Here is a 55,757-nt window from a genome sequence, read left to right on the forward strand (position 1 = left end):
GCACGCCGGCCCAGCTGGCCGACGCCGCCGCCCTGCCGCGCCGCGCCGCGCTGGCGCACGCGGTCTACGCGCCGGAAGTGCGGCACCCGGTCGAAGTGGGCGCCGACCAGCAAGCCCACCTGGTGGCCTGGCTGTCGAAGCGGCTGGGGGCGCCATTGAAGCCGCCGCAGCTGGCGGCGCTGGGCTATGCGCTGGAAGGGGGGCGGCTGCTGCCCGGCCACAGCGGGCCGGTCGCGCAATTCATGTACCGCGACAGCGGCGGCGCGCGCCTGACGCTGTACGTGTCGACCGAACAAGCCGACGGCAAGGAAACCGGCTTCCGCTTTGCGCAGGAAGGCCAGGTGGGCGTGTTTTACTGGATAGACGGGCGCTACGGCTACGCCCTGTCCGGCAACCTGGACAAGGCGGCGCTGGCCGCCGTGGCCAACGCCGTCTACGCCCAGCTGGAACCGGCGGGTTGAACGCTTACGAAGCGTGCTTGCTGATTTCGATCAGGCGCGAGCGCATGACGTCGCTGGCGGCAGGCCCCGGCGCGAACATATAGTCCTCGTCGTTGATGGCCAGGCCGCTGTTGGCGTCCACCAGCACCTGGTCGGCCGGCTTGCCGGTTTCGCGGCTGACCACCAGCAGGCTGGCGCCTTCCGGTGCCAGGTGGTCGTTGCCCCAGGCGATGAAGGCCAGCAGCACCGGCTTGAAGGCGCGGCCGGACTTGGTCAGCACGTATTCATAGCGCGGCGGGCGGGCGCTGTACTGGCGCCGCTCCATCAGGCCCCCTTCGACCAGCCCGGCCAGGCGGCGGGTCAGCATATTCGGGGCGATCTTCAGGCTCTTCTCGAATTCATCGAAGCGCGACAGGCCATAAAACGCGTCGCGCAGGATCAGGATACTCCACCACTCCCCTACTTTGCCCAGGCTGCGGGCGATGGGGCAAGGCATGCGGCCAAAGTCGGTATGTTTCATTTTTGACTCCTCGGTTCCAGGGTTAGCAAAACAAAAAACCAGCAAACACAGCACGTCGAAAAACAGAGTTACTTGCAAGTTAGAGGAAACAATTTGTGACTTTTTTAGGTGATGTCGCCGGTGTGACAATGTGTGTATTTTCACGCTCCGGTTTGCCCGCCTGTCGCCGCCACAATTTTTGGGTGTTTCCCCTATGAAAAACTCGATCTTTCCGCCTTCTCCCCAGCCTCAAAAATAGGCTAAAAAAGCAGGCAAAAGACTCTCCAAAAATCACTTAATTTCCATGCGTCAATTCCCATGTAAAATGTGTCCATTCGAGAGCATGTTTTTACGGGGTAAAATTCTTCCTGTAGATTCATGCCGCGATACCTGATGGCTCCCTCAGGAACCGGTCTGAATGCCCCCATGCCGGTTGTGGCCATCGCACGATAGCCGCGCACCTTAAAAACGTGTGTCAAAGATGAAAACTTTGTTCAAAGCCCTTACCCTCGTCCTGCTCAGCGCACCGCTGCTGGCGCACGCCGGTAACAAAATCGCCACCGGCACCATGCAGGTCAGCTTCACCGTGACCGAATCGTGCAACGTGCAATCGGCCGCCGTCGGCGCCACCCAGCGTCCCGCCGTGTCCTGCCAGCTGAACACGCCCTACCAGGTCAAGCGCAACGCCGACAAGGCCGTCGCCGCACCCGCCGCCACCACCGCGCCGGCCGCCATCGTCAACGCCGCGCCACTCCGCGCCGAAAGCGGCGCGCAGGACTGGACCATCTACTTCTAAGCGGCGCCCGCCGCGGCGTTCGATCTCAGAACGCCACCAACGCCGTCACCGTATCCTTGTAAGACCCCGGCAGCACCGCGCTCTGCGACGGCACCAGCCCGTACACCGTGACCGACTGCGTGCTGCCGTCGCCGGTTCCCGTCACCATCACCGTGCCGCCCGAGCCATCGCCCCACAGCGTCCCGTCCAGCGTGTTCGACAGCTGGTACGACACTTTGTTGCTCGCGCTGGCCAGGTTTTGCATCTTGCGCGCCGTCACGCTGCCGGCCACGCTGCCGCCGTTGAGCGAGATCTGGTAGGCGGCGTTGGGGCTGCACGCCACCGCGATCGATGACGTGGCGCGCACCGGGTTGCTGATCAGGCTGCCGCTGGGAAAAGCCAGCGCGCCGGCGCTGATGGTGCAATCGTTGATCACCTCGGCGCGCGCCTGGAACGGCAGCGCCGACACCGGGCCGGCCAGGCAGGCCGGCAAGCCGCCCAGCACGAAGGAATACTGCATGGCCGCGCTGCCGGCGCCGAAATCCGAGGTGTACATGGCCGAGCCGGTGCCGGCGGTCTTGGCGGCCGACAGCGAGGCGTCCGCCGTCAGCTGGCCGTACACCGTCACCGTCTGCGACAGCGTGCCGGCGGTGCCGCCCTTGGTCATGGTGAGGATGATGGGCGTGGGCGTGGCCGCCACCGTCGGCGCGCCCCAGATCTTCGCCGCCGCGTAGCTGGCGTCGGTGTACAGGTTGTAGTTCAGCGTCTGCGTGCCGTACTTGAGCTGGCGCGGCGTGGTGCTGGCCGAATTCGTGCCATTGCCCAGGAACAGGCACACCGTCACGTTGGGGAACAGCACCAGGAAGGGCGCGATCGCGCCGATGCCGGTCCAGGTGCAGGTGACGGTGGCGGTGCCGGTGGTGGTGACATTGGCGCCGCCGATCGGGCTGACCGGCGTGAACAGCACATCGGTCATGCTGGCGGTGCAGGTGTCGGCGCGCGCATGGCCGGCGGCCAGCATCGCCAGCAATCCCAGTGCAGGAGCCAGGCGGACGGCGCGCATCAGTGCACCGCCTTGCAGACTAGCGGCCCCAGCGTGGGCAAGGCGCGCAGCGGATCGGCCAGGTAGGCGAACTGCACCGCGCAAGCTTGCGCGCCCTCGCCGATCAGCAAATGGTTGTCCGCCTGCAAGCGGTCGACGAAGGCCATGCCGTCGAAGCCGACCACGGTGCGGCCGCCGCTTTCCACATGCAGCACCGCCGTGCCGGCGGCGACCGGCTTGCCGTCGGCGGTCTGCAGCAGCACGCTGGCGGCGGCGTATTTCTCCACCGGGAAATGCGCGAGCACGCCCGACAGCCGCGCCGGCACCACGTCGATGGACGTGGTGGCGATGCGCGCATCGAGCGGCAGGCCGGAGGTGTCGATGGCCAGCGGGTTGGACAAATACGGATTCAGGTTGGGCACCAGCAGATGGCCGCCGCGGTCGGTCTGGCCGATGCGGCGGTTGGCCTGCAGCACCGGCACGCCGGCCACGCCGTCGGTCGACACCAGCGCGAAGCCGGCGCCGACCTGGCGCGCCGCCTGCAGCGAACCGTCCATCAGCACCAGCGCCCCGGCCAGGTCGAGCGCGCTGTTGCGCTTGCCGCCGGCCTCCTGCGTGAAGGCGCTGAGCTGGCCGTAGGCGCCCAGGTACTGGCCCTGCGCCTGGCGCAGCGCGGCGTCGCCGCTGCCGGCCTGCTGCAGTCCCCAGCCGAAGCCGCCGCCGTAGTCCGGCGCGCGCGACATGGTGTAGGTGGTGGCGCGCACCGCGCCCTGGCGGCCGCGGCTGGCGTTGGCGGCGATGCGCTCGCCGAAGGTCATGCTCAGGCTGAAGAACAGGCCGCGCACCTTGCTGTCGTTGAGGTCGCGGTAGGCGCTGGCGCTGACGTACAAGCCCTGCCCGATCGCGGCCGAGTACGAGGCCGAGACGATGCGCGCCGCCGGCGCCAGCGGCACGCGCGCGGCGACATAGCTGACGCCCACGCTCTGGCCCAGCGGCAGCGCCAGGTTGAGCGTGACGCGGTCGCTGGCCAGCGGCGACAGGCCGCCGCCCGCCGTGCCGAGGTCGCTGTAGCCGGCGCTGGCGCGCAGCCGCAGGGTATCGATGCTGAACCAGCGGCTCAGGTACTGGTAGCCCAGCGTGGCCTGGCCGCCGCGTCCGCCGACGGTGTAGAGCGTGCCGACGGTGACGGCAGCGCCGGGCGCCGCCGGCGGCAATACGCCCTGCACGGCGGTGGCGCGGCCGCTGCTGCCGGCCGCCGAGGCGCTGACCACGCCGGCCTGGCCCAGCTTCCACAGCGCGCCGGCGCCGCCGTTGAGCAAGCCCCGTCCCGCCTCGCCGTGCGTCTCCAGCGTCAGGCTGTCGCTGACGCCGTAGCGCAGCGCGCCGCTGGCCGACGGCGTGCGCGCATAGTTGAAGGAATCGCGGCCGTAGTTGCGGCGCAGCGCGCCCAGCTCCAGCGAATAGTCGCTCAGGCCGGTGGCCAGCAGGCGGGTGTCGACGTACAGCGGCAGCACGGTGGCGACCGCGCGGCCGGCGGCGTCGCGCGTCACCAGCGTGGCCTGGCCGGCGCCGTTGATGCCGGCCACCTGGTTGATGACGAAGGGACCGGGCGGCACCGTCATCTCGACCTGGCGCACGCCGTTGACGAACAGGCTGACCGCGCTGGGCACCACGGCCGAACCGTTGAGCGAGGCGACCGGATAGGTCAGCAGGTCAGGCCGCAGGTCGAAGCTCTTGCGCCACTGCACGCCGGCCATGCGCAGCGCACGGCTCCAGCTCAGCGAGGAGGAAATCAGGTCGCCGACCTGCCAGGTTTCCAGCGTGTCCGGATCGGCCTGGGACCAGGCGCTGTCGAAGCGGATGAACTGGTTCTGGCCCTGGCCGGTGTTCCACACGCCGTTGCTGCTGAACACGCCACGCGGCGAAAAATAGCGCAGCTCGCTCAGCAGCGATGCGCTGCGCTGCGCGCCCAGCTGGGCGTAGACATCGTAGTTAAGCACGTAACCCGGCGAGACCCGCGCCGGCGCCGCGCGCGGTGCGCTGCGCGCGCTCAGCGCCACCGGCGTGCGCAGCGCATCGCTGACGCGCAGCGCGATCCGCTGCAGCGCGGCGTCGTACTCGTAGCTCAGGCCCGGCACGGCGTCGAGGTCGAATTCCTCCTGCCCCTGCAGCCCGAACAGCGCGGGATCGAGCTGCAGGTCGCGCAGATTCTGCACCGTGCTGCGCAGGCCGGCCTTGCCGCGGGTAAAGCGCAATATCAGTCCGCTTGCTTCGCCGTTCACGCTTACCTCCAGAAAAAACTCATCGGTTGCCGCCGCCGGGATGCGGGGTACCCTGTCTTCGGACGCGCCGCCGGCGTGCTGCGCCCGCGCCTCGCCCGAGGCCGCGCACGCCAGCCAGGCCAGGCTCGCCAGCCACCCTGCCAGACGCCGCGCGCCAGTGATGTCGGGACCTTGGTTCAGAGCGAAAATCTCCGGTACTGCGCCGGCCCGGCCGGCGCGTTCTATCAATCCACCTTGTCCACCGTCACCGCCGTCTGCGCCTGCATATTGATGTTGGCCTTGACCGCCAGCCGGCCGTTCAAGTCGGCGTCGCCGGGCGTCGGCAAGCGCCACTCGCGCAGCTGGCCCGACAGCACATAACCGAACAAGCCCTGCGCCAGCACGAACTGCTTGCCGGCCGCGTTGCTCAGCTCCAGCGCGCCGATCTGCGCCCGCTGGTTGCCGCTGTTGCGCACCCGCAGCATCCAGCCCGCGTCTTTGCGGAACACGGCCCAGGCCAGCGCCGGCGCGCCGCGCTCGTCGGGCGGCAGCACGAACATCGGCACCGAGTAGCGCAGCCGGATGTCGACGCCGCTGCCGGCCGCCGGGTCTTCGCGCGGAATCTCATCGATCAGGATGCGGTAGCTCAGCTCGCGGGTGGCCGGCTGCTCGCTGCGCCGCACCAGCCGGATCACCTGGCTGCTCTTGGGCGCGATCTGGATGATGGGCGGGCTGGGCACGACTTCCTGGGTCGGCGTCAGCACGTCGTCGCCGTCCTTCTGCTCCCACAGGAACACCCTGACCTGGCCGTACACCGGGCTCTCGCTCAGGTTTTGCATGGAAATGCCGGTCGCCCCCTGGCCGGCGCGCAAGGTGATCATCACCGGCGAGATCTGCAGGTTGGCCGCGTGCACCGCCGCAGCGGCCCACAGCAGGAAACCGCCCAAGATCCAGCCGGTACAACGCGCCAGTGTGTTCATTACGCCCCTGCGGTCCAGTTCGCACATTGCCTTCGTTCAACTGTCGATTTCATTATCATCGATCTAAGAAACATGTGCTTTTGCCACAAGCGACGGCGGTTTTGATTGCGTAGAAATCTATTAAAAATATTTTCAGCATAGGCAAAATTTGCAACAAGCTTGCAAGCCGGCTCAGAAATACACCGTCGCCGTGATGGTCGATTTGTAGGCATCCGGCTGCGGCGTGGTCTGCACCGGGATCTGGCCGTAGACCGTCAGCGTTTGCGCGACGCCGGTGCCGGTGCCGCTCTTGGTGTCGGTGCCCTGGGTGTTGCCCCACAGCGTGGCGCCGTTGGTCTGGAACAGATTGAAGGCGATGGTGCTGGTGTTGCCGGCGGTGCCGCTCATATAGCGCGTGGTGCCGCTGGAGCCGGTGCCGGTGCCGGCGCTGAGGCCGACGTTGTACGGCGTGGTGTTGGTGCACAGCACGCTCAGCGTGGTGTTGGCGGTGACGGCGGTCGACAGCACGCCCTGCGACGAGCCGAAGTCCAGCGTATTGGCGGCGATGGTGCAGTCGGCGATGATGGTCACTTGCGCATCGAAGGTGGTGGTGCGGCTGCCGTTGCTGTAGACGGCGGCGCCGGCCAGGTGCGGCACGAGCAGGCCGAGGGACAGGATGGCGGCGAGGCGTTGGACGGTAGGGCGCATGATGAAACTCCAAAAAAAAGTAAAAGGATGGGTGCTGGGAAGTTGTACCTATGCCACACTCGGATGGCGCAAATCGGGCTGTACCGGGACCGGATCAGAAATACACGGTGGCGGTGATGGTCGATTTGTAGGTGTCCGGCTGCGGCGTGGTCTGCACCGGGATCTGGCCGTAGACCGTCAGCGTTTGCGCGACGCCGGTGCCGGTGCCGCTCTTGGTGTCGGTGCCCTGGGTATTGCCCCAGGCGGTGGCGCCGTTGGTCTGGAACAGGTTGAAGCCGATGGTGCTGGTGTTGCCGGCCGTGCCGCTCATATAGCGCGTGGTGCCGCTGGAGCCGGTGCCGGTGCCGGCGCTGAGGCCGACGTTGTACGGCGTGGTGTTGGTGCACAGCACGCTCAGCGTGGTGTTGGCGGTGACGGCGGTCGACAGCACGCCCTGCGAGGAACCGAAGTTCAGGTTGTTGGCGGCGATGGTGCAATCGGCGATGATGGTCAGCGTGACGTCGAAGGTGCTGGTGCGGCTGCCGTTGCTGTAGATGGCGGCGTCGGCGGCGGCGGCAAACAGGGTGGTGGCGGCCAGGACGGCGGCGAAACGGCAAGCGCGTTCAGTGTTGGTCATGTCAAAACTCCGTAAGTCGAGATATAAAAAATGAGATTTTTCGTAGCTCAACTCGCTGATTGGGAGTTGCATGCTGTGGCGCCGGGGGCGCCGGACCGGCTGTAGCTGGGCGCGGTCGTGACAGGTTTCGGTTTCGTTCGCTGGCGCGCTGCTTATTGCCGTTCGCCAACTGATGAGTCCATTATTCACGATAAAAAAAAATCGTGCTTTTGCGCAATGTGACAGCGGTTCTGTTAGCGGAGAAATCTATTAAAAAATTTCAAAAGATAGGCATAATACGCAACAGGGCGTGACAAAACCTTATCAACCAGGTCTCAAAGGTGGGCCATGCAGACTGCCAATGACACACAGACACGCAAGATCCTGATCGTGGACGACTCCGCGTTCGAACAGCGCGTGCTGGTCGACCTGCTCAGCGAGCTGCCCTACAAGGTCTCGGTGGCCTTCAACGGCCTGCAAGGCTACCAGCTGGCGCTGGCCCAGCATCCCGACCTGATCCTGCTGGACGTGCGCATGCCCAGCATGGACGGCTACACCGCCTGCCGCCTGCTCAAGGCCAACCCCGTCACCCAGGACATCCCCATCATCTTCCTCAGCGGCGCCGACGCCGACGAGGAGCGCATCATGGGCCTGTCGATCGGCGGGGTGGATTTCGTCGCCAAGCCGTTCTCGCCGGGCGAACTGGCGGCGCGCATCCAGGTGCACCTGAACCTGGCCCGCCGCGCCAGCCAGCCGCGCGCGGCCTCAAGCGCCACCGGCGACGCCCCCGCCGCGCGCGCGCCGGCGGCCGACACCGATCCCGACGCCGTCATCGTCAATGCCGCCAAGCGCCTGATCGTCGACAACCTGGCCTCGCTGCCGGGCCTGGCCGAGATCGCCCGCAGCGTCGGCACCTACCGCGAGAAACTGTCGCAGGTGTTCCGCGAGCAGACCGGCATGACGGTGTTCGCCTTCATCCGCGAAACCCGCATCCGGCGCGGCGAGGAACTATTGAGGGATACCGACATCGACGTGCAGGACATCGCCCTGCTGATCGGCTTCAACAACGCCGGCAACTTCGCCACCGCCTTCCGCGAGCGCATCGGCGTCACGCCCAGCGCCTTCCGCCAGGCGATCCAGCAAAAAAAAACGCCGCTCGGCTGAAGCCGGCGGCGTGGTCGGACGCGGATGCGGACGCGGAAGTGCCGGCGCTCAGCGCAGGCGGAACACGCTGACCACGCTGGCCAGGTTGGCGGCCTGCTCCTGCAGCGAACCGGCGGCGGCGGCGGCCTGCTCGACCAGCGCGGCGTTCTGCTGCGTCACCTCGTCCATCTGCACGATGGCCTTGTTGACTTCCTCGATACCGGTGCTCTGCTCGCTGCTGGCGGCGGAGATTTCCGCCACCACGTCGCTGACGCGGCGCACGCTGGACACCACCTCGGCCATCGTGCTGCCGGCCTGCTGCACCAGCGCCGTGCCGCTGTCGACCTGCACCACCGAATCGTCGATCAAGCCCTTGATTTCCTTGGCGGCCGCCGCCGAGCGCTGGGCCAGGTTGCGCACCTCGGAAGCGACCACGGCGAACCCGCGCCCCTGCTCGCCGGCGCGCGCCGCCTCCACCGCCGCGTTCAGCGCCAGGATGTTGGTCTGGAAGGCGATGCCGTCGATGACCGAAATGATGTCGACGATCTTGCGCGACGACGCGCTGATCCATTCCATGGTGGCGATCACCTCGCCCACCACCTTGCCGCCGTCGGCCGCCGTGCTGGAGGCCGACTGCGCCAGCTGGTTGGCCTGGCGCGCGTTGTCGGCGTTCTGCTTGACGGTCGAGGTCAGCTCTTCCATCGCCGACGCGGTTTCCTCCAGCGAGCTGGCCTGGCCCTCGGTGCGGGCCGACAGGTCCAGGTTGCCGCTGGCGATTTCGGCCGACGCCGTGGCGATGGTGTCGGTGCCGCCGCGCACTTCGCCGACCACCCGCAGCAGGCTGTCGTTCATGGCCTTGAGCGACTGCATCAGCTGCCCCGTTTCATCCTTGCCGTGGCTGGCGATGTGGGCCGTCAGATCGCCCTCGGCCACGCGGCGGGCCACGCCCACCGCCTCTTCCAGCGGCCCGGCGACGATGCGCGCCACCACCGTCGCCAGCACCATGCTGAGCACGATCAGCACGACCAGCGTGCCGATGATCATCTTGCGCGACATCGAGAAGGTGTCGCTCGCGCCCTGGTCGGCGGCGGCGCTGCCGTCGTCGTTGATCTTGACCAGCGCGTCGAGCTGCTCGTTGGCCTGGCGGAACAGCTTGTTGGAACCGCCGCGGAACAGGGTGCGCGCCTCGTCCTTCTTGCCCTCGCGCGACAGCGCCGCCAGCTTGGCGCTGCTGGCCAGGTAGTCGTCCAGGGATTTCTGCAACTCGGCGTAGATGCGTTTTTCTTCCGGCTCGGAGACCAGCGTCGCATACGAGGCTTGCTGTTTGCGCAAGGTTTCCAGGCGCGAGGCCATCGACTTGTCGGTGGCCGCCATGTCCGCCTCGTCGCTCAGCAGGATGTGGGTGGCCTCGGAAATCCGATAGCGCGACAGCGAGGACTGGATCTGCCCCAGGTAGCGCACCGCCGGCATCCAGTTGGTGGCGATGTCGGTCGAGGCCTGGTTGACCTTGACCAGCTGGGCCAGCGAAAACACGCCCAGCAGACAGGTCAGCGCGATCACGACGCCGAACGCCACGATCAGCTTTTTGCCGATTCTCAAGTCGTAAAACCATTGCATGGTATCTCCTCCGGTAATTCCTTATGGAAATATCATGATAGAACGGGTGACGGTGAATGTCACCCCTTCATTTCAGCTGTTTAGCAACGGTTTAGAACCTGGTGTTGAGTTTGAGCGACGCGAAACGCCCGCGCGGATCGGCCTGGGTAAAGTCGAAGAAGGCGGTCGACGAATCCCACGACGGCCGCTGGTCGGTCAGGTTTTGCACCGCCAGCGTCAGCGTGGTGGCCTTGCCCAGCTTGCGCGACACGCTCAGGTCGTAGGTGGCGTTGGACGACACATGCTCGCCGGCGCGCGCGGCTTGCGCAGTCTGGTCGTAGCCGCTGGTGTAGTTCCAGGTCAGCGTGCTGCTCCAGTTGCCGATGTCCCAGGTGGCGTGGCTGACGCCGCGCCAGCCCGGCAGCGAACCGAAGTAGTTGTTGCCGGCGCCATTGGTCAGCGGCTCGCCTTCCGACAGCGGCGCGGCGTAGCGGAACAGGCGGCTCAGCTGCGCGCGCAGGTCCAGCTTGCCGTACGCGGCGCTGGTGTAGCTCTGGCGCAGGTCGAAGTCGACGCCGGACACCACGCGGTCGCCCTGATTGCTGTACTGCAGATACAGCGTGCTGATGCGGCCGTCGGCATCGCGCACCACCTGGCCCGGACGGTTGGCGGCGATGATGGTGTCGCTGCTGTCGGTGCCGATCACGCCGCGCGTCTTGATGCGGTAGTAGTCGACGCCGACGCTGCTGGTGCTGCTCGGGGCGATCACGAAGCCGAGGTTGAGGTTGTCCGAACGCTCGGGCCGCAGCGCGGCGTTGGCGGTGGTGACGTTGGTGACGCCGCGCGCCTGCTTGGGCGCGATCGGATCGCGCGGATCGATGACGGCGCCGTAGCTGACCGAATTGCTGTTGGTGATCTCCGGCAGCGACGGCGCGCGGAAGCCGCGCGACACCGTGCCGCGCAGCAGCAGCCCGGGCACGGCCTCGTAGCGCAGGCTGGCCTTGGGCGAGAAGGCGTTGCCGAAGTCGCTGTAGTGGTCGGCGCGGCCGGCCACGTTCAGGTTCAGCTTGCTGGTCAGCGGCGCGTTGGCTTCGGCAAACAGCGCCGACACATCGCGCTGGCCGTTGATGATGTTGATGGCCGGACGCAGCTCGGTGCCCGACAGCACGGCGCTCGAGGTGTTCGAGTTCATGCCTTCGCGGCGCCACTGGCCGCCCAGCGCGATGCCGAGCGGGCCGGCCGGCAAGTCCAGCAGGTCGCGCGCGGCGGAAACGTCCACCGTGGTCAGCTGCGATTGCGCCGGACGCAAGGTCGACAGGCGCAGGCGGTTGCGCACCGCCTCGCTGTTCTTGCTTTGGTCGGCGAAGTTGTAGCTGCCGTCGGCCAGCACTTTTTCAAACTCGTAGCGGTTGACGAAGTTCTGCACCGTCTCTTCCAGCGTGCTGGCCGAGCGGCCCAGCGAGGCGTCCACGTCCCAGCCCGCCAGCTGGCCCTTGACGCCGCCCAGCGCGCGGTAGAAGTCGACCTTGTCGGCCTTCAGGCGCGGGCCCAGGTCGAACAGCGTGGCGGTGATCGCCACCGGCGTCGTGCCCGGATTGTTCGGATGGCCGACCGGCAGCGTCGCGCCTATCGTGTCGAGCTTCTGGCTCTTGTTGTTCCAGGCGCGCAGGCTGCTGCTGACCGTCAGCGGTGCGCCGAAGGTCTGGTCGGCGCGCGAGTAGCTGTACAGCAGGTCGGCATAGGCCACCAGCTCCGGCGTCAATTGCAGGCTGCCGCGCACCGACGCGTGCACGCGCTGCACCGCCGGGATCAGCGTCTTGTATTCGGCCGGATTGTAGGCCAGCACCTGGCCCTGCTTGCCGTCGCTGATCGCGCCGTACGGCGTCAGCTGCAGCGGACCCTGCACGCCGCCCAGCAGTTTGGTGGCGTCGGTGCCGTAGTAGTTGGTCGGGGTCCAGGCCAGGCTGCCGTTCTGCTGGCTGCGGAAATCGCTGCCGCGCATCCAGTCCACATCGGTCTGCTGCAGCTTGCTGCGCTGCTGGGCATCGAGCGCGAACACCAGGCTGTAGCCATTGTCCGCCAGCGAGCCGAAGCCGGTCTGCAGCGCCGCGCGGCGGTCGGTCTGGCCCGTGCCCTGGGTCGACGCGCCGCCCTCCACCGTCACTTCCGTGCCCTTGAATTCCTGGTACAGGATGATGTTGACCCCCCCCGCCACCGCGTCCGAACCGTAGATCGACGACGCGCCATCCTTGAGCACCTCGATGCGCTGCACCGCCGCCATCGGCAGGCTGTTCAGGTCGACAAACACTTCCTGCAAATCCTGCGCCGTCGCATACGGGCTGACGCGCTTGCCGTTGACCAGCACCAGCGTGTTCTTCTGCCCCAGGCCGCGCAGCGACACGCCGGCCGTGCCGGCCGAGAAGCTGCCCGTGTACTGTTCGTTGTAGCTGTTGCCGCTGTTGGCGGCCAGCGAGCGGATGACGTCGGCGATGCTGGTCTTGCCGCTGGCGGCGATATCCTTGGCGGTAAGCACCTCGATGGCGGCGGCGCCCTCTTTTTCGGTGACGCGGATATTCGAGCCGGTGACGATGACGCGCGCGGGATCGGCGGCGGCTTCGGCGTTTGCCAGTTGCGGGAAGGCGGCGGCCAGCGCCAGGGTGATGCTGAGTGGTTTGAACATGATTCCTCTTGGTGGGTTTGGTACTGCTTTTCCGATAGAAAAAGCGTGCAAAAGCGCGGCCGCTGCCGGCCTGGTGGGCCGGACGGATTTGCTCGATGGGACTACGGGGGTGTGAAAGCGGCGTTACAGCGCGCGCCACATGCACTGCGCCATGCAAAGCATGTACAGGACGTGGCGATAGGAGGCTGAGGTGGAAACGTGAGTGCGATGCATGGCTACAGGCCGCTGATACTTGGAGCCTGAACTATAAAGACCGCCGCCGGCGAAGGGAACGAATTAAATTCTACTTGTATATGCCAATTGAATCTAAAGCGGCGCCGCATGCATTTGGCGCCGCCAGAAGAACCACGACACCAGCGCATTGAGCCAGTAGGCCGCGTACAGCGCGGCGGTCAGGTGCAGGCCGCGGCTGGCGTACAGCGGCACCGAGATGGTGTTGACCAGCAGCCAGAACGGCCAGGTGTCGAGGCGCCGGCCCATCAGCAGCAGCTGGGCCACGATGCTGAACATCAGCACCGCCGAATCGATGAAGGGCGCGTAGGCGTTGGTGTAAGCCTGCAGCATCAGGCCGTAGGCGGCGGTGGCGGCCAGGCCGACGCCGACCATCCAGCCCAGCGCGCCCAGCCTGGCGCGGCGGATCGGCAGCGCGCCGCCGCCGTCGCCGCGCACCCAGCGCAGCCAGCCGATGACGCAGGTGACGATGAAGAACAGCTGCAGCGCGACGTCGGCATACAGGTTGACGCTGTAGAACAGCGCGGCAAACATCGCACAGCCGACCACGCCCAGCCACCACGAATGCACATTGTTGCGGCCGGCCAGCACGATCGATACGGTCATGACGATGTTGGCGGCGATTTCCAGGGGAGCGGTCAAGCGAGGGGTCCAGTCGGTTGGTGGGCCTAGTTGCGGCAGTCGGCCGGCAGCACCTGGGCGGGGATGTCTTCGCTGCCGCACTGCCAGGCAACGCGCTTATTCTCGTCCAGCCTCGGCGTGAACGCAATAGCCTTGCCGCGATAGACAGGATCGGACGGCAGCACGCGCACCACGCCGTTGCCCGGATCGACAGAGATTTCCTGCACCACGTGGCTGGGGTCGTCCATCGCGTAGCCGGCCTGCGCCAGCGTGGCCGGGCCGCGGCCGTTGGCGTAGAAGTAGCGCTCCACCGCCGCCGTCGCATCCTGACCGACGCCGACCACCTGCGCCATGCGCGCGCGCGCCGCGTAATCGTTGTAGGCCGGCAGCGCCACCGCCGCCAGCATGCCGATCAGCGCGAACACGGCGATCAGCGAGCCGAGTCCGCCGACGCCCAGGCGCGGCACGAACAGCGCCAGCACATAGGCCAGGCCGTGCCGGCCCGGCTGGCTCACCTCGCTGCCCGAGGCCAGCGCCCGCACCACCGCCATGCGCTTGACCAGCCACGGGTAGTCGGCCACCAGCTCGTGGAAGGACATCCAGAAACCGGACGAGGCGCGCGCCTGCGCGGCGTAGCCGGAAGCGTTCATCTGCCGCCAGCGCTTGCCGCCGGCGGCCAGCGCGGCCAGCCCGACCTGGGCGCTTTTCAAATCGTCGCAGGCGTGGAAGCCGTAGCGGTCGCAGGTGTATTCGCGGGCGCGCGCATAGGCCGCGCCCAGCAGCGGCACCAGCGACGCCGGCGCCAGCAGCGCCGACCAGCGCAGGTGGTTGCGCTTGATGTGGCCGATCTCGTGACCGATGTAGAAGTTGATCGCGTCCGGCCGCTCGTCCAGCGCGTCGACCACGTCCGAGTACAGCACGATGATGTGATTGCCGAGAAAGCGCGTGGCGTAAGCGTTGAAGGCGCCGCCCATCTGCAGCAGATAGGCTTCCGGCTCGGCGTCCAGCGCCAGCCGCTGGCAGCAGGCCTGGATGCGCTGGTGCAGGTCGGGGAACTGCTGCGGCGTGATGCGCACCGCCGTGCCGCGCAGCCAGGACACCAGCGCCGACTGGGCGAAGCACCACGACACCACGAACAACAGCAGGTACAGCAGCGCCATGCCCCTGGTGGCGAGCATCAGCCCGGCCCAGATCAGCAGCGACACCACCAGCATCACACCGAACAGCGGTTTTTCGTTCTTATAAACCAGTTCCACAACCTTCCCCGCGCAAAAGTTTCCACGCGGCTATTTTAATGGCTTATTTGAGAAAAATACAACTATTTATGATAACTTTACATCTGCCGCCATCGCATTGATGGCATCGATGGCATCCACGGGCAGCACGGCTTGCAGGTCGGCGATATTGATCGGTTTGACCAGGTGGGTCGCGAAGCCGGCCTCCCTGCTGCGCGACTTGTCGTGCTCCTGGCCGTAGCCGGACAGCGCCACCAGCTTCAGCGCCGCGCCGCCGGGCAACTGGCGCAGATGGCAGGCCAGTTCGAAGCCGTCCATGCCGGGCAGGCCGATGTCGAGGATGGCCACCTGCGGCATGGCCCCGGCCGCGCCGGCGGCGGTCACGGCGGTGATGGCCTGCACCGGATCGTAGGCCACGGTGGCGTGGTAGCCCAGCGCGCCCAGCAGCTCGCCCAGGGAATCGGCGGCGTCCTGGTTGTCGTCCACCACCAGCACGCGGACGCCGGCGGCGACGGCCGGCGGCGGCGCGGCCGGGGCGGCCGCCTCGGCCTCGGCCACCAGCGAGTCCGGCAGCGTGATGGTGAAGGTGCTGCCGCGCCCTTCCCCGGCGCTGTAGGCGCTGACCTCGCCGCCATGCATCTGCACCAGGTTGCGCACCAGCGCCAGCCCGATGCCCAGCCCGCCCTTGGCGCGGTCCAGCTGGCGGTTGCCCTGCACGAACAGGTCGAAGATGTGGGGCAGCAGCGCCGGCGCAATGCCCGAGCCGTCGTCCGTCACCTGGATCTGGATGGTCTGCTGCCGGATCCGCGTGCACAGCGTGATGTGGCCGCCGGCCGGCGTGTAGCGCGCCGCGTTGCTCAGCAGGTTGGACACCACCTGCGCCAGCCGCGCCGGATCGCCGTGCCAGCGCACGCCGGGCACATCGACCAGCAAGCGGTGGCGCTTTTGCTCCAGCAGCGGGCTGGCCATTTCGATCGCCCGGTTCAGCACCTCGGCCAGCTGCACGGTTTCCTTGCGCAGCTCGACCTTGCCGCTGGCGATGCGCGAGACGTCGAGCAAGTCGTCGACCAGCCGCACCAGATGCTCGACCTGGCGCTCGATCACGGCCTGCTCCGGCGCGGTGTCGGCGCCGCGCAGCTTCATCAGCTTGAGCGCGGTGACGATGGGCGCCAGCGGATTGCGCAGCTCGTGCCCCAGCATGGCCAGGAACTCATCCTTGATGCGCGACGACAGGTTGAGGTCGACGTTCAGGCGCTCGCTTTCGGCCATCGCCTCGGCCAGCGCGCGGTCGCTCTCCAGCCGGCTCAGCGTGGCGCACACGGCGGCCGTGATCTGTTCCAGGAACTGGCGGTAGGCATGGTCCATCGGCAGGCGCGGCGACACCTGGAACACCAGCGTCAGCTCTTCGCACAATTGCAGCTCGGCGCCGCGGATGACCACCGTTCCCGCGGGGGCGGCATCGGCCTGGGCGCCGCGCCGCAGCACCACGCCGGCCAGGTCGCCCGGATTGCCGGCCACGCAGCGGGCCATGCTGTCGAGCACCTGCGCCTCGTCGCGGCAGTTGAGCAGGCTGCGCGCCAGCAAGTCCAGCGCATGGCGGCGCCGTTCGGCCAGCACCTGGGTGGTGGTCTCGGTGCACACCACCAGCACGCCGGCCACGCGGTCGGCCTCGTCGAACACCGGGGTGTAGGTGTAGCTCCAGTAGACGTCCTCGATGCGGCCGTTGCGTTCGATCGGCACCAGGTTGTCGGCATACCAGCGCGGCTCGCCGCCGTTGCGCACGCTCTCGATCTGCGGACCGATGACGGACCAGATCTCCGGCCAGCATTCGCGCCCCGCCTGCCCAAGCGCGGCCGGATGCTTGCCCTGGCCGAAGCTGGGCACATAGGCGTCGTTGTAGATCTGCACCAGCTGCTCGCCCCACCACAGGAACATCGGATGGACCGAGTGCATGACCAGGCCCACCGCCGTGCGCAGCGACGCCGGCCAAGTGGAGATCGCTCCCAGCGGTGTGTGCTCCCACGCGTGGCGCTGCACCAGGTCGCGCATCGGTGTGCCGGCGCCGATAAAGCGCCAGCCGGCATCGTACGCGACAGGGGACAAGGCAGAGGAAGATTGCACCGGCATAGGTATTCCGAATCCAGAAAGCCCAAGTGTAGCAACTGTACTGTACGGAGGCGCACAATAGCGCAACGCCGGTGCGCGCGCGCCGGCAAACAGCGGCTATACGCTTGACATTCTCGCCACATCTGGCAAATTGTAGCCATAGTTCAAGAAAGGGTTTCGCCATGCAAGCGGGTCGCGTCGGTTCTGTCATGGCGTTTATTGTCGCGTCCGTATTACCGGCGCCAGCCGCTGCCTGCCAGATGAAAATGGCTTTGGAGCAATGGCCGCCCTACGTCTACACCCAGCCCAACGGCCCGCCGTCCGGGCTGGACCTGGAGCTGGTGCAAGCCATCTTCAAGGAAGCCGGCTGCACGCTGCAACTCTTGCCCGAGCTGCCGACCGCGCGCCGCCAGCGCCAGTTCGAGCTGGGCGAGCTGGACCTGCTGCTGGCCGCCTCCGACACCGCCGAGCGGCGCAAGCTCGCGCGCTTCAGCCTGGCCTACCGCCATGAATCGGTCGGCGTCTTCACCCGCAGCGCCAACCTGGCGCACTACCAGGACGTGCGCAACCTGGAGATCTTGCTCAAGAAAAAGCTGTCGCTGCTGGCGCCCAAGGTCGGCTGGTATGGGCCGGCCTACGCCCGCGTGCAGCCGGAGCTGCTGGCGGCCGGCCACCTGAGCACCTTCCTCACCTTCCAGCAGGGTCTGCGCATGCTGGAAGCCGGCCGCGCCGAGCTGATCCTCGGCGACACCGTCGCCCTGCGCCACGAAGCCAAGGAACAAGGCGTCGCCATCGCGCCGCTGCCGTTCATGGTGCTGCGGGCGCCGGTGCACCTGATGCTCAACAAGAACAGCACCACGCAAGCCCAGCTCGACCTGCTGAACGGCGCCATCCAGCGCCTGGAAAAGCAAGGCGTGCTGGCGGAAATCCGCAGCCGCTACGGCGACTCCTGACCGCTGCCGCGCTCAATGCATGCGCGGCAGCCACATGCCCACCGTGGCGACCGCGACACCCACGCCCATGGCGACCGTCAGCCCGGCCAGCAAGGCCGCCATGCCGTATTGCGCCGCCGCGCCGCGCGTGCGGCAGCGCAGATACAGCTCCAGCACGGCCAGCGGCAGCAGGCACTGGGCGAAGGCCAGAAAACTCAGGAACGGTCCGCGAAACGTTTCGGGATCGAAGCCGGACGGCCCGCCATGCACGGCGATCCAGAACATCAGGCCGACGCGGAAGAACCAGACGCCGCTCACCGCCAGGAACAGCCGCAGCGCCCAGCGGCGATGCGCAGCGAAATCGCCCGCCCGCGCGCGCTGCACGGCCATGCCGGCGAACAGCAGGATCAGCAAGCCGTTCAGCGTGGTGCCGAGGTGCTGGGTCAGGTCGCCCACCGTGCCGCGCCACCACAGCATGTACATGCCGCTCAGGCTGGCGATCACGGCGCCGGCCACGTAGACGCGGCCGTTCCAGCGGTGCAGGCGCGGCGCGCGGGCGCGCAGCTGCGGCAGCAGTTGCAGCGCGCCGCCGAGCATGATGGCCACCGCCAGCAGCAGGTGCGCGGCTATCGCGGCATTGCCCGCCGTGTCGCCCGGCACATGGCCGTGCGTCATGACCGCGTTCCAGCCCGCCATGTCTCCGCGCAGCGCCGCGCCGCCGTACAGCACGACGGCATAGGCCGCGAACATCAGCTGGCCGGCAACGGTGACGGCAAACCAGAACTGCACGGCGCGGGCCAAGGTCCCGGCCGCCCAGCGTTGCATGGATATCGGCGGCAGCAACGCCGCGCCGCTGTAGTTGTCTGATGCCATGGCCACCTCCCTTGTAATTGAATGGCTGCCACCATAGCCCGCCGCCGCGCCGGCGCAGCGCCGCCACCGCCCGCCATGCGACCAGCGACGGTTTTTAGGGCTTGAACGGCGGCGGCGAAGCGGTTATTGTGGCCGCATGCCGCCCGCCACCTCCCGCCCCCACACCGCCGACACGGCCTTGCCGACCAGGCAGCAGGCGCTCAAGGTGGCTGTCTTCACGCTGCTGTTGTCGTGGCCGCTGCACCGGCTCAGCGGCACGCCCTACCATGCGGTGTTCGGCCGCATCGGCTTCATCGGCATGGCGCTGCTGCTGGCGTATGCGGCGGCCGGCCGGTTCAAGCCGCACTGGCTGGGCATCGCTCCCGCCCGCCTGATGGCGGTGGTGCTGACCGCGCCCGTCGCCGCGCTGATCACGGTGCTGGTGACGCAAGGCGCAAACTTCAGCGCCTACCTGGGCGAGCGGCAAACGCTGCTCGGCCAGATCATGATGGTGTTCCTGTCGATCTTTTTCGGTGTGCTGTTTTCGCTGGTGGCGATGCGCAACGAACGCAAGCAGCGCGAGCGCGCCGACCGTCTGCAAACCCAGCTGGAGAAAGACGCGCTGGAACGCGAACTGCTGGACGCCCGCCTGCGCCTGCTGCAAAAGCAGATCGAGCCGCACTTCCTGTTCAACACGCTGGCCAATGTCGAGGCGCTGGTGGCGGCGGGATCGGCCAACGCCGGGCCGGTGCTGCGGCAGCTGATCGCCTACCTGCGCGCGGCGATGCCGCGGCTGGGCGACGCCGACGCCACGCTAGCGACGGAGCTGCAACTGGTGCGCACCTATCTGCAGCTGATGCATCTGCGCATGCCCGACCGGCTGCAATACTCCGTCGCCGATTTCCCTGCGGCGGAGACGCTGCGCTTTCCCGCCATGGCGCTGCTGACATTGGTCGAAAACGCCGTCCGCCACGGCATCGATCCCAGCATGGACGGCGGCAGCATCGAGGTCGGCGGCAGCCGCGACCCGGACAGCGGCCGCGTCACGCTGTGGGTCGCCGACACCGGCATCGGCATGGCGGAAACGGCGCAGCCGGGCACCGGGCTGTCCAACCTGCGCACGCGCCTGCAAGGCTGCTACGGCGCCGGCGCACGGCTCGACCTGCACGAAGCCACGCCGCGCGGCGTGCGCGTCGAACTACACTTTGATCCCGGAGCTAAGCCATGAAGCAAGTGACGGCGCTGATCGCCGACGACGAACCGCTGCTGCGCGAACGCCTGCGCAGCCACCTGGCCGCATTGTGGCCGGACCTGGCGCTGACCGACGACGCGCGCAACGGCCAGGAAGCGCTGGAGCTGTTCGAGCAGTGCCGCCCCGACATCGTCTTCCTCGACATCCACATGCCCGGCCTGAACGGCATCGAAGTGGCGCGCGCACTGGCCCGCCGCGCGCAGCTGGTGTTCGTCACCGCCTACGAGCACTACGCGGTGGAAGCGTTCGGGCAAGGCGCGATCGACTACCTGGTCAAGCCTATCGATGCAACGCGGCTGGCCGACACGGTGCAGCGCCTGCAACGCCAGGTAGCCCTGCCGCTGCCAACCAGCCACGCGCTGGACGCGGTGCTCGACCAGCTGGCCGGCCGCTTGCAGCAACGAGCGCAACCGCGCCAGTGGCTGCAATGGATACGGGCTTCGGTCGGCAACAGCGTGCGCCTGATCCCGGTCGAGCAGGTACGCTATCTGCGCGCCGAAGAAAAGTACACGCAAGTCGTGTGGGAGGAAGGCGAAGCGCTGATACGCAAGACCATCCGCGAACTGGCCGAGCAGCTGGACCCCGAACGCTTCGTACAGACGCACCGCTCCGTCATCGTCAACCTGAGCTGCGTCAGCACGGTGGTGCGCGGCGTCAACGAGACGGCCGAGCTGCGCCTGCGCGACGGCGATGAAGTGCTGCCGGTCAGCCGCAGCTACCTGCATCACTTCCGCCAGATGTGAACTTCAATAGTGGTAGGTCAGCATGGTGCTCAGGCTGGCGCGGGTGCGCTGGCCCACCAGCGGACTGGCGGCCGCCTGCCCGCCCAGCCGGCTCACGCGCAGCCAGGTGTTCAGGTAGTACTTGTTCGACACCTGCCACTCCCACGACGGCTGCAGATACACACTCAGCATCCCCGCACGCGGCGCATACAAACGGTGCGACTCGATGCCGGCCTGCTCCCGCGTGACGCCGAAGTACGCTTGCAGATAACGCTGGTTGGCCACCACCATGCCCGCGCCCAGCGCCAGCGTATGGTGGGCCGCCACCGGCGTCGACGCCTCGCCCCACAGCTGGGCCCGCAGCCCCAGGCCGCCGTCGTTGCTGCTGGCCATGCCCTGCGCGCCCAGCTGGATGTTGTGCGCGTAGCGGTAGGAGGTGAACAGGCCGGCCTCGGTGGCCAGGCCGCCGCGCTGGCCCGGCGTATCGCTGCGCACCTCCCTGGAGCTGAAGCGCAGCAGCGGGCCATAGGCCAGCGAAGGATCGTCCGACAGATGCCAGCCCAGTCCCAGTCCATCCTCGCTGTTCAGGTCGAGGAAGGCGCCGCTGCTCCACTGCACCGACAGCGTCGGCAACAGCGTGATTTCGCGGCCGCTGTCCTTCACGTGGACCAGGTCGAGCGCCGCCAGGCCAAAGTACATGTCCTCGGTATCTTCCGGCATCATCATGCGGGTAGGCCCGGCCTGCACCGCGCCGCACATCAGCAGCGCCAGCGGCGCCCAGATTTTCTTCATCAGATATGTCCCAGTTCCAGGCCGCGCAGCACCGCGCGCACCCGGTCGCGCACGCCCAGCTTGGCCAGGATGCTCGACACGTGGTTCTTGATCGTGCCCTCGCTCGGTCCCAGCGCGGTGGCGATCTCGCCGTTGTTGAAGCCGGCGGCCATCAGCGCCAGCACTTCGGTTTCGCGCGCGGTCAGGCGCTCGCCGTCCTCGCGCAGCAGCGGCGCGCTGGCGCTGCTCTCGTAGGCGCTGCGGGTGCGCTCGGTCAGCGCCGGCCGGAACACGGTGGCGCCGGCCGCCACGGCGCGGATGCCGTCGGCCAGCCGCTCCAGCGAAATGTCCTTGAGCAGGAAACCCTTGGCGCCGGCGCGCATGCCGTCGAGCAGCGCCTCGTCGTCGTCGAAAGTGGTCAGCAGGATGGTCGGCGGCAGCAGCGCGGCCGACTGCTGCAACAGCGCGATGCCCGACAGCTGCGGCATGCGGATATCGAGCAGCAGCACGTCCGGCCGGGCCGCCGCCACCACCGCCAGCGCGCCGGCGCCATCGGCCGCCTCGGCCACCACGCGGATGTCGGGCGTCAGCGCCAGCAGGCCGCTGATGCCGCTGCGTACCAGCATCTGGTCGTCCACCAGCACCACGCGGATAGGCACAGCGACATGCGCCGTCATGCCGCCCCCACGCCGGCCGGCAGCACGATCTCCATGCCGAAGCCGCGCTGCGGCCGGTTGCCCGCCTTCAGCTCGCCGCCCAGCAGCGCCAGCCGCTCTCGCATGCCGCGCAAGCCGTTGCCCTCCTGATCGGTGCTGCTGCCGCAGCCGTCGTCCTCGATGCGCAGCGTGACCGACGCGCCATCGGCCGCGCGCGCCAGCACGATGTGCAGCTGGCCGGCCGCCGCGTGCCGCACGGCGTTGCTGATCGCTTCCTGCGCGCAGCAAAACAGCGTATGGGCCACGGCCGGCGAAGCGATCTCCAGTCCCGGCTCGAAGCTGAGCGCGATGCGCGGCTGCGGTATGCCGGCGCACAGCGCGGCCAGCGCCTCGCGCAGGTCGATGTGCTGGTCGCGCCGCTCGCTGCCGACCACCACGCGCACCTCGGCCAGCAAGCCCTGCGCCAGCGAACGCGCCGTGGCCAGCGCCGGCGGCGCGGCGGCGCCGGACTGGCGCAGCGACAGGTCCAGGTGCAGATTGAGCGCGGTCAGGTGGTGGCCGACGATATCGTGCAGGTCGCGCGCGATGCGCAGGCGCTCGGCCGAACGCACGGTGTCGGTCAGCAGCAGTTGGGTGGCGCGCAGCTCGCCGTTGGCGGCGGCCAGCTCGATGCGGCCGCGCCGCTCCACCGCCGCCATGTAGCCGATGCCGTAGGCGATGCACTGCCACAGCGCCATCGTGCCCAGGTCCAGCATCACGGTCTTGACCCAGCCGTCGCTGCGGGTCGATTCATTTCCCGGCAGGGGCAGCAAGGTCAGCAGCGCCAACAGCAGCAGCTGCAAGCCCAGCCAGCGCAGGCCGCTGCGCAGCGCCAGCACCAGGCCCAGCTCGGCGGCCAGCAGATACAGCAGCCCATGCGGATAGCTGAGCGCGATCAGCAGCTGCGCCAGCAGCATCGCATCGCCGCGCCAGCCCAGCCGCCGCGTCGCGCCGCTGGTGCGCAGCCAGAACAGCAGCGCGAACAGCAGCATCAGCGCCGCGTAGGCGATCATGAACAGCTGGATGGTGAGCTCGTCGCGGTCGGTGCCGGCGCGGATAGCCGACGGCGCCGGCGTGAACCAGCTGGCGCACCACAGCGCCGCGCGCCCCAGCGGCATCTCCTCGCTGATGCCCTTCATCATGAAGTGGCTGCCGTCCAGCGCACCGCCGATCAGGCAGCCCAGCAGGCCGATAACGCCGATAAGATTTTGCTTCAAACGGTGCAGCATGAGGTTCCTGGCGGGAGCATGAGTCGGGCCATGATACGCGAGCCCCCAGGCCAAGGACAGTGCCGGAAGTCATGTGGCATTTCCCCCACGCCCATGCCGCGCAGACGAGCGCAAGGCCGCGCTTTGACCTAGAATCGGCAGTCCCTGAACCCGCCGCCGCCATCGATGAAAACACTGCCGCTATGGCTTGCCGCCCTGCTGCCGCTGACGGCCGCCGCCGGCGACGTCCGCGAAGACCCCAAGGTGATCATCAGCGCCGAGCGCGATTCCGAATGGAACAGCTACCGCCACGCCTACAAGGCCGCCGCCTTCTTCGCCCACTACACCCGCAGCCGGCCGCTGATCCAGGCGCACATGCAGATCCGTCCGCTCGAAGCCAACGCCCCGCTCGACGGCCTGAGCCTGCATCTGGTCGGCGAGAAAACCGATATCACGATCCCGGTCGACGCCATCGGCCGCGCCGAACTGCCCATGCTCAAGCAGGCCTACCAGGACGACGCCGTGCTGCGCCTGAACCGGCAAAAGGGCAACTACTACTTCAGCGGCCGCTACTCGATCCGCGAGCACGCCGACGGCGTGTACGACATGGCCGAACTGCGCGCCGCCTGCGAACAGCTGATCAGCGCGCAGCGCGAATCGGGCTACCGCATGCGCCTGATCGGCAAGCAATGCCAGGGCATCAAATTCGTCTACCCGGCCGGCGCCACGCCGGAGGTGCGCACCCAGACCGGCGGCCCCAGCGGCCTGCTGCCGCTGGTCGACGCCCATCCGTTCGAAGGCAACTCGATGGGCATCTACAGGGTGGCGCTGTACCGCTTCGCCGACTGGCCGCAGCAGGGCAAGATCCAGACCGTCAGCGCGCCGCTGGCCATCGGCACGCTGTACGACTAGCTTTACTCGAAGGTCTTGAAGAAGTCGCGCGCCGCCACGTTGCAGCCGGCGAAGGCCATGTAGCCGTGGTAGTTCTCCTGGCTGGTCGGGTCGCCGTTGGCGGCGATCACCCGCCGCCTGGCTTCGGCAAACACCGACTTGGCGCTGGCGTAGGGATCGTTGGCAAGCGCCGGCGTATCGACATCGAGCACCGTCACCAGCTTGGGCGCGACGCCGTGGGCGTTGAAGTAGGCCTGGGTCAGCGTGGCGTTATTGAACGGCACCTCGTCATCGCCATGGCCGCCGCACATCAGCACCGGCACGGTCGGCACCCAGGTGCGCAAATCGTTCTTGAACCAGGCGGCGCGCATCGGATGCGCGGGCTTGCAATCGAGCGGGGCGCCGGCCGCCGTCACCGGGCACGGGTGGTTGATGATGTCGTTGAACAGCGCCGAGATGTAGTCCGACTTCAGCAGGCTCTGTTCCGGCGTGCCGAAGTTGGCTTGCTCGGCCGCCGGCAGGCTGGCGTAGCCCGGCATGTCGCGCGCCAGCAGATGGGGCGGCAGCTTGCCGCTGCCGACCAGGCTGTTGATCGGCAACAGGGTCGGCGCCAGCGTCTCCATCGACGCCGCATAGCCGGCCTGGTACAGCTCGGTCGGCGCGGCATACAGATTGGCGTAGGCCTTCTGCCAGGCGGTGAACTGCAGTACCAGGTCGAGCATGGACTCGGTGTTGACCTGGCCCAGGCCGCGCAGCACCTCCGGCGAGCCCAGCGTGGTTTCATAGCTGACGCTCTCGGCGTAGTTGCCGCTCAGCGGCGCCGACGCCGTCACGCTGATGCCGGCCGCCTGCATGGCGCGGTGGGTGGCCATCGTCACATAACCGCCTTCGGAATAGCCGGTGAGGAACAGCTTGCCATTCTCGACGACCGGATGCGGCAGCCTGGCGAAGGCCTTGCGGGCGGCGGTCAGCGCATCGATCATGTCCTTGGCGTGCTGGTCGGCGATGTGGTGCGGATGGTAGCTCAGCGTGGAGGTATCGTAGCCGGCGTAGTTGGGCGCGACCACGATGTAGCCGTGGGCCGCGTACAGCGCGGCCACGGCGGCGCTGGTGCCGGCGAACGGTGCGCCCGGCGTCAGGTCGCCCACGCGCACATTGCGCTGCGTCGAGCTGCCGTGGCCGTACATCAGCAGCGGACGCTTGCCGCTGCAGGCCGGGTCGCTGCCGCTCGGCACCATCAGCGAACCGGACGCGGTGGTGGTCTCGCCGGCCGCGCCGACGGTGCTGTATTCGAACTGGTGGAAATCGACGCTGCACTTGGGCTGGCCGGCCACCGCCAGCACCTGGTTGCCGAAATCGCCCAGGCGGCCCAATGCCTGCACCAGGCCGGCGGGATCGAGCGCGCGCGTCAGCAACGGCGGGTTGAACAGCAAGGCGCCGCGCGCGCCGGAGGTGTCGGTCTCGCCGACGGGCGCGGTGGGCGTCACTGGCGGCGTCGGCGGCGGTGTGACGGCAACGGCGCTGCTGCCGCTACCGCCGCCGCAGCCGCTCAGCGCGGCGAAAAATGTGGCAATGCAGAGCGTGCTGATAGTCTTGTCCATGGAGTCTCCTGAATGAGGCGGTTCGCAGTTGAACCAGCCTGCATTCTGGAGAAACCCTCAAGGACGCACATGTGCCGGAAGGTAGACGGTCAGGAGCGGCGCTGACGGCGGCGTGCCGCCAGGCCGACCAGGGCCAGGCCCGCGCCCATCATGGCGTAGGTGGCAGGCTCGGGCACCACGTTGCCCATGGCCTGGAATTCCGACACGGCGAAGTGGTTGTCGCCCGCGCCGGCGGCGCCGGAGATCATGAAGGCGGTGGCCACCACGGGTGCGCCGAGTATGGTGCTGCCGTTGTCCTGGCCCCACGAGCGGTTCGGCGACATCACCGCCAGGTCGTGCCAGACGTTGGCGAGGTCGCGGTACTGGATGCGGTAGTCGTTGTCGTTGTCGGCCTGGATGGCGAGCTGGTTGACCGATGCGGCCTGGTTGAGGGTGATGGTGATGGAGTCGGCGCCGTAGTCGCCGGTCCAGAACACCGTGCCGAGGTTCCACTGGGTGTTGATCGGCAGGTAGAGGCCATCCGTGACCGTCGATGGATCGGCCGGTGCCCCCGGCCCCCAGCTGCCGCCATCCCAGAAGCCCGAACCGGTGAGGGAAACGCCGCCGCCCAGGGCCACATTGGTATCGGCCATGGCGGTGCCGGTGCAGGCCAGGCAGGCCAATGCAATCGCGAGTGATTTCATATCTTCTCCTTAAGCAATATAATATTGATAAGATAAAAAATCAGGATAGCATCAGTTCGCTTGAGCGCAAGGACGAGCGTCTCGCGTGCGCGACAGTGGATGGCTCAAGGAGTTTGCCGGGCGGCCTCTTTGATTTTTAATGTAATGAATAGCTACTTCCAGGCCTGGAGCGTTTCACTCATCGACTATATGTCGTTACAAGGTACTAGCGAACCGAACAATCCCTTGATGGCAAGTTTGAGCTCCGATTTGTCGTTTTTGTCTAACGATTTACATCCATCGGCAATTCTATACTGCACTTCTGCGTGATGAATCCCCTCTGATGGTTCATGCACTACGTTGAAACCATGTCCACGCCGAGTGCTAAATGCTCGAATAGGTCCTACGGTACCTTCAAGATAACCCACATAAGTCATAGCTGGCTTTGTAGGCCTCTTTTGGGTCTGCCACTCGCGTCCCAGCGCGTGAACCTCATCTGGCGACTTCGCATATTTCTCCCAACAGACGGACTCACCACTCCCTCCCGGGAAAGCAAACGCATTCTCCCAAAGCACCTGCTTCACATCGTCATACTTATGTGGCCGGTCAATCAATCGCGCTACCTTGTCAGCGTCAGGTATATGCTCGACTTCTAGAGGTTGCGCATCAGCCAAGGAAGCGTTCCTTCAGAATTTTGGAATGAATTCCAATATTTCCTTGGGCAGGCGAATGCCATCGAATGGCAAGTCATCAAAATATTCAGCCTGATCCGTTGCCGCGCCAGTCACCATATGCATCTTCCAATTATCTACAACCAGCGCGATGACAGGATGCTCGCCCTCCCACACCGCCATCAACCCACCCTCCCCATCAGGAGCAATCTTAGGTAGTCGCATACTATTGCGAAGCGCTTTAATTAGCGCTACGGAAGCATCTGCAGTTTCTGAGGTAAGGCGGTAAGCATCACTGGTTTCGGAGGCAAAACGACGTATTGATGTGATAAGCATGTCTCGTGTCTTTTCCCGCTCTACCACTGCTGCGGACAAGAATTCCCCAGGATGTACTGCAACATCCAAAAAGACAGGTGGCGCACCGGTATTTACATTATTACCGCCTCGGATTACTTGTTTAACTCGGACATCCTTAGTTGTAGGCACTGCCGCCGATTTAGCAGGAGCAGGCAAAGGTAAAGATACCGCAGGCGATACGTCCCAACCGGATGTATTGCTTTCACCTATACTCTGGGGAGCGAAAAATGTCGCGGAGGATCGGTAATAACTCATGTTGTTCTCTTCCATATTTCGCGCTGCACGGTCGGAGAAGTAATATCTACAAACCCATGCGTGATCCAGTGGTGAGCGGTGTCAAACCACTTTCGACGGGATTCGTCACTCGCGTCCGAAGCCATCCCTCTGGCGGTCATATCCAGACGGACGAGCCTAGTATCATCTAAGGGCGAATTCATCGACTGCGCAGTAACATGCAAGCGCCCTGCTCCTTCTGGCAACAAGTATGAGCTCGAAAAATTGAAATTCTCCGGTTGGGGCAAAAATCGTGTTCTCGACTGCCGAGTGTGATCGACAAGAATGGACGTTTCCTCTTGTTGATCCAATCCGTATTCTTTGTTTATATGATTTACGTATGTCATTTCAAACTGACGGAAGATCAGGCTCACGCCGCCTATATCACGCATAAAATCCATAAAGGACTGGAGTCGTCTCTCGAACTCGGTGATGACCACCTGATAGCTTGGATAATTTTTTGTGCCAAGCGTATGCTTCCAGTTGAACAGGAAACGATCAGCTTGGATTTGAATGAGGTTACTACCATCACGATTGAGTAGCCAAGCCCGGCGAGCTGGGGGAAGCGTTGCCCAAGACTCAAACTCAGCAACCGACTGGCTAGGTTCCTCCACTATAGCTGATAGAGGAGGAGCCTCCTCAACTGTAGGAAATTCGGAACGAATGCGATCCCAAAAAGCACCTATATGGACAGCCTGAACTACGCTGCTAGCGAACATAACGCCACACACCACTTCGACAACTGGAGGGTTGTCGCACTTAACCGGCTCTAGCATATAGGTCCTCTAAAGTATCATCTAGGTCGCCGCTAGGGTATCTCGCAAGACACGCAATAACAGCTGACTGTTGACCACGACAAGGATGTTGAAAATATACTACCATGCAGAATTCCCAATGGAAACATATTTTTACACCCGTGCATCACCGTTTTGCGAACACACATCTACGTAATCATCTCTCGAAGTGGCGTAACACGGCGCGCAACTCCTCAATTCCTCTGCAACACATTCTCTTCGAGAAGAGACAATCATGCAGTAAGGTAGTTCAGCGACGTTCAGTAGCCATGCAATAGCCCTCCGAGTACACCTATAGATACCAAACTGCACCCGTGATTTGCGCGCTATTAGCATCTGACTCAGCCCCCCATACCAGCCTTACATTGTAGCTGCAACATTGATTTCAAGATTTCAAAAACCGCGAACCAATGATTTATACTGTTTATACGATATACCAATATTCTCACTAAAATCCTGCAATGCGGACACCTCCATGAAAACAGGCTTGAGCAATTCTAGGCAAATCGGCTTTCGCAGAATCTTATCCTCAGCTATAGCGCTCATGATGACAGCGGAGTCCATTCACTTTCGTGCAGAAAATCCGCTTCTCACTGGCACTCCATCAAAGCTAGTCTAACTGAGAAAGGAAAGTAACAAATGTAGATCCTGTGCGGTGGCCTCGTTAAAAATCAAGAAAACAGCATTTTTTGCAAGACTCATACCCTTCTGATTTAGACATCATCTCAGTTAAACTTGCTGAAATCCGGCTTGCGCTTTTCGAAGAAGGCGGTGAAGGCTTCCTTGGCTTCCGGGGCGGCCAGCATGGCGCCGAAGAAGGTGTTTTCGGCGGCGATGGCTTCCGTCACCGGGCCTTTGCGGGCGGCCTTCATCAGCTGCTTGGTGGCGCGGATCGAGCTGGCCGGCAAGGCGACCAGCTTGGCGGCCTGGCCCTCGGCAAACGCGCGCAGTTCGGCCACCGGCACGATCTTCGATACCAGACCCATCTCCAACGCTTCCTGCGCCAGGAAGGCTTCGCCCAGCATCAGCTTCTCGGCCGCACGCGGGTAGCCGGCGATCTGCGTCAGCAGCAGGCTCGATGCGAACTCGGGGCACAGGCCCAGCTGCACGAACGGCATCGAGAACTTGGCGTTGTCGGCCGCGTAGACCAGGTCGCAATGCATCAGCAGCGTGGTGCCGATGCCTACCGCAGCACCAGCCACGGCAGCCACCACCGGCTTGGTCGAACCGCTCAGCGCCATCATGAACTTGTACACCGAACGCTCTTCGATGCCCGAGCCGTCGGCAGGACGCGCGGTCTTCATGAAGTCTTCCAGGTCGTTACCGGCGGTGAAGATCTCCGGCTTGCCGACGATCAGGATGGCGCGCACGGCGGCGTCCTGCTCCGCTTCGTTGATGGCGTCGGCCATGCTCTGGTACATCGCCGAGGTGATCGCGTTCTTGCGCTCAGGGCGGTTGAATTCCAGCGTCAGCACGCCGTTGGTCTTGCTGCTCAAAATATCCATGTGATCTCCAAATGATTAAAGGGCGCCGTGGTTGAACCGCAGCGCCCTTCTTTATGATTCCGTGCTTAGCTTACACGCGTTCGATGATACCAGCAGCGCCCATGCCTGCACCGACGCACATCGTCACCATGCCGTATTTCAGGTTGTTGCGGCGCAGTGCGTGCACCACGGTCGCAGCGCGGATCGCGCCGGTCGCGCCCAGCGGGTGGCCCAGGGCGATCGCGCCGCCCATTGGGTTGACCTTGGCTGGATCCAGACCCAGATCGCCGATCACGGCCAGTGCCTGTGCCGCGAACGCTTCGTTCAGCTCGATCCAGTCCAGTTGATCCTGGGTGATGCCGGCAGCTTTGCACGCATCAGGAATCGCGAACTTAGGACCGATGCCCATGATTTCCGGTGGCACGCCTTTAACGGCGAACGACGAGAACTTGGCCAGCGGGGTCAGGTTGTGCTCGCGCAGGAATTTCTCCGACACGACCAGCAGCGCGCCAGCGCCGTCGGACATCTGCGACGAGTTGGCAGCAGTGACCGAACCCTTGGCCGCAAACACCGGCTTCAGCTTGGACAGCGATTCCACGGTCGAATCGGCGCGCGCGCCTTCGTCGGTATCGACGGTGCGGGTCTTGATCTTGATTTCGCCGGAAGCCAGGTCAGGCGTGCGGGTGATGATCTCGACCGGGGTGGTCTCGTCCTTGAAGAAACCGGCCTGCTGCGCGGCGATGGCGCGGCGGTGCGATTCAACAGCGAACGCGTCCTGCGCTTCGCGCGAGATTTTCCATTGGGTCGCCACTTTTTCAGCGGTCAGGCCCATGCCGTATGCCATGCCGACGTTTTCGTCGGTGAACATGTTCAGGTTCATCGATGGGTGGTGGCCCATCATCGGCACCATCGACATCGATTCGACGCCGCCGGCGATCATCGCATCGGCTTCGCCAACGCGGATGCGGTCGGCAGCCATGGCCAGCGCGGTGATGCCCGACGCGCAGTAGCGGTTGATGGTGACGCCGCCGATGGTCTTAGGCAGGCCGGCCAGCAGCACCGATTGACGGGCGATGTTGAAGCCCTGTTCCGCTTCCGGGAACGAGCAGCCGATGATGGCGTCGGTGATCAGCGCCGGGTCCAGGCCAGGCGCTTGCGCCAGGGCCGATTGCAGCACGCGCACCAGCAGGTCGTCCGGGCGGGTTTTGTTGAACATGCCGCGCGGCGCCTTGCCGATCGGGGTGCGGGTGGCAGAGACGATGTATGCGTCTTGAATTTGTTTGCTCATTTTGTTCTTTCGAAAATTTTTGATCGAAGACTATGCGGAACTAGGAAGCCCGCTTCTCGGATAAATACCAATCCACTTGAACCTGTGCGGCCAGCGTGCCGGCGGAGTCGAAGATGTCGACTTCCACCGGGAACGCCACCTTGCCCTGCTCTTTCAGCTCGGCCTTCAGCGCGGCCAGATCGCCAGGGACGCGGCCTTCGGCGCGCGTGGCGCCCTTGGCTACTTTCTGGTACTGGATGCGCGATTCCTTGGCGACCGGGCGCAAGCCCAGGATCAGCTCCGCGAAGCCGCCAGCCATGGCCGCGCCGGAGGCCGTTTCGGCCAGCGTGAACAAGGCCCCGGCGTGCTGCGTGCCCAGGTGGTTATTGAGCTTCGGGTCTTCCGGCATCGACACTTTCGAAGTGCCGCTGCCGATCTCGTCGATCCTGATCCCCAGCAAGCGCACGAAGGGCAAGGTATCCATCATCTGTTGCTTGATACGGTCATACACCATGCTAGGCCTCACGCGCAGTAGAACTTTAAAAACCAGTTTCAGGATCGACATGGCCGATTAGTTGCGGACAGGCTTACCGGTCTGCATCATGCCCATGATGCGTTCCTGGGTCTTCGGATGGTTCAGCAGTTCCAGGAAAGCTTTACGCTCCATGTCCAGGAACCACTGCTCGTTCACGAACGAACCCTGGTCGATATCGCCGCCCGACACGATCTCGGCGATCATCTCGCCCAGCTTGAAATCGTGCGCGGAGATGAAGCCGCCGTCGCGCATGTTGACCAGCTGTGCCTTGATGGTGCCGTAGCCGTAGCGGCCGGTCACTTGCACAGGAGTCTTCAGCGGTGGACGATAGCCCTTGTCGAACATGGCGCGCGCTTCAACCTTGGCGACGTGCAGCAGTTCGTAAGGGTTGAACACGATCACGTCGTCTTCCTTCAGGTAACCCATGGCCTGCGCTTCCAGTGCCGACTTCGACACGTTGGCGGTAGCGGCATTGGTGAAACCGGTTTTCAGGAATTGCAGAATGTCGTTGCCCTTGGCTTCCTTGAACGCGCGCACTGCCGCTTCTTTCAAGCCGCCGCCCGCAGGGATCAGGCCGACGCCCACTTCCACCAGGCCGATGTACGATTCGATCGAGGCCACGCGCTTCGAAGCGTGCAGCGCCATTTCGCAGCCGCCGCCCAGCGCCAGGCCAGCAACAGCAGCCACCACCGGCACGTTCGAATATTTCATCGCCATGAAGGTGTCTTGCAGTTCGCGGATGATAGGGTCGACCGCTTTCGCGCCGCCCTGCATGAACGCAGGCAGTGCCGATTGCAGGTCGGCGCCGGCCGAGAACGCGCCGCCGTCGGCTGCGTCCGCGCTCCAGATCACCAGGCCCTTGAAGTTCTTCTCGGCTTCGGCCAGTGCTTTGCGGAAGCCGGCGATCACGCCTGGGCTGATCACGTGCATCTTGGTTTTCAGCGAGATCACCAGGACGTCGTCGCCCGAGTGCCACAGGCGGACGTCGTCGTCTTCGTGCACGGTGGTGCCGGCGGTGCGGCCATCGATGGCGCCCGAACCCAGTACCGGTGCGCGGAATGCCTGACGGTCGTAGACGGCCAGCGACGAGCGCGGCACGAACGATTTCGAGACTGCGGACCACGAACCTTCAGCGGTGTGGACGCCGCCTTTTTCAGCGACCGGACCTTCGAATACCCAGGCTGGCAGCGGTGCGTTGCACAGTGCGTGGCCGGCTTCGATGTCTTCCTTGACCCACTGGGCCACTTGCGACCAGCCTGCGGCTTGCCACGTTTCGAACGGGCCGACGTTCCAGCCGAAGCCCCAGCGCATGGCGAAGTCGATGTCGCGCGCGTTGTCGGCCACGGTGTCCAGGTGGATCGCGATGTAGTGGAAAGCGTCGCGGAAGATCGCCCACAGGAACTGGCCTTGTGGGTTGGTCGATTCGCGCAGCGCCTTCATTTTCTTGACCGGATCTTTTTCCTTCAAGATGCGGGCAACGATGTCGGCAGCCTTGCCGCCGCCGGTCACGTATTCGCCGGTGGCGAAGTCCAGGCGTTGGATTTCCTTGCCAACTTTTTTGTAGAAGCCCGCGCCGGACTTTTGGCCCAGCGCGCCTTTTTCTACCAGGCCCGCCAGCACGGCTGGAGTCTTGTAGACAGCGGCGAACGGATCGTTCGGGAGGTAGTCTTGCATGGTCTTGATCACATGACCCATGGTGTCCAGGCCGACCACGTCCGCAGTGCGGAAGGTGCCCGACTTGGCGCGGCCCAGCTTGGCGCCGGTCAGATCGTCGACCACGTCCACGGACAGGCCGAATTTCTCTGCTTCGTGCACGATCGCCAGGATGCCGAACACGCCGACGCGGTTGGCGATGAAGTTAGGCGTATCTTTGGCGCGAACCACGCCCTTGCCCAGGGTGGTGGTCAGGAAGCCTTCCAGCTGGTCGGAAATTTCCGGCTTGGTGAACTCGGTCGGGATGATTTCGACCAGGTGCATATAGCGCGGCGGGTTGAAGAAGTGCACGCCGCAGTAGCGCGATTTCAGGTCGGCGTCGAAGCCTTCGGACAGCTTGGTGATCGACAGGCCCGAGGTGTTCGAGGCGAAGATCGCGTTGGCGGCGATGTGCGGAGCGACCTTCTTGTACAGGTCGTGTTTCCAGTCCATGCGCTCGGCGATGGCTTCGATGATCAGGTCGCACTCGGCCAGCTTGGCCAGGTCGTCTTCGTAGTTGGCGACTTCGATCAGCGCGGCGTGGTCCTTGTTGCCCAGTGGTGCAGGCGACAGTTTTTTCAGGTTCTCGATGGCGCGCAGCACGATGCCGTTCTTCGGACCTTCTTTGGCAGGCAGGTCGAACAGCACCACAGGCACTTTGGCGTTGACGCAATGAGCGGCGATTTGCGCGCCCATCACGCCGGCGCCCAGCACGGCTACTTTTTTAACGATGAAATTGGTCATGTCGTTTCCTCTAGGTTCTTAGAACAGGTCGGCGTCGAGTGCCATCAGGTTGGCGGAGCCCGAACGTGCCTGGCGAATCAAGGTTGCAGTTTCTGGCTGCAGGCGAGCGAAGTAGAAGCGCGCCGTGGCCAGCTTGGCTTTGTAGAAATTGTCGCCGCTGTCTTCTTTGGCCAGGGCGATTTTCGCCATCTGTGCGAAGAAGTAGCTGTACACCATGTGGCCGACCACGCGCAGGTAAGGTACGCATGCCGCGCCGACTTCGTCCGGGTTCTGGAAGGCTTTCATGCCGATTTCCATCGTCAGCTTGGTGACTTTGTCGCCCAGGTCGCCCAGCGGGGTGACGAATTCGCTCATCGCTTCGTCGGTGCCGTTGTCTTCCACGAAGGCTTTGATCTTCTCGCCGAACTTGCGCAGCTTGGCGCCGTTGTCGCCCAGGATCTTACGGCCCAGCAGGTCCAGCGACTGGATGGTGTTGGTGCCTTCGTAGATCAGGTTGATGCGGGCGTCGCGCACGTACTGCTCCATGCCCCACTCGGAGATGTAGCCGTGGCCGCCGAACACTTGCATCGCTTCCGAAGTGGCGATCCAGGCGTTGTCGGTGATGAAGGCCTTGACGATAGGGGTCAGCAGCGCGACTTCGTCGGCGGCTTCCTTGCGCACTTCTTCGTCAGGGTGGTGCAGTTCGCGGTCGATCTGCAGCGCCACGTACGACGTAAAGGCGCGTGCGCCTTCGGCGTAGGCCTTGCCGGTCAACAGCATGCGGCGCACGTCCGGGTGAACGATGATCGGGTCGGCCGGCATTTCCGGATTCTTCACGCCCGACAGCGAGCGCATCTGGATGCGGTCCTTGGCGTAGATCAGCGCGTTCTGGTAAGCGATCTCGGTCAGGCCCAGCGACTGCATGCCCACGCCCAGGCGGGCTGCGTTCATGAACACGAACATGGCGTTCAAGCCTTTGTTCGGCTGGCCGATGATCCAGCCACGGGCACCGTCCAGATTCATCTGGCAGGTCGAGTTGCCGTGGATGCCCATTTTTTCTTCGATGGCGCCGCAGGTGATCGGGTTGCGTTCGCCGACCGAGCCGTCCGCCTTCGGCAGGAACTTAGGCACCAGGAACAGCGAAATGCCTTTCGAGCCTTCCGGTGCGTCCGGCACGCGGGCCAGCACCAGGTGCAGGATGTTTTCGGCCATGTCGTGTTCGCCGGCCGAGATGAAGATCTTGTTGCCGGTGATCAGCCACGAGCCGTCTTCCTGTGGCAGCGCTTTCGAGCGCAGCATGCCCAGGTCGGTGCCGCAGTGCGGTTCGGTCAGGCACATCGTGCCGGTCCACTCGCCGGAAACCAGTTTCGGCAGGTAGACTTCCTTCTGGTGGTCGGTGCCGTGTTCTTTCAGGCACTCGTAGGCGCCGTGCGACAGGCCAGGGTACATGGTCCAGGCCTGGTTGGCCGAGTTCAGCATTTCGTAGAACGAGTTGTTCAGCACGACCGGCAGGCCCTGGCCGCCGAATTGCGGATCGCAGGCCAGCGCAGCCCAGCCGCCGTCAACGTACTGCTTGTACGCTTCCTTGAAGCCTTTTGGAGTGGTCACGGTGTGGTTGGTCGCGTCGTGCTTGCAGCCTTCGCGGTCGCCCGAGTGGTTCAGCGGGAACAGCACTTCAGCGGTGAACTTGCCGCCTTCTTCCAGCACCTGGTTGATGATGTCGGCATCGACTTCGGAATAATCCGGCAGCGATTTCAGTTCCTCTTCCACTTTCAGGAACTCGTGCAGAACGAATTGCATATCCCGGATTGGCGCGACGTATTGACCCATGATTTTCTCCTGATGACTTTTGTAGTGACTACGAAATGGTATGTGTAATTCTTTATTGCTGCGCCACCACCGCGGACGGCGTTTGCGGATTGCGATAGGTTTCGATCAAGCGCTCGAAGCCGATGCCTGCCCGGCCCAGGCTGCCCGGAATGCGCAGGAAGCGCGCATCGTGGTGCAGTGCCAGGATCAGGCCGTACATCTCGTACACCAGTTGCTGCGGGTCGGTATCTGCCTTCAGGTCGCCGGACTCGATGCACTGCTTCACGCAGCGCAACAGCGCGCCCTGCCAGGCGCCAACCATGGCCATCAGCTCTTCGCGGATCGGACCCGGACGGTCGTCATACTCGACCGCGCCGCTGATGTAGATGCAGCCCGAGGCCACTTCCACACTGACCCGCTTGACCCAGCGCGCGAACATCGACTTGAGCCGCTGGATGCCGCGCGGCTCTTTGACGCTAGGGAAAAACACTTCCTGCTCGAAACGATGGTGGTACAGCTTGAGTACTTCCAACTGCAAATCTTCGCGCGATCCGAAGTGCGCAAACACGCCGGATTTGCTCATGTTCATCTTATCCGCGAGCAATCCGATGGTCAGGCCTTCCAGACCATCCCGGCTGGCCAGGTCCAGCGCCACGTCGAGGATTGCGGCACGGGTGAGTTCACCTTTGCGCATAAATTTAGTTGAGGTATTAATAAGATTGCGTCCCAAAGTAAAATTTAATCATGGAGAAAAGAGCATTCTGCTCCAGTTAAATTTACTCCGTGTGAAAAGAATTGCGAACGCTCGTACTATTATCCACTGAGGGGTAAAAGTCAAACAGTACCGTTAGAGGTGGCGTTCTATTGCTGCGTCGCAGCAATACGGGGCGGCAACTTGCTTACAGCTTGCCCAACAGACGGCGGTCGCGCTTGGTCGGCCGCCCTTTGAAATCCGCGCTCGGTTCGCGGAACATCTTGCGTTGTTCGGCCACGGTGGCGCGGCGCTCGACGCTGGCGTCGGTCTCTTCGTAGAGGTTGCGGGCGATGGGCGCGGCGGCCCGCACGTCGGACAAATTCATCACGTCGACCTCCCAGCGGTCGGAGCCGTTGTCGATGTCCAGCGTGTCGCCGATGCGCACCGCGCGCGCCGGCTTGACCTTGTCGCCGCCCAGCTTGACCTTGCCGTTATCGACCGCCTCGGTGGCCAGCGAACGGGTCTTGAAGAAGCGCGCGGCCCACAGCCATTTATCCAGTCTGACACTTTCGCTCAAGCGTATTTCCCCACTGCGAAAACCCGCATCGCCATCTTGTACGCGAAGAACGCGATTTCGTAGCCGATGCGGCGGAAGCGGCCGACGTGCGCGAAGTCGGCGTAGTCGACCACCACGCCGTCGGCGATGGCGGCCTCGATATGCTGGCGCAAGCTTTGCGCGAAGGCCGCATCCTTGATCACCACATTCGCTTCCTGGTTCAAAAACAGGCTCAAGCCGTCCACATTGCTGGAGCCCACGGTCGCCCAGTCGTCGTCGATCACCGCCACCTTGGCGTGCAACTGGGTCTTGTGATATTCCACCACTTTGACGCCGGCCGCAAGCAGCTTCGGGTAGAAGGAATGCGCAACCGCGTCCTGCAGCCAGATTTCGCCGACGCCGATCAGCAGCGTCACCTCGACGCCGCGCTCGGCGGCGGCGGCCAGCGCGTGGCGGAATCTGGCGCCCGGCGCGAAATACGGATTGGCCAGCAGCACGCTCTTGCGGGCGCGGCCCAGCGCATGCATATAGGCGCGCTGTATGGTCCTGCGGTTGCGCAGGTTGTCGCGCACCACGAAGCCGGCCTGCACCATGTTCTCGCGGGCGATCTTGTTCACCTTGCGCATGTCGCGGAACAGGCCGATGCGCTTGATGATGCCCAGCTTGCCCAGCCGGCGCCACTGGGTCAGCGCCTCCAGCTGGATGGACGCCACCAGCGGGCCGCGCACCTGCACCGCGAAATCCCAGCGCGGCGCCGCCAGCTGACGGCTGTGGTCGTAGTCGCAGAACATGTCGTCGTTGATGTTGATGCCGCCGACAAAGGCCAGCTCGCGGTCGGTCACGCAGATCTTGCGGTGGGTGCGCGTGACGCCGCGCCTGAACCAGGGATTGAACACGCGGTGCTCGACGCCGGCGGCCACCAGGTCCGCATGCATGGCGTTGATTTGCCGGCGCCCGGTGCCCCACCAGTCGGTGATCATGCGCACCTGCACGCCGCGCCGGGCCGCGCCCTTGAGCGCCGCCAGCACCCGCCGGCCGGTGTCGTCGGCGGCGAAGATATAGGTCTCGAAATACACCTCGTACCGCGCCGCGTCGATGGCGGCGATCAGCGCCGGAAAGAAGTCGGTGCCGGTGTGCAGCAGGGTGACTTCGTTATCGGCGAGAAAATTTACTGTACGCATAGCTGGATTCTAACCCCGAGTGGCATGGGAAGGCGCTCCCGTGGAAACAAGTCTATAATAAATTGCAACCCTCTTGTGAGAGGCAACGCTCGGAGCGCTATGCATGGGAGCACGATGGCTGACCCGTAGTCCATGGATGCTGCTGGCGGCCGCTTGCGGGGTGGCGGCGGCCGAGCCTCCGGCCGCCTGCCCCAAGGTGGTGGTGTCCGCCGATCCCGACTATCCGCCGCTGCACTGGTACGACGGCAAGCAGTTGCGCGGCCCCAGCGTCGAACTGGCCGCGCGCATCCTGGCCGATCTGCAGATCCCCTACGAAGTGCGCTACGTCGGCCCGTGGAAACGCGTGCTGGCGTATGCCGCCGCCGGCCAGGTCGATCTGGTGGCGACCTTGAAGATCCAGCCCGAGCGCGAACGCTATCTGGATTTTGTGCGCACGCCGGCGTTTCCCAATCCGGTGGCGGTGTTTGTGCAGCGCCAGCGCGCCTTCATCTTCAACAACTGGCAAGACCTGGCCAGCCACAAGGGCGGCATCGCACTGGGCAATACCTTCGGCCAGCAGTTCTCGCAGTTCGCCGCCAGCCATTTGCGGCTGGAGGAATCCGGCACCGCCGACACCAATTTCCGCAAGCTGGGCCTGGGCCGCATCGACTATTTCGTCAGCGGCCTGTTCACCGGCGAGGCGTGGCTGGCACGCCGCGGCCTCGGCGCGCAGTTCATGGCGATGCGCCCCTTCCTGACGGAAGACAAGAACTACTACGCCTTCGCCAAAAGCAGCCCCTGCGTCAAATATCTCGATGCGTTTGAAACCCGGCTCAAGGAGCTGGTGGCCAGCCAGACCAATATCGCCATGCTCAACGCCAGCCTGCAACACCTCGACGTCAAGCTCGACAGCGCAACGCTGAGCCGCAAGTAGCTCAGGCCAGCGCCAGGCTGGCGACGATGGGCGCGTGGTCGGACAGCTTGGCCCACAGGTTGCCGTGCATGACCTCCGCCGCCTCGACCTTGAAGCCGCGCACATAGATGCGGTCCAGCCGGAAGAACGGCAAGGCGGCCGGGAAGGTGCGGGCCGGATTGGCGCCGGACTTGCGGCGCAGCGTGCGCACGATCTCGTCCAGCGCCGAGTTGGAACCGATCTGGTCGAAGGCCTCGACCACGCCGAGCGCGTTGCGCAGTTCGCCGCTGAGGGTGTTGCGCCAGTCGTTGAAGTCGCCGGCGATGATGACCGGCTCGCCGTTGGGCGCGGACGCCCGCACCGCCGAGATCAGCGCCTGGGTCTGGCGGCGGCGCCCCGCCTCGAACAGGCCCAGGTGCACCACATAGCAGTGCACGGTGCCGCGCGGCGTCTCCAGCACGCAGTGCAGGATGCCGCGCTGTTCGTAGGCGTGGTCGGAGACGTCGTGGTTGGCCTGGTTGGCGATCGGGAAGGCGCTCAGCAGCGCGTTGCCGTGGTGGCCGTGGTCGTAGATCGCATTCATGCCGTAGGCGGCATGGGCGTGGCGCGATTCGCCGGCAAAATATTCATGCTGCGCCGCAGCGGGCCAATGCTTGTGGCCCAGGTGCTCGGCGCCGTACTTGGCCGCCTTCAAATCGTGCTTGCCCTGCACCTCTTGCAGAAAAACCACATCGGCGTCGAACAGGCCGATCGCCTGCTTCAGCGCCAGCACCCGCGGCTCGCTGCGGATGGCGGACACGCCCTTGTGGATGTTGTAGGTGGCGACGCGGATTCTCATGGGTCTATTCTAACCCTGAGTCCGGGATTGCGGCGTGCGCCGCCACACATAGGGATGGTCAGGCCCAGATCAAGGCGTGCTCGGCAGTACCGCTGCCGACCAGCACCACTTCCTGCGGGCCGGCGCCGGTCGGGGCGCTGCCCGACATCGAGGCCACCGTCTGGAGCACCGTGGCTTCGTAGCCGATGATGCTGGTGCTCTGGTTGACGTTGTCGAGCAAGGTGCGCGCGGTGGCCGCGGCCGCATTGCCGGCGTAGCTGTCCTGCTCGATCTTGGTGTCCAGCAGCGCCGTGAAGTTGGCGGCGATCACCAGGCGGTTGTTGACCAGCGCGCCGTCCAGCAAGCCCTGCGGCGTGGTATTGCCTTCCGCGCCGGCCATGATGTTGAGCGCCGCCACGCCGTGCGACAGGCCGTTGTCGAGCGCGGTGGACCAGTAGGCCCAGCCGTCCAGGTCCGGCGTGCGGCCCAGCAGGTGGGCATAGATCGCGGCGACGAAATCGCGGTTGGTGCCGTGGTACAGCGCGGCCGATTCGATGCTGTTGCCGAAGCTGTCGACCAGCGTCTTGATGGTGGGGTTGGTGTAGTAGGCGTTGACGAAGGCCAGCGTGCTGGTCGGCGCCTGGGCCGCCTTGAGCTGGCTGGCCATGGCGCCCAGGCCGGCGGCGTCGGCCGGACGGCCAAAGTAGGCCACGTAGAATTTCTGCGCCAGCGCCACATACTGGGCCTGGACCGGATCGTTGTCGACGCTGGCCAGGTTCAGCGACATGGTGCCGTCGGCGAAGGCCAGGCGCTCGATGTTGCTCAGGCTGTCGCTCTGGCTGGCGTCGGTGCGCGACGCCACCGTGTAGCCGCTGCCGCCGGCCGTCACCGTGTAGCTGCTGAAGTTGCCGGTGTAGACGGCGGTGTCGATGCCGGTGCCGCCGTCGATGATGTTGTGGCCGCCGTTGCCCTGCAGGCGGTTGGCGCTGCTGTTGCCGATCAGCGTATCGTCGCCGCTGCCGCCGGTGGCGTTTTCAATCACCGCGCCGTAGGCGATCGCCAGGTTGTTGGTGCCGTCGTAGATGCCTATCGTCGGCGGCGGCGTCTGCCAGTTGATGCCGGCGCCGCTGTCGGATGGAATGTGGATCGACGAGTAATGGCCCTGCTGCAGATCGATCAGCGAACCGTTGCTGAAGTTGGAGATCGAAATGGTGTCGTTGCCGCCCGCGTCCCAGATGGTGCTCAGGAACGGCGTGGCCGGATCGAAGGTGTAGACGTCGTTGCCGGTATGGTAGCTGGTGTTGGCGCCGTACAGGTATTGCATCGCCGCGATATCGTCGAGCATCGGCCCGTTCGGCACCACGGAGTAGGACTTCCACGAGGCCGAGCCGGCGGTCTCGGTGACGTCGACGAACTTGCTGTTGGGCGCGTCGTCGTAGGCCATCAGCGAGTACTGGCGGTTGGAGCGCGGCAGGTCGATCGGCAAGTCTTCGAACGGATGCTTCAAGCCCAGCGCGTGGCCCAGCTCGTGGACCAGGGACATGTAGTTGTACGAACCCACCGACCAGTCGCTGTTGCTCAGCGCGCCGTCCGCGTCGGTGCTGATCCAGACGTCGCCGCCGGACGGATAGGTGCTGTTCGGGTAGTTGGCCCAGCCCCAGGCGCCGCCGCCGCCGCTGGCGTCCTGCGTGGCCGAGGTCCAGGCAAAGCGGATGTCGCCGACCGAGACGAGGCTGTCGGCCATCTGCAGCGGCTTGATGTTGGCGACGTTGGCCCAGGCCTGCAGGGCGGTCTGCGCCGCGGTCTGCTGGGTCGCATCGAAGCCGTAGTGCTGGCTGGCGTGCGGCTCGTCCAGGTCGGAGTAGCTGCCGCCCTTGGGGCCGCTGAACACCGCCGAACTGTTGTTGGCGAACGGGAAGCTGTAGGTGATGGTGACGCCGCTGCCGACCGCACCGCCCCACTTGACGCCGCCCAGCAGGGCGTCTATGGTCAGGGTGCCGGAATTTTTCACCGAAGTGGTAGGGCTGGACGTGGTGGGGGTGCTCATAGCGGTTCTCCTGGGAAGCCACCAAGCGCGGCCTGTCTTCCAATTCTATGCAAAAAAATCGGAGTACACAGGAAACTCGCGGCCTGGAAATATCATGACGTACGGCAATATTCCCGCAATTGTAATATAGCCTCGGCGTTAGAAGAAGAGAAACAAAGGTCGGCCGCCTCCAGCCAGGGCAGCCAGACATGGTTCAGGTGTTCGCGCGGCGCCAGCTGGATGGCGATGTCGCGCGGGACTTCGACGCTGAAGACGTGCTCGGTGTTTTCCGTCACGCCCGGCGCGTAGCGGTGGCGCCAGACCGGATAGATGGTGTAGACGTTGGACAGCTGCCAGTCGCGCAGCACGATGGCCTGGCCGTCGGCGACGATGCCGGTTTCCTCGAACAGTTCGCGGCGCGCGGTCTCCATCAGCGGCTCGTCGGGCGCATCCAGCGAGCCGGTCACGGATTGCCAGTAACCGGGCCGGTCGGCGCGCTCGATCAGCAGCACTTGCAGGTCGGCCGTGTGGATCACCACCAGCACCGACTCAGGAATCTTGTAGGGCTTCATGTCGGATAAAAGAAAAGGCGCCGAAGCGCCCTTTCCATTGCTTTATCAGCCAGCCACTTTCGGCTCGGCCGCGCGCAGGCGGATGTGCAGTTCTTTCAACTGCTTCTCGTCCACTTCCGACGGCGCCTGGGTCAGCAGGCACTGGGCGCGCTGGGTTTTCGGGAAGGCGATCACGTCGCGGATCGAATCGGACTTGGTCATCAAGGTCACGATACGGTCCAGGCCGAAGGCCAGGCCGCCGTGCGGAGGCGCACCGTATTGCAGCGCGTCCAGCAGGAAGCCGAACTTCAGGCGGGCTTCGTCGGCATCGATCTTCAGCGCGCGGAATACTTTCGACTGCACTTCCTCGCGGTGGATACGGATCGAACCGCCGCCCAGTTCCCAACCGTTCAGCACCATGTCGTAGGCCTTGGCGATGCAGGCGCCCGGATTGGTTTCCAGCATGTCTTCATGGCCGTCTTTCGGCGCGGTGAATGGATGGTGGGTCGCGGTCCAGCGGTCGGCTTCTTCGTCGTATTCGAACATCGGGAAGTCCACCACCCACAGCGGCGACCAGACGTCGTCGAACAGGCCGGCTTTCTTGCCGAATTCCGAATGGCCGATCTTGACGCGCAGCGCGCCGATGGCATCGTTGACCACCTTGGCTTTGTCCGCGCCGAAGAAGATCAGGTCGCCGTCTTCGGCGCCGGTCAGTTCCAGCACCTTGGCCAGCGCGGCGTCGTGCAGGTTCTTGACGATAGGCGATTGCAGACCGTCGCGGCCCTTGGCCTTCTCGTTGACCTTGATGTAAGCCAGGCCGCGCGCGCCGTAGATGGCGACGAACTGGGTGTAGGCGTCGATTTCCGAACGTGGCATGTCGCCGCCCTTCGGTACGCGCAGGCCGACCACACGGCCGTTAGGCATGTTGGCGGCGCCCGAAAACACTTTGAAGTCGACGTCCTTCATCACTTCGGTCAGGTCGGTGAACGACAGCTTGACGCGCATGTCCGGCTTGTCCGAACCGTATTTGCCCATGGCTTCGGCGAAGTCCATTACCGGGAACGGGTTAGGCAGTTCGACGCTCATGGTGTTGCGGAACACCTTGCGGATCATGTCTTCGAACAGATCGCGGATTTCCTGTTCGGTCAGGAACGAGGTTTCGCAGTCGATCTGGGTGAATTCAGGCTGGCGGTCGGCGCGCAAGTCTTCGTCGCGGAAGCACTTGGTGATCTGGTAGTAGCGGTCGAAGTTGGCGACCATCAGCAGCTGCTTGAACAGCTGCGGCGATTGCGGCAGCGCGAAGAAGTTGCCGGCGTTGACGCGCGACGGCACCAGGTAGTCGCGCGCGCCTTCCGGGGTCGACTTGGTCAGCATCGGGGTTTCGATATCGATGAAGCCCAGGTCGTCGAGGTACTTGCGCACTTCCATCGTGACCTTGTAGCGCAGGCGCAGGTTGTTCTGCATCTGCGGACGACGCAGGTCCAGCACGCGGTGGGTCAGGCGGGTGGTTTCCGACAGGTTGTCGTCGTCCAGCTGGAATGGAACGGCCACGGAGGCGTTCAGCACTTCCAGTTCGGAGCAGATCACTTCGATCTTGCCCGACTTCAGGTTGGCGTTGACGGTGCCGGCCAGGCGGTCCTTGACCACGCCGGTCACGCGCAGGCAGAACTCGTTACGCACGGCTTCGGCCGCCTTGAATACTTCCGCCTGCTCCGGATTGCAAACGATCTGCACCAAGCCTTCGCGGTCGCGCAGGTCGATGAAGATCACGCCACCGTGGTCGCGGCGACGATGTACCCAGCCGCACAGGCTGACAGTTTGGCCAAGCAGCGCTTCAGTGGTGAGGCCGCAGTAGTGAGTACGCATTGAGGACATGTTTATTTCTCGGTTCAGGTTAAGTTACTCAGTTAATCTATTTTTTAATCTAATTTATTTGCCGGCGGTCTCGATGGCCTTGGGCGCGTCTTCCGGCGCCACCACCCCCATCGAGACGATGTACTTCAGCGCCGCATCGACGGACATGTCGAGCTCGACCACGTCCTTGCGCGCCATCATCAGGAAAAAGCCCGACGTCGGATTCGGCGTGGTCGGGATGTAGACGCTGACGTAGTCGCCCACCAGGTGGTTCTTGACGTCGCCGCCGGGGGTGCCGGTCAGGAAGGCGATGGTGTACGAGTTCTGGTGCGGGTAAGGGATCAGCACCGCCTTGCGGAAGGCATTGCCCGACGACGAGAACAGCGTATCCGACACCTGCTTGACGCTGGAATACAGCGAGCTGACGACCGGAATGCGGGTCAGCAGCTTTTCCCACAGCTTGACCACGTAGTTGCCGACCAGGTTGTTGGTCAGCAGGCCGGTCAGGAACACGATCAGGATCGTCAGCACCGTGCCCAGGCCGGGAATATCGAAGCCGATCAGGGTACGCGGCTGCCAGCGTTCCGGCACGAACAGCAGGGACTGGTCCATGGTGCTGATGACCAGGTTCAGCACCCAGGCAGTAATCGCCAGGGGAACCAGGATCAGCAAGCCGGTAATGAAATATTTACGCATCGATTACTCTTCGAGTGGGTGGTGCTGCGGGGTGCTTCAGGCCGAATTCAGTCCGACTTCGTACCGCTGCCGGCGGCAGGGGCAGCTGCCGGGGCCGGCGTTTCCGCCGGAGCGGACGCGGCCGGTCCGGTCGCCGTGCCGGTCGCCGGCGGCGTGCCGCCACGGAAATCGGTCACATACCAGCCCGAACCCTTCAACTGGAAACCAGCGGCGGTCAGTTGTTTCTTAAACGTCTCTTTGCCGCACGACAGGCAAACAGTCAGCTGCGGGTCGGAAATCTTCTGCAAGACGTCCTTGGCAAAACCACATGCCTCGCAGCGGTAGGCGTAGATCGGCATCTATTACTCCGCAAAAATCATCAAAACCCTGAATTATAAAGCTTTTTGCCGGGCGCTTGCCTGTTTCCTGTGGCCAAGAGCAGACGGTGGGCCGCGATTAATCGATTTCATCCGCAAAATCTATTCGTCAATCGTCGCCGGACATGCTTAAATATGGGCTGAAACACGCCGATTTCCCAATCCCTGAATCGCCGTTTTAAAGCTGCCCCGGACCACGCAACATCGCCACCGAACCATGATTGGGAAACATAATGAAAAAACACCTTTATGCCGGCATCCTGGCCATCACCCTGGCCACCCCCGCCTTCGCTGCACCCACCGCCTTCCACCCGTCCGCACCGGACGAGCCGCTGCACCGCCGCGCCGTGCTGTCCTGCATGCTGCTGCTGGTCGGCCTGCATGCCTATAGCCGCCGCTTCGAAAAGCAAAGGCAGCATGGCCTGCAGATGATCGCTGCGGACTAAGCCGGCCTGCTAGCGGCGGCGCCACACCATCCAGCGCTCCTTGCCCTCGAATACGGGAATGGAGTCGCTGACGGCGTCGTCGGCGATGCACTCGAAATCTCCCTCCAGCAAAGCCTGCAACTCGCTGCGGCCTATGCCGAACGGCGGCCCCTTGGGCGCCTCGTCGAAGAAAAAATAACCGGCCAACAACGCCCCCGGCGCCAGCAGCGCCGCCCAGCGCGCCGCCACCTGTGGCCGCATCGCGCGCGGCAAGGCGCACAGGAAGGCGCGCTCGTAAATCAGCTGCAAGGGCTGCGCCGGCTGCCAGCTGAAGAAATCCGCCTCCACCACGCGCGCCGCGTGCGCGCCGGCCGCCGCCTTGCCCGCCACCACCGCGGCCGGCGAAAAGTCGATGGCCACCGCATCCCAGCCCGCGTCGGCCAGGAAGGCCAGCTCGTAGGCCGAGCCGCAGCCCGGTATCAGCGTGGCCAGCGGCGCGCTGGCGGCGGCGAATTCGCGCAGCGCCTGCGGCACGCCGCCCTTGTCCCAGGGCGTGAAGTTGCGTTCGAAGCGCTCGTCCCAGAACGCCGGCGACATCGGATCGCGTTGTGCGAAATCGACCATGGTCAGGCCAGGTGCTGCCAGCGCAAGTACAGCTGGTACAGCGCCAGGCCCAGGCCGAAGGCGCCGGCGAAGTACACCACAAAGCCCAGCAGGCGGTTGGTGCGCTGCTGTTCGCTGATCAGCACTTTGATCAGCTCGGCGTTATCGGCCGGGCGCTCGCCCTGCTGTTCCAGCGCGCGGTGCAGCAGGCGCGGCAGTTGCGGCAGGATGTGGGTGTAGCGCGGCGCTTCCGCCTTCAGGCGCTGCCACATGCCCTGCCAGCCGACCTGCTCGGCCATCCAGTTTTCCAGGTAGGGCTTGGCGGTCTTCCACAAGTCCAGGTCGGGATCGAGCTGGCGGCCCAGGCCTTCGATATTGAGCAGCGTCTTTTGCAGCAGCACCAGCTGCGGCTGCACTTCGACGTTGAAGCGGCGCGAGGTCTGGAACAGGCGCAGCAGGATCTGGCCGAAGGAGATGTCCTTCAGCGGCCGGTCGAAGATCGGCTCGCAGCAGGCGCGCACGGCGGACTCCAGCTCGTCGACGCGGGTTTCCTTGGGCGCCCAGCCGGACTCGATGTGCGCCTCGGCCACGCGCTTGTAGTCGCGGCGGAAGAAGGCCAGGAAGTTCTGCGACAGGTAATCCTTGTCGAAATCGTTGAGCGTGCCGACGATGCCGAAGTCCAGCGCGATGTAGCGGCCGAAGGTGGCGGGATCGATCGACACCAGGATGTTCCCCGGATGCATATCGGCGTGGAAGAAGCCGTCGCGGAACACCTGCGTGAAGAAGATCTCGACGCCGTCGCTGGACAGTTTTTTCAGGTCGACGCCGGCCGCTTCCAGGCGGTCGATCTGCGACACCGGTATGCCGTGCATGCGCTCCATCACGATCACGCTGTTGGAGCAGTAATCCCAATACATCTCCGGTACCAGCAGCAGCTGGGAATCGGCGAAGTTGCGGCGCAGCTGGCTGGCGTTGGCGGCCTCGCGCATCAGGTCCAGCTCGTCGTGCAGATACTTGTCGAACTCGGCGACCACTTCCTTCGGCTTCAAACGCTTGCTGTCGGCCCAGACGCGGCCTATCCATTCGGCGGCGATGTGCATCAGCGCCACGTCCTCGTCGATGGATTTCTTCATGCCCGGACGCAGCACCTTGACCGCCACCTGCTTGCCATCCTTGAGCGTGGCGAAGTGCACCTGCGCGATCGAGGCCGACGCCACCGGCGTGCGCTCGAAGCTGGCGAACAGCTGGTCGGGATGGGCGCCCAGCGATTTGCGGATCTGCGCGATGGCCAGGTCGGAATCGAACGGCGGCACGCGGTCCTGCAGGCGCGACAGTTCCTCGACCAGGTCGGCCGGAATCAGGTCGCGCCGGGTCGACAGCACCTGGCCGAACTTGACGAAGATCGGGCCCAGATCTTCCAGCGCCATGCGCAGGCGCACGCCGCGCGGCGCCGACAGGTCGCGCCAGAAGAATACCGTATCGATCAGCTTGGTGATGCGCGGCTTTTTCAAGCCGGAGATGGCGATTTCATCGAGGCCGTACTGCACCGATACCCGCAGGATTTTCAGCAGGCGTAAAAATTTCAACATCATTGGGGATCCAGTTTCTGTGCCAGTTTTTGTTCCAGTCGGGTCAGGCGCTTGGCCGCGCGTTCGACGTCGTCGCGCAGGCGCACCACGTCGGCCGAGAAGGCTTCCACCACTTGCGGGCGGATCAGCACCGGTTTTTCATCGAGCAGGAATTCGGCGACGTTTTCGGCCAGCTTTTGATGGCCCGTCTTGATCGTCTCAAACGCGGCGCGGGCGCCGGACACCATGCGCACGGCGGCGATCGGACCGACTACTTTTTCCAGGTCGTGCTCGGCTTCCCAGCGCAGCGACTTGCTGAGGTTGGAGATGGCGTTGGCGAACTCGGCGTCGCCCTCGATCTGCACGTAGGAGAATGCGCGCTCGCGGTTCTGCGCGATCAGCGGCAGGTCGGACAGCTTGACGCGGATGGTCACGCGGGCCGGCTCTTCGGCAGGCGCGGCTTCCAGCATGCCGTCGGCCGTCACGCGCAGGCGCAGCACGACCGCGCCGGTGTCGATGGCGGCGATCTTGCCGGCGTGGCGCTGCAGTTCCGCGCGCGCCCAGGGCTCCTGCGCCAGCAGGTGGTTGATGGCGGCGCTGGCCGGCGCCGCAGCGGAGAAATTCGGTGGTGTCATTCGATAACCGTGAAAACAAAAACCGCAAAACAAAACCGCCCGGAAATACGGGCGGTCTTGATCTTACCAGCTTGCCACGCTGTTACGCGAGCTGTTGAATGCCGGCCAGCAGCCAGCCCGAGGCGCCGGAGACAGGCTTGGACAGGTTCCAGACCTCGTTGAACGGCTCGGCCAGCGCATCCGGCGCAGGCTTGATGGTGCCGGTAAACTTGACGCTGGCGAGGTAATCGCTGTCGCTGGTTTCGATGCCCAGCAGCTCGGCTTCGATGGTGACGACGTCGGTGTAATCCTTTTGCGCGCCGCGCTCGGTGATCTGCATCTTCAGCTCGGCAAACACTTCAGGGGTGGTGAATTCGCGGATATCGGCCGAATCGCCCTTGTCCCAGGCCGCTTGCAGGCGGATGAAGTTGCTCTTGGCCACGCGCAGGAAGGACGGCGCGTCGAAGTCGGCCGGCACGCCCCACGGTGTGTGGGCGACCGGAGCGGCTGGCGCGTACGACTGCGGCTCAGGCTGCAGGCGCGAACCGATTTCCGGCGTGCCGCTGGCTGGTGGCATCGAGTAGACGTTGTTGCCGCTGTTGTTGCCACCGAAGGCGGCAGGCGCAGCGGCTGGCTGCGAGCGGCCACGGATCAGTCGGATGACGAAGAACACCGCGCCGGCCAGCAGCGCCAGCATGATCAGCGAACCGAACATGCCGCCCATTGCGCCGCCCAGACCGAAGTGCGAGAACAGCGCGCCGATACCCAGGCCCAGCAGTGCGCCGCCCAGAATGCCTTTCCAAGGGCTGGCCGGTTTCGGCGGAATCGCGGCCGGCGGAGCGGCAGGTGTTGGCGCGGCCTGGCGCGGCGCGGCAGGCGCTGGCGCGGCGGCCGGCGGCATGCGGTTGACGCTTTGCGATTGACGTCCGATCGAACGGCCGCCGCCCATCGGACGGGCCAGGGCCTCGCCCAGCATCGACAGCGCGGAGACGGCCAGTACGGCGCCGATCAGGATTTTCTTGATGTTCATGGTGTTCCTATCACTACAGTTGACTACAGTTTGATACCGGTGTGTAAAGCGGCCACACCTGCCGTCAGGTTGTAATACGTTACGCGTTCCAGGCCCGCCTCTTCCATCATGGTCTTCAGCGTTTCCTGGTCCGGGTGCATGCGGATCGATTCGGCTAGATAGCGGTAGCTTTCGGCATCGCCGGCGATCTTCTGGCCCATCCACGGCAAGATCTTGAACGAATACAGATCGTAAGGTTTTTGCAGCGGCTCGGCCACTTTCGAGAATTCCAGCACCAGCAGCTTGCCGCCGGGCTTCAGCACGCGGCGCATTTCCGCCAGCGCCTGGTCCTTGTGGGTCATATTGCGCAGGCCGAAAGCCACGCTGACGCGGTCGAAATAATTGTCAGGGAAAGGCAGCTTTTCAGCGTCGCACAACAATGTGGGGGTCAACAGGCCACGATTCAAGAGGCGGTCGCGGCCGACGCGCAGCATCGACTCGTTGATATCGGTGAGCCAGACCTCGCCGGTCGGGCCGGCCTGCTTGGCGAACACCTTGGCCAGGTCGCCGGTGCCGCCGGCGATGTCCAGGCACTTGAAACCGGGGCGCACGGCGGCGTTGGCAATGGTAAAAGTCTTCCACAGACGGTGCAGACCGGCCGACATGACGTCGTTCATGATGTCGTACTTGGCGGCGACAGAATGGAAAACCTTGGCGACTTCGCGGACTTTATCGTCTTCCGCGACAGTTTTGTAACCGAAGTGAGTGGTATTGGTCATGATAGGCAGGCCTGTTAGTTTGCCTGCATTATACAAGCTGACAGCATTGAGGGCGGGCCGCGACTATGGCAAAATCGGCAACTCTGCCTAACCACGAGTCTTATGATGAAAAAAGTGTTTGCTGCGTTACTGCTGTGCGCCTCGGGCAGCGCCCTCGCCTACTCCTCATGCGGCTGGCATAGCGATCTCGAAGGCGTGCCCTGCCTGAGCCAGGAATACCAGCGGGCGCAGCGCGAGCTGAATGACCGCTACAGCTCCCTGACCCTCAGGCTGGACAACCGCGGCAGGGAGCAGCTCGAACGCAGCCAGCAGGAGTGGAAGAAAACCCGCGTCGAACGCTGCACCCGGCGCGAGGGCAACAGCATCTTCGTCGATCTGGACTGCGGCATCAGCCGAACCGACACACGCACCCGCTTCCTGAAGGAGCGCCTGGATGAGTGCTACCGGTCGGGCTGCATCAACGAAAGGCTGAAAGAGCGGCCTTAACGCTCACGGAGGCTCACTGCGCCGGCAGATGGCGCCAGGCCAGGCCGAGCGCCGTGCGCGGACGAAAACCCTTCCACAGCCCCGGATCGGGCTTGATGGTGCCGTCCGCGCCCAGCGGCGGCAGGTCCAGATAGGACTGGAACGGCTGCTGCTTGAGGTGAATGCCGAGGAAAGCCGTGACGAAATGCTGGTTGATGTTGTTGATGCGGCGGCTGTCCCACACCGGCTCGGCATAGGACTGGAAGTCGTCGAAGCTGACCAGCATGGCCGGCGACGGCGGATTCGGCGCGGAATTGTGGCGGCCGCCGATGTAGGTCAGCAGATAGCGGTCGGCGTGGATGGCGCCCTGGAACAGGCGCAGCACGCCGTCCTGGTAGCCGGCCACATCATCCTGGTCGCCGCTGACGAACAGCGTCGGCGTGCGAACGCCGGCCAAGCCGGCCGGCTCCCACACCTGATGCGCGCCGCCCCACGGTGCAAACGCCACCACGGCCTTGATGCGCGGATCGCGCCGCGCCTCGTACTGCGCGTTGCCCTGCTGGTTGACCGCCAGCTTGCCGCCTGGGACATACGCGGCCGCGACCGGACTGACGCCGGCGCCGACGGTGTTGAGCGCGCCGTAGCCGCCCATCGAATAGCCGACCAGTGCGGTGCTGTCTGCGTCGACCAGGCCGGACAGGAAATGGCCGCTGCCCGGCTTGGCCCAGGCGGCGACGGTTTGCAGCACGAACAGATCGTCCTGCGCGCGGTTGAGCAGCGTGCTGGCGAAGCCGGCCTTGTCGGCGCGGGTCGATTCGGGATGGTCGATGGCCACCACGATATAGCCTTTGGAGGCGAGGTTTTCGGTCAGGTAGCTCATCTGCAGGCGCGAGCCGGGATAGCCGTGCGAGACGATCACCAGCGGATAGCCGCCGGCCGGTGCGGTGGCAGCCGGGGCCAGCGGCGCGGCATCGCGGGCGGCGCGGCCGTTGAACTCGAACGGAGTGTTCGGCCGGGCTGGATCGTTGGGGCCGGAGCCGAGCACATCGGTATAAACGGTATGTTCTTTTTGGCCGGGCTGGAGCTTGGCCGGGTACCAGACTTCCAGCGTCAGCTTGCGGCTGTAGCGCGGGTTGGGCGTGGCGTCGCTGTAGCGCAGGATGTCGAGCTGATCGGCGTGCTCGGCCACCAGCGTGCGCACGCCAACCGGTGATGGACCGCGAGCCGCCAGCTCCGGCGCGTCAGGCCGCGCATCGCCGTAATACTCCTGAGCGCGCAGCGGCGCGACGATCAAGGCCAACGCCAGCAACAGTCCTTTGCAAACATCCTTCATGCCATCTCCCATCCCGCACAGTAAAACCGCCAACTATCCCACGGCGCTGTGACAGCTTGATGAAATGAAGGCGGGTTCGTTTGATCTATACGAAACCGCGAGCATCCGGACAGGCTAATCTGGCCGGAGCCACCAGAGGTCCGCCATGCCGCCAACCGTCTATCTCGACACTTCAGTCATTTTGTACCTGACCGATCATTGCCAACGCCGGACAACTCCGGCTACTGAGGGTACTGATCCACGCGCAAAGACTGCATCTCCCCGAGTTGGTAACACCCTTTGAACTGATGGAGAATCGCTATGAAAATATATGACGTGGAAATTCCTTCAGACCTGGAAATTCCTGAACTCGACGAAAATTCGCGGGCAGAGATCGATGCACTGCATGAAGAAATCGCACGCGATAGGGCCGAACGCAAACGGCTGGCAGAGATGTCACCGTACAAGGATTTGGGGAAAGCCTGGCAACGGCCTTCGGTACAACAATGCGCTGAGCCAGAGCCATCCATCGATGTTGAAGCACTACGCCAGCTACCTCTGCATATACGGGCGATTTTTGCCTACGTGCTGCGCGAGCACGTCACGCGCTGACGCGCTTAATGCTTGTGGCCGCAGCCCGTGTGGTTCTTCGAGCCCGGCCCGGTCAGCGTGACGCCGGTCTCTCGGCCGCTGTCGCCTTCGAAGCCGGATGCGTGCAGGCGGTCCATGTAGTTGGCCCACAGCGCGTCTTTTTCACTGCCCAGCTTGTACAGGTAATCCCAGGTGTACAAGCCCGTGTTGTGGCCGTCGGTGAAGGTCGGCTGCACCGCGTAGTTGCCCACCGGGTCCACCGCCGCGATGCCCACTTCGCGCTTGCCCACCTGTAGCACCTCCTGCCCTTCCCCATGTCCCTTCACCTCGGCCGACGGCGAATACACGCGCAGCAGCTCGAATGGGATCGAGAACGAAGCGCCGTCGTCAAATTCGATGTCCAGCACTTTGGACTTGTTGTGGACGGTCAGGCCAGTAGGTTGCTTACTCATTGCTTATGCTTTCAAACGTTCGATAATCGCCGCGTGCAGGGCCGGCAGCAAGGCGCGGCGCGCAGCCAGCACTTCCGGCGCCGACGCCCGCTGCGCCACCGCCCAGGTCGGATTCGGGAAATGTGCATCGTCCACATAACGCGGAATCACATGCCAGTGCACATGTGGCGTCATATTACCAAAGCTGGCCAGGTTGATCTTTTCCGGCGCCATCACCGCGCGCTGAGCGGACTCGACCGCCCATACCACCTCCATCACGCGGCTGCGTTCGGCCGGCGACAGATCGGTCATTTCCTTGACGTGGGCATTCCACACCACCCGCGTAAAGCCCGGGTACTCGGCCTCATCCACGGCAACCACCGACAAGCGGTCATCGCCCCAGATCAAAGCCGCACCCGGCGCTTCCAGCAGCTTGCACAGATCGCAGGCCATTACACCAGCACCCGTTCGATGCCGCCGTCGTTGGCGCGCTTGACGTAGTCGGCCATCCAGTTCTCGCCCAGCAGATGCTTGGCGATCTCGACCACGATGTAGTCGGCCGTCGTGCCCGCATCCTCACCGTAGCGCGAGACGCCGCCCAGGCAGGCCGGGCAGCTGGTCAGGATCTTCACTTCGCCTTCGAAGCCGTCGGCGCGCAGCTTGTCCGCGCCCTTGATGACTTCCTCTTCCTTGCGGAAGCGCACCTGCGTCGAAATGTCCGGACGCGCAATCATCAGCGTGCCCGAATCGCCGCAGCAACGGTCGTTCTTCTCGATCTTGACGTTGTCGTGCGTCTGGATCAGCGTGTTGACGGTCTTGGTCGCTTCCTGCATCTTCATCGGCGTGTGGCAAGGCTCGTGGTACATATAGCGCGTGCCGGTCACGCCTTCCAGCCGGACCTGCTTTTCCATCAAGTACTCATGGATGTCCATGATGCGGCAGCCCGGGAAGATCTTGTCGAACTCGTAGGTCGCCAGCTGGTCGTAGCAGGTGCCGCACGAGACCAGCACGGTCTTGATGTCCAGATAGTTGAGCGTGTTCGCCATGCGGTGGAACAGCACGCGGTTATCGGTCATCATCTTCTCGGCCTTGTCGTACTCGCCCGAGCCGCGCTGCGGATAGCCGCAGCACAAATAGCCCGGCGGCAGCACGGTCTGCACACCCACTTCCCACAGCATCGCTTGCGTGGCCAGGCCCACCTGCGAGAACAGGCGCTCCGAACCGCAGCCAGGGAAGTAGAACACCGCTTCCGTATCGGCATTGGTGGCCTTGGGATTGCGGATGATAGGGATGACCTTGTCGTCCTCGATATCCAGCAAGGCGCGCGCGGTTTTCTTCGGCAGGCCGCCCGGCATTTTCTTGTTGATGAAGTGGATCACCTGCTCACGCACCTTCGGCTTGCCCACGGTCGGCGGCGGCGCCTTGGTCTGCTTCTTGGCGAATTTCTTCAGCAAGTCATTGCCCAGGCGCTGAGCCTTGTAGCCGATGCCCACCATCGCCGCGCGGGTGGCGTTGATGGTGGCCGGATCGGTGGCGTTGAGGAAGAACATCGCCGCCGACTTGCCGGGATTGAAGCTCTTCTTGTCCATCTTGCGCAGCAGGTTGCGCATGTTCATCGACACGTCGCCGAAGTCGATGTTGACCGGACAGGGCGTGACACATTTATGGCAGACCGTGCAGTGGTCGGCCACGTCCTCGAATTCTTCCCAGTGCTTGATCGAGATGCCGCGACGGGTCTGCTCTTCGTACAGGAAGGCTTCGATCAGCGACGAGGTCGCCAGGATCTTGTCGCGTGGCGAGTACAGCAGGTTGGCGCGCGGCACATGGGTCGAGCACACCGGCTTGCACTTGCCGCAACGCAGGCAGTCCTTGACGCTGTTGGCGATCTCGCCGATATCGCTTTGCTGCATGATCAGCGATTCGTGGCCCATCAGGCCGAACGATGGCGTGTAGGCGTTGGACAAATCGGCTTCCATGCCGGCCAGGTTCAGCAGCTTGCCCTTGTTGAAGCGGCCTTCCGGATCGACGCGCAGCTTGTAGTCGCGGAACGGGCCGATTTCCTCTTCGGTCAGGAACTCCAGCTTGGTGATGCCGATGCCGTGCTCGCCCGAGATCACGCCGTTGAGCGAACGGGCCAGCTTCATGATGCGCGCCACGGCCTGGTGCGCCAGTTGCAGCATCTCGTAGTGATCCGAGTTGACCGGCAGGTTGGTGTGTACATTGCCGTCGCCGGCGTGCATGTGCAGCGCCACGAA

53 protein-coding genes (1 of these 53 running past the window's edge) are annotated in these 55,757 nt (G+C 64.5%); 11 read left to right on the top strand and 42 right to left on the bottom strand.

Annotated elements, in window-relative coordinates; translation table 11 throughout:
* Window positions 1–461 (top strand): anti-sigma factor family protein (locus GEV01_RS28285; protein WP_175023264.1); only part of this gene is annotated, 461 nt, incomplete at its 5' end.
* Between the two features lie 4 nt (window positions 462–465).
* On the opposite strand, the gene GEV01_RS28290 is transcribed toward GEV01_RS28285, so the two are convergent.
* Window positions 466–960 carry a winged helix-turn-helix transcriptional regulator gene (locus GEV01_RS28290; protein ID WP_152809416.1) on the bottom strand — a complete coding sequence of 165 codons (495 nt, stop codon included), beginning with the start codon at window positions 958–960 and terminating at the stop codon, window positions 466–468.
* Between the two features lie 460 nt (window positions 961–1,420).
* On the opposite strand from GEV01_RS28290, the gene GEV01_RS28295 reads away from it, so the two are divergent.
* Complete coding sequence (locus tag GEV01_RS28295; protein WP_152809417.1) at window positions 1,421–1,735, top strand: Csu type fimbrial protein; 315 nt, start codon at window positions 1,421–1,423, stop codon at window positions 1,733–1,735.
* 25 nt (window positions 1,736–1,760) lie between these two features.
* On the opposite strand, the gene GEV01_RS28300 is transcribed toward GEV01_RS28295, so the two are convergent.
* The 5 genes from GEV01_RS28300 to GEV01_RS28320 form a co-directional block, all read right to left on the bottom strand.
* Window positions 1,761–2,777 carry a Csu type fimbrial protein gene (locus tag GEV01_RS28300; protein WP_152809419.1) on the bottom strand — a complete coding sequence of 339 codons (1,017 nt, stop codon included), beginning with the start codon at window positions 2,775–2,777 and terminating at the stop codon, window positions 1,761–1,763.
* The gene (locus GEV01_RS28305) at window positions 2,777–5,266 is read right to left on the bottom strand and encodes a fimbria/pilus outer membrane usher protein (RefSeq protein WP_235914616.1); all 2,490 of its coding nucleotides are present in this window, start codon (window positions 5,264–5,266) and stop codon (window positions 2,777–2,779) included. Before GEV01_RS28305 ends, GEV01_RS28300 begins: the two co-directional genes overlap by 1 nt.
* The gene (locus GEV01_RS28310; protein WP_152809421.1) at window positions 5,263–5,997 is read right to left on the bottom strand and encodes a fimbrial biogenesis chaperone; all 735 of its coding nucleotides are present in this window, start codon (window positions 5,995–5,997) and stop codon (window positions 5,263–5,265) included. Before GEV01_RS28310 ends, GEV01_RS28305 begins: the two co-directional genes overlap by 4 nt.
* Window positions 5,998–6,168: 171 nt before the next feature.
* Complete coding sequence (locus GEV01_RS28315) at window positions 6,169–6,684, bottom strand: Csu type fimbrial protein (RefSeq protein WP_152809423.1); 516 nt, start codon at window positions 6,682–6,684, stop codon at window positions 6,169–6,171.
* 94 nt (window positions 6,685–6,778) lie between these two features.
* Window positions 6,779–7,300 carry a Csu type fimbrial protein gene (locus GEV01_RS28320; RefSeq protein ID WP_152809425.1) on the bottom strand — a complete coding sequence of 174 codons (522 nt, stop codon included), beginning with the start codon at window positions 7,298–7,300 and terminating at the stop codon, window positions 6,779–6,781.
* A gap of 327 nt (window positions 7,301–7,627) precedes the next feature.
* On the opposite strand from GEV01_RS28320, the gene GEV01_RS28325 reads away from it, so the two are divergent.
* Entirely contained in the window at window positions 7,628–8,443 is an 816-nt protein-coding gene (locus GEV01_RS28325; protein ID WP_152809427.1) for a response regulator transcription factor, read from the top strand.
* A 48-nt stretch (window positions 8,444–8,491) separates the two neighbouring features.
* On the opposite strand, the gene GEV01_RS28330 is transcribed toward GEV01_RS28325, so the two are convergent.
* The 5 genes from GEV01_RS28330 to GEV01_RS31460 form a co-directional block, all read right to left on the bottom strand.
* Complete coding sequence (locus GEV01_RS28330; protein WP_152809429.1) at window positions 8,492–10,039, bottom strand: methyl-accepting chemotaxis protein; 1,548 nt, start codon at window positions 10,037–10,039, stop codon at window positions 8,492–8,494.
* A 91-nt stretch (window positions 10,040–10,130) separates the two neighbouring features.
* Entirely contained in the window at window positions 10,131–12,698 is a 2,568-nt protein-coding gene (locus GEV01_RS28335) for a TonB-dependent receptor (protein WP_152809431.1), read from the bottom strand.
* A 306-nt stretch (window positions 12,699–13,004) separates the two neighbouring features.
* Complete coding sequence (gene pnuC, locus GEV01_RS28340; RefSeq protein WP_152809433.1) at window positions 13,005–13,571, bottom strand: nicotinamide riboside transporter PnuC; 567 nt, start codon at window positions 13,569–13,571, stop codon at window positions 13,005–13,007.
* Window positions 13,572–13,597: 26 nt separating this feature from the next.
* The gene (locus GEV01_RS28345) at window positions 13,598–14,806 is read right to left on the bottom strand and encodes a M48 family metalloprotease (protein WP_328595651.1); all 1,209 of its coding nucleotides are present in this window, start codon (window positions 14,804–14,806) and stop codon (window positions 13,598–13,600) included.
* A gap of 66 nt (window positions 14,807–14,872) precedes the next feature.
* Window positions 14,873–16,906, bottom strand: coding sequence for a hybrid sensor histidine kinase/response regulator (locus GEV01_RS31460; RefSeq protein ID WP_217428519.1), 2,034 nt, complete (start codon window positions 16,904–16,906; stop codon window positions 14,873–14,875).
* Window positions 16,907–17,151: 245 nt separating this feature from the next.
* Between GEV01_RS31460 and GEV01_RS28355 the strand changes: the two genes are divergently transcribed.
* Entirely contained in the window at window positions 17,152–17,844 is a 693-nt protein-coding gene (locus tag GEV01_RS28355) for a substrate-binding periplasmic protein (RefSeq protein WP_235914617.1), read from the top strand.
* Window positions 17,845–17,856: 12 nt separating this feature from the next.
* On the opposite strand, the gene GEV01_RS28360 is transcribed toward GEV01_RS28355, so the two are convergent.
* Window positions 17,857–18,696, bottom strand: a complete 840-nt coding sequence (locus GEV01_RS28360; protein WP_152809439.1) for a DUF2306 domain-containing protein — start codon at window positions 18,694–18,696, stop codon at window positions 17,857–17,859.
* Window positions 18,697–18,832: 136 nt separating this feature from the next.
* Here GEV01_RS28360 and GEV01_RS28365 point away from each other — a divergent pair, with 136 nt between their 5' ends.
* Both GEV01_RS28365 and GEV01_RS28370 read left to right on the top strand, forming a co-directional pair.
* Complete coding sequence (locus tag GEV01_RS28365) at window positions 18,833–19,903, top strand: sensor histidine kinase (RefSeq protein ID WP_217428522.1); 1,071 nt, start codon at window positions 18,833–18,835, stop codon at window positions 19,901–19,903.
* The gene (locus GEV01_RS28370) at window positions 19,900–20,670 is read left to right on the top strand and encodes a LytR/AlgR family response regulator transcription factor (protein ID WP_152809441.1); all 771 of its coding nucleotides are present in this window, start codon (window positions 19,900–19,902) and stop codon (window positions 20,668–20,670) included. Before GEV01_RS28365 ends, GEV01_RS28370 begins: the two co-directional genes overlap by 4 nt.
* A gap of 3 nt (window positions 20,671–20,673) precedes the next feature.
* Here the strand turns inward: GEV01_RS28370 and GEV01_RS28375 are convergent, their stop codons facing one another.
* Genes GEV01_RS28375 through GEV01_RS28385 form a run of 3 tightly spaced genes read right to left on the bottom strand, consistent with a single transcriptional unit; the run spans window position 20,674 to window position 23,332 of the window.
* Window positions 20,674–21,441 (bottom strand): MipA/OmpV family protein, encoded by a 768-nt coding sequence (locus GEV01_RS28375; RefSeq protein WP_152809443.1) that lies wholly within the window; start codon window positions 21,439–21,441, stop codon window positions 20,674–20,676.
* Window positions 21,441–22,097 (bottom strand): response regulator, encoded by a 657-nt coding sequence (locus GEV01_RS28380; protein WP_152809445.1) that lies wholly within the window; start codon window positions 22,095–22,097, stop codon window positions 21,441–21,443. The genes GEV01_RS28375 and GEV01_RS28380 overlap by 1 nt, the downstream gene beginning before the upstream one ends.
* Window positions 22,094–23,332, bottom strand: coding sequence for a sensor histidine kinase (locus GEV01_RS28385; RefSeq protein ID WP_235914618.1), 1,239 nt, complete (start codon window positions 23,330–23,332; stop codon window positions 22,094–22,096). The genes GEV01_RS28380 and GEV01_RS28385 overlap by 4 nt, the downstream gene beginning before the upstream one ends.
* Window positions 23,333–23,509: 177 nt before the next feature.
* Between GEV01_RS28385 and GEV01_RS28390 the strand changes: the two genes are divergently transcribed.
* Window positions 23,510–24,235, top strand: a complete 726-nt coding sequence (locus GEV01_RS28390) for a hypothetical protein (protein WP_152809448.1) — start codon at window positions 23,510–23,512, stop codon at window positions 24,233–24,235.
* Window positions 24,236–24,237: 2 nt separating this feature from the next.
* Here the strand turns inward: GEV01_RS28390 and GEV01_RS28395 are convergent, their stop codons facing one another.
* From GEV01_RS28395 to clsB, 12 genes are all read right to left on the bottom strand, one after another.
* Window positions 24,238–25,815 (bottom strand): alpha/beta hydrolase family protein, encoded by a 1,578-nt coding sequence (locus GEV01_RS28395; RefSeq protein WP_152809450.1) that lies wholly within the window; start codon window positions 25,813–25,815, stop codon window positions 24,238–24,240.
* A gap of 89 nt (window positions 25,816–25,904) precedes the next feature.
* A complete protein-coding gene (locus GEV01_RS28400; RefSeq protein ID WP_152809452.1) occupies window positions 25,905–26,498 on the bottom strand; it encodes a PEP-CTERM sorting domain-containing protein in 594 nt (197 codons plus the stop codon).
* Between the two features lie 665 nt (window positions 26,499–27,163).
* Window positions 27,164–27,775: a hypothetical protein gene (locus tag GEV01_RS28405; protein WP_152809454.1), complete on the bottom strand. Its 612-nt coding sequence runs from the start codon at window positions 27,773–27,775 to the stop codon at window positions 27,164–27,166.
* Window positions 27,757–28,554 (bottom strand): TIGR04255 family protein, encoded by a 798-nt coding sequence (locus GEV01_RS28410; protein ID WP_152809455.1) that lies wholly within the window; start codon window positions 28,552–28,554, stop codon window positions 27,757–27,759. Before GEV01_RS28410 ends, GEV01_RS28405 begins: the two co-directional genes overlap by 19 nt.
* A 743-nt stretch (window positions 28,555–29,297) precedes the next feature.
* The gene (locus GEV01_RS28415; RefSeq protein ID WP_152809457.1) at window positions 29,298–30,077 is read right to left on the bottom strand and encodes an enoyl-CoA hydratase; all 780 of its coding nucleotides are present in this window, start codon (window positions 30,075–30,077) and stop codon (window positions 29,298–29,300) included.
* A gap of 70 nt (window positions 30,078–30,147) precedes the next feature.
* Window positions 30,148–31,344: an acetyl-CoA C-acyltransferase gene (locus tag GEV01_RS28420; protein ID WP_008444564.1), complete on the bottom strand. Its 1,197-nt coding sequence runs from the start codon at window positions 31,342–31,344 to the stop codon at window positions 30,148–30,150.
* 40 nt (window positions 31,345–31,384) lie between these two features.
* Window positions 31,385–31,837, bottom strand: a complete 453-nt coding sequence (locus GEV01_RS28425; RefSeq protein WP_152809459.1) for a PaaI family thioesterase — start codon at window positions 31,835–31,837, stop codon at window positions 31,385–31,387.
* A 57-nt stretch (window positions 31,838–31,894) separates the two neighbouring features.
* Window positions 31,895–34,294, bottom strand: a complete 2,400-nt coding sequence (locus GEV01_RS28430; protein WP_152809461.1) for a 3-hydroxyacyl-CoA dehydrogenase/enoyl-CoA hydratase family protein — start codon at window positions 34,292–34,294, stop codon at window positions 31,895–31,897.
* An 18-nt stretch (window positions 34,295–34,312) separates the two neighbouring features.
* Complete coding sequence (locus tag GEV01_RS28435; RefSeq protein WP_152809463.1) at window positions 34,313–36,103, bottom strand: acyl-CoA dehydrogenase C-terminal domain-containing protein; 1,791 nt, start codon at window positions 36,101–36,103, stop codon at window positions 34,313–34,315.
* A gap of 52 nt (window positions 36,104–36,155) precedes the next feature.
* Window positions 36,156–36,776: a TetR/AcrR family transcriptional regulator gene (locus GEV01_RS28440; protein ID WP_152809465.1), complete on the bottom strand. Its 621-nt coding sequence runs from the start codon at window positions 36,774–36,776 to the stop codon at window positions 36,156–36,158.
* 205 nt (window positions 36,777–36,981) lie between these two features.
* Window positions 36,982–37,353 (bottom strand): RNA-binding S4 domain-containing protein, encoded by a 372-nt coding sequence (locus GEV01_RS28445; protein WP_008444559.1) that lies wholly within the window; start codon window positions 37,351–37,353, stop codon window positions 36,982–36,984.
* Entirely contained in the window at window positions 37,350–38,513 is a 1,164-nt protein-coding gene (clsB, locus tag GEV01_RS28450; protein WP_152809467.1) for a cardiolipin synthase ClsB, read from the bottom strand. The genes GEV01_RS28445 and clsB overlap by 4 nt, the downstream gene beginning before the upstream one ends.
* A 103-nt stretch (window positions 38,514–38,616) precedes the next feature.
* Between clsB and GEV01_RS28455 the strand changes: the two genes are divergently transcribed.
* Window positions 38,617–39,426, top strand: coding sequence for a substrate-binding periplasmic protein (locus GEV01_RS28455; RefSeq protein ID WP_152809469.1), 810 nt, complete (start codon window positions 38,617–38,619; stop codon window positions 39,424–39,426).
* A 1-nt stretch (window position 39,427) separates the two neighbouring features.
* Here GEV01_RS28455 and GEV01_RS28460 read toward each other — a convergent pair whose 3' ends face one another.
* The 6 genes from GEV01_RS28460 to GEV01_RS28485 form a co-directional block, all read right to left on the bottom strand.
* Window positions 39,428–40,243 (bottom strand): endonuclease/exonuclease/phosphatase family protein, encoded by an 816-nt coding sequence (locus GEV01_RS28460; protein ID WP_152809472.1) that lies wholly within the window; start codon window positions 40,241–40,243, stop codon window positions 39,428–39,430.
* Window positions 40,244–40,301: 58 nt separating this feature from the next.
* Window positions 40,302–42,269 carry a M10 family metallopeptidase C-terminal domain-containing protein gene (locus GEV01_RS28465; RefSeq protein WP_152809474.1) on the bottom strand — a complete coding sequence of 656 codons (1,968 nt, stop codon included), beginning with the start codon at window positions 42,267–42,269 and terminating at the stop codon, window positions 40,302–40,304.
* A gap of 92 nt (window positions 42,270–42,361) precedes the next feature.
* A complete protein-coding gene (nudB, locus tag GEV01_RS28470; RefSeq protein ID WP_152809476.1) occupies window positions 42,362–42,820 on the bottom strand; it encodes a dihydroneopterin triphosphate diphosphatase in 459 nt (152 codons plus the stop codon).
* 45 nt (window positions 42,821–42,865) lie between these two features.
* The gene (gene aspS / locus GEV01_RS28475; protein ID WP_175023280.1) at window positions 42,866–44,665 is read right to left on the bottom strand and encodes an aspartate--tRNA ligase; all 1,800 of its coding nucleotides are present in this window, start codon (window positions 44,663–44,665) and stop codon (window positions 42,866–42,868) included.
* Window positions 44,666–44,728: 63 nt separating this feature from the next.
* The gene (locus GEV01_RS28480; protein ID WP_152809479.1) at window positions 44,729–45,349 is read right to left on the bottom strand and encodes a DUF502 domain-containing protein; all 621 of its coding nucleotides are present in this window, start codon (window positions 45,347–45,349) and stop codon (window positions 44,729–44,731) included.
* Between the two features lie 47 nt (window positions 45,350–45,396).
* Window positions 45,397–45,687 (bottom strand): FmdB family zinc ribbon protein, encoded by a 291-nt coding sequence (locus GEV01_RS28485; protein WP_152809481.1) that lies wholly within the window; start codon window positions 45,685–45,687, stop codon window positions 45,397–45,399.
* A gap of 251 nt (window positions 45,688–45,938) precedes the next feature.
* Here GEV01_RS28485 and GEV01_RS28490 point away from each other — a divergent pair, with 251 nt between their 5' ends.
* On the top strand, window positions 45,939–46,151 hold the full coding sequence (locus GEV01_RS28490; protein ID WP_152809483.1) for a hypothetical protein: 213 nt from the start codon (window positions 45,939–45,941) through the stop codon (window positions 46,149–46,151).
* Between the two features lie 9 nt (window positions 46,152–46,160).
* On the opposite strand, the gene GEV01_RS28495 is transcribed toward GEV01_RS28490, so the two are convergent.
* The 5 genes from GEV01_RS28495 to ubiE form a co-directional block, all read right to left on the bottom strand.
* Window positions 46,161–46,754: a methyltransferase gene (locus GEV01_RS28495; protein WP_152809485.1), complete on the bottom strand. Its 594-nt coding sequence runs from the start codon at window positions 46,752–46,754 to the stop codon at window positions 46,161–46,163.
* Window positions 46,755–46,756: 2 nt separating this feature from the next.
* Window positions 46,757–48,325, bottom strand: coding sequence for a ubiquinone biosynthesis regulatory protein kinase UbiB (gene ubiB / locus GEV01_RS28500; RefSeq protein WP_152809487.1), 1,569 nt, complete (start codon window positions 48,323–48,325; stop codon window positions 46,757–46,759).
* Window positions 48,322–48,936 (bottom strand): ubiquinone biosynthesis accessory factor UbiJ, encoded by a 615-nt coding sequence (locus tag GEV01_RS28505; protein WP_152809489.1) that lies wholly within the window; start codon window positions 48,934–48,936, stop codon window positions 48,322–48,324. Before GEV01_RS28505 ends, ubiB begins: the two co-directional genes overlap by 4 nt.
* Window positions 48,937–49,018: 82 nt before the next feature.
* Window positions 49,019–49,945, bottom strand: a complete 927-nt coding sequence (locus GEV01_RS28510) for a Tim44 domain-containing protein (protein ID WP_152809491.1) — start codon at window positions 49,943–49,945, stop codon at window positions 49,019–49,021.
* Window positions 49,946–49,968: 23 nt separating this feature from the next.
* Window positions 49,969–50,703, bottom strand: a complete 735-nt coding sequence (ubiE, locus tag GEV01_RS28515; RefSeq protein WP_008444534.1) for a bifunctional demethylmenaquinone methyltransferase/2-methoxy-6-polyprenyl-1,4-benzoquinol methylase UbiE — start codon at window positions 50,701–50,703, stop codon at window positions 49,969–49,971.
* A gap of 114 nt (window positions 50,704–50,817) precedes the next feature.
* Between ubiE and GEV01_RS28520 the strand changes: the two genes are divergently transcribed.
* Window positions 50,818–51,189 (top strand): lysozyme inhibitor LprI family protein, encoded by a 372-nt coding sequence (locus GEV01_RS28520; protein WP_175023269.1) that lies wholly within the window; start codon window positions 50,818–50,820, stop codon window positions 51,187–51,189.
* Window positions 51,190–51,202: 13 nt separating this feature from the next.
* Here GEV01_RS28520 and GEV01_RS28525 read toward each other — a convergent pair whose 3' ends face one another.
* Entirely contained in the window at window positions 51,203–52,501 is a 1,299-nt protein-coding gene (locus GEV01_RS28525) for an alpha/beta hydrolase family protein (protein WP_152809495.1), read from the bottom strand.
* A 300-nt stretch (window positions 52,502–52,801) separates the two neighbouring features.
* Between GEV01_RS28525 and GEV01_RS28530 the strand changes: the two genes are divergently transcribed.
* Window positions 52,802–53,092: a hypothetical protein gene (locus tag GEV01_RS28530; RefSeq protein ID WP_152809497.1), complete on the top strand. Its 291-nt coding sequence runs from the start codon at window positions 52,802–52,804 to the stop codon at window positions 53,090–53,092.
* A 5-nt stretch (window positions 53,093–53,097) separates the two neighbouring features.
* On the opposite strand, the gene GEV01_RS28535 is transcribed toward GEV01_RS28530, so the two are convergent.
* The 3 genes in view from GEV01_RS28535 to GEV01_RS28545 are tightly spaced (at most 3 nt apart) and all read right to left on the bottom strand, a layout consistent with a single transcriptional unit that may run on beyond the window.
* A complete protein-coding gene (locus tag GEV01_RS28535) occupies window positions 53,098–53,523 on the bottom strand; it encodes a gamma-butyrobetaine hydroxylase-like domain-containing protein (protein WP_152809499.1) in 426 nt (141 codons plus the stop codon).
* Window positions 53,524–53,526: 3 nt separating this feature from the next.
* Entirely contained in the window at window positions 53,527–53,955 is a 429-nt protein-coding gene (locus tag GEV01_RS28540; RefSeq protein ID WP_152809501.1) for an HIT family protein, read from the bottom strand.
* A protein-coding gene (locus GEV01_RS28545; RefSeq protein WP_152809503.1) for a DUF3683 domain-containing protein crosses the window boundary here: on the bottom strand, window positions 53,955–55,757 show its final stretch. The gene runs 2,205 nt beyond the window's last position; 1,803 of the gene's 4,008 nt are visible here — the last part of the coding sequence; the start codon falls outside the window, past its right edge; it ends in the stop codon at window positions 53,955–53,957. The genes GEV01_RS28540 and GEV01_RS28545 overlap by 1 nt, the downstream gene beginning before the upstream one ends.

It is taken from the genome of Rugamonas rivuli (genome assembly GCF_009380165.1).
Taxonomy (GTDB): Bacteria; Pseudomonadota; Gammaproteobacteria; order Burkholderiales; family Burkholderiaceae_D; genus Rugamonas; species Rugamonas rivuli.

What these genes read in the sequence shown, in the direction of transcription:
- GEV01_RS28290 (WP_152809416.1), bottom strand. Translation starts at nt 960, where the DNA reads ATGAAACATACCGACTTTGGCCGCATGCCTTGCCCCATCGCCCGCAGC.
- GEV01_RS28295 (WP_152809417.1), top strand. Translation starts at nt 1,421, where the DNA reads ATGAAAACTTTGTTCAAAGCCCTTACCCTCGTCCTGCTCAGCGCACCG.
- GEV01_RS28300 (WP_152809419.1), bottom strand. Translation starts at nt 2,777, where the DNA reads ATGCGCGCCGTCCGCCTGGCTCCTGCACTGGGATTGCTGGCGATGCTG.
- GEV01_RS28310 (WP_152809421.1), bottom strand. Translation starts at nt 5,997, where the DNA reads ATGAACACACTGGCGCGTTGTACCGGCTGGATCTTGGGCGGTTTCCTG.
- GEV01_RS28315 (WP_152809423.1), bottom strand. Translation starts at nt 6,684, where the DNA reads ATGCGCCCTACCGTCCAACGCCTCGCCGCCATCCTGTCCCTCGGCCTG.
- GEV01_RS28320 (WP_152809425.1), bottom strand. Translation starts at nt 7,300, where the DNA reads ATGACCAACACTGAACGCGCTTGCCGTTTCGCCGCCGTCCTGGCCGCC.
- GEV01_RS28325 (WP_152809427.1), top strand. Translation starts at nt 7,628, where the DNA reads ATGCAGACTGCCAATGACACACAGACACGCAAGATCCTGATCGTGGAC.
- GEV01_RS28330 (WP_152809429.1), bottom strand. Translation starts at nt 10,039, where the DNA reads ATGCAATGGTTTTACGACTTGAGAATCGGCAAAAAGCTGATCGTGGCG.
- GEV01_RS28335 (WP_152809431.1), bottom strand. Translation starts at nt 12,698, where the DNA reads ATGTTCAAACCACTCAGCATCACCCTGGCGCTGGCCGCCGCCTTCCCG.
- GEV01_RS28355 (WP_235914617.1), top strand. Translation starts at nt 17,152, where the DNA reads ATGAAAATGGCTTTGGAGCAATGGCCGCCCTACGTCTACACCCAGCCC.
- GEV01_RS28360 (WP_152809439.1), bottom strand. Translation starts at nt 18,696, where the DNA reads ATGGCATCAGACAACTACAGCGGCGCGGCGTTGCTGCCGCCGATATCC.
- GEV01_RS28365 (WP_217428522.1), top strand. Translation starts at nt 18,833, where the DNA reads ATGCCGCCCGCCACCTCCCGCCCCCACACCGCCGACACGGCCTTGCCG.
- GEV01_RS28370 (WP_152809441.1), top strand. Translation starts at nt 19,900, where the DNA reads ATGAAGCAAGTGACGGCGCTGATCGCCGACGACGAACCGCTGCTGCGC.
- GEV01_RS28375 (WP_152809443.1), bottom strand. Translation starts at nt 21,441, where the DNA reads ATGAAGAAAATCTGGGCGCCGCTGGCGCTGCTGATGTGCGGCGCGGTG.
- GEV01_RS28380 (WP_152809445.1), bottom strand. Translation starts at nt 22,097, where the DNA reads ATGACGGCGCATGTCGCTGTGCCTATCCGCGTGGTGCTGGTGGACGAC.
- GEV01_RS28390 (WP_152809448.1), top strand. Translation starts at nt 23,510, where the DNA reads ATGAAAACACTGCCGCTATGGCTTGCCGCCCTGCTGCCGCTGACGGCC.
- GEV01_RS28395 (WP_152809450.1), bottom strand. Translation starts at nt 25,815, where the DNA reads ATGGACAAGACTATCAGCACGCTCTGCATTGCCACATTTTTCGCCGCG.
- GEV01_RS28400 (WP_152809452.1), bottom strand. Translation starts at nt 26,498, where the DNA reads ATGAAATCACTCGCGATTGCATTGGCCTGCCTGGCCTGCACCGGCACC.
- GEV01_RS28405 (WP_152809454.1), bottom strand. Translation starts at nt 27,775, where the DNA reads ATGGAAGAGAACAACATGAGTTATTACCGATCCTCCGCGACATTTTTC.
- GEV01_RS28410 (WP_152809455.1), bottom strand. Translation starts at nt 28,554, where the DNA reads ATGCTAGAGCCGGTTAAGTGCGACAACCCTCCAGTTGTCGAAGTGGTG.
- GEV01_RS28415 (WP_152809457.1), bottom strand. Translation starts at nt 30,077, where the DNA reads ATGGATATTTTGAGCAGCAAGACCAACGGCGTGCTGACGCTGGAATTC.
- GEV01_RS28420 (WP_008444564.1), bottom strand. Translation starts at nt 31,344, where the DNA reads ATGAGCAAACAAATTCAAGACGCATACATCGTCTCTGCCACCCGCACC.
- GEV01_RS28425 (WP_152809459.1), bottom strand. Translation starts at nt 31,837, where the DNA reads ATGGTGTATGACCGTATCAAGCAACAGATGATGGATACCTTGCCCTTC.
- GEV01_RS28430 (WP_152809461.1), bottom strand. Translation starts at nt 34,294, where the DNA reads ATGACCAATTTCATCGTTAAAAAAGTAGCCGTGCTGGGCGCCGGCGTG.
- GEV01_RS28435 (WP_152809463.1), bottom strand. Translation starts at nt 36,103, where the DNA reads ATGGGTCAATACGTCGCGCCAATCCGGGATATGCAATTCGTTCTGCAC.
- GEV01_RS28440 (WP_152809465.1), bottom strand. Translation starts at nt 36,776, where the DNA reads ATGCGCAAAGGTGAACTCACCCGTGCCGCAATCCTCGACGTGGCGCTG.
- clsB (WP_152809467.1), bottom strand. Translation starts at nt 38,513, where the DNA reads ATGCGTACAGTAAATTTTCTCGCCGATAACGAAGTCACCCTGCTGCAC.
- GEV01_RS28455 (WP_152809469.1), top strand. Translation starts at nt 38,617, where the DNA reads ATGGGAGCACGATGGCTGACCCGTAGTCCATGGATGCTGCTGGCGGCC.
- GEV01_RS28460 (WP_152809472.1), bottom strand. Translation starts at nt 40,243, where the DNA reads ATGAGAATCCGCGTCGCCACCTACAACATCCACAAGGGCGTGTCCGCC.
- GEV01_RS28465 (WP_152809474.1), bottom strand. Translation starts at nt 42,269, where the DNA reads ATGAGCACCCCCACCACGTCCAGCCCTACCACTTCGGTGAAAAATTCC.
- nudB (WP_152809476.1), bottom strand. Translation starts at nt 42,820, where the DNA reads ATGAAGCCCTACAAGATTCCTGAGTCGGTGCTGGTGGTGATCCACACG.
- aspS (WP_175023280.1), bottom strand. Translation starts at nt 44,665, where the DNA reads ATGCGTACTCACTACTGCGGCCTCACCACTGAAGCGCTGCTTGGCCAA.
- GEV01_RS28480 (WP_152809479.1), bottom strand. Translation starts at nt 45,349, where the DNA reads ATGCGTAAATATTTCATTACCGGCTTGCTGATCCTGGTTCCCCTGGCG.
- GEV01_RS28485 (WP_152809481.1), bottom strand. Translation starts at nt 45,687, where the DNA reads ATGCCGATCTACGCCTACCGCTGCGAGGCATGTGGTTTTGCCAAGGAC.
- GEV01_RS28490 (WP_152809483.1), top strand. Translation starts at nt 45,939, where the DNA reads ATGAAAAAACACCTTTATGCCGGCATCCTGGCCATCACCCTGGCCACC.
- GEV01_RS28495 (WP_152809485.1), bottom strand. Translation starts at nt 46,754, where the DNA reads ATGGTCGATTTCGCACAACGCGATCCGATGTCGCCGGCGTTCTGGGAC.
- ubiB (WP_152809487.1), bottom strand. Translation starts at nt 48,325, where the DNA reads ATGATGTTGAAATTTTTACGCCTGCTGAAAATCCTGCGGGTATCGGTG.
- GEV01_RS28505 (WP_152809489.1), bottom strand. Translation starts at nt 48,936, where the DNA reads ATGACACCACCGAATTTCTCCGCTGCGGCGCCGGCCAGCGCCGCCATC.
- GEV01_RS28510 (WP_152809491.1), bottom strand. Translation starts at nt 49,945, where the DNA reads ATGAACATCAAGAAAATCCTGATCGGCGCCGTACTGGCCGTCTCCGCG.
- ubiE (WP_008444534.1), bottom strand. Translation starts at nt 50,703, where the DNA reads ATGACCAATACCACTCACTTCGGTTACAAAACTGTCGCGGAAGACGAT.
- GEV01_RS28525 (WP_152809495.1), bottom strand. Translation starts at nt 52,501, where the DNA reads ATGAAGGATGTTTGCAAAGGACTGTTGCTGGCGTTGGCCTTGATCGTC.
- GEV01_RS28530 (WP_152809497.1), top strand. Translation starts at nt 52,802, where the DNA reads ATGAAAATATATGACGTGGAAATTCCTTCAGACCTGGAAATTCCTGAA.
- GEV01_RS28535 (WP_152809499.1), bottom strand. Translation starts at nt 53,523, where the DNA reads ATGAGTAAGCAACCTACTGGCCTGACCGTCCACAACAAGTCCAAAGTG.
- GEV01_RS28540 (WP_152809501.1), bottom strand. Translation starts at nt 53,955, where the DNA reads ATGGCCTGCGATCTGTGCAAGCTGCTGGAAGCGCCGGGTGCGGCTTTG.